Genomic DNA, 57,671 nt, shown 5'->3' with positions numbered 1-57,671 from the left:
GATCGAGAGCACGGTCACGCTCACCAAGAATAGAATGGTCACCTACCGCAAGATCATATGTCTGCCGGAGATCCACTACGTCCAATGTATCACGCCGTCCTAATCCAACTTTGTTGAATTTGTTGCGACTTGCAACCCAGTCAAACATCGTCATCAAATAAGACCTTGCACGCGACACCTGACCGTTTGCGGTGCCACTGCCGGAACGAGGCACGTAAGTGGCCATAGAGTGGGCAAAATCCTCGAGACTAATTTCAGTGACCCGTGTTGACAAATGTTGATAAAAAACACATTCGATACGACGCCTAGCTTCGCTCCCCTTATCATTAGCAGTGCGTTGCCAAGTTTTACGACTGGTAGATTTAAGAATTTCATATTCATCGATAATCATCTGCAACGTAGGCACTTCAGCTTGCAATGCTGCTGCCAAAGCATTCGCGGACTTTTGAGCCGCCGCCGTGATGTTCTCGCCAGATTTGAGTCGCCTACGAAGGTCTGCCGCAGCAGTGCGAGCTTCAGCAAGACTGATATCTCCGTAGTGCCCAATGATGACGCTTTGAATCACGCCATCCAACCCACGCAGCCTGAATGCAAACGTTTTTTTGCCTGATGGGTAGATCCGGATCAGCAAGCCTGTTTCTTTTGTATCTGTAACATCAGTCCGAGATACGACCTTACGCGCTTTAATGTGCTTATCTGTTAGTTCAATTTTTGCCATTGGATTTCCTTTCTTTAGCTAGACTGCAGCAAGCATTTCAGTGGCACAATGGTGGCACAGAGCGTGAGCGTTACGGCGAAGCAAGAAAGTGTAGTATGAGCAATTTTCGGAAATTTTTTATCTATTAAAACAAGGTGATAGTCGAAATATTATATCCGAAATGTGGTCAAGGTGGATTGTAACGATTCGAAGTCAATCACGAATTTATGGATTGAAAATCCTCGTGTCGGTGGTTCGATTCCGCCCCTGGGCACCATTTAAATACCTCATACATAATGATTTTATCAAAGTTCACAGATGGTCTAAGTTTGAAGCCCCCAACGTTGGGCGACATTTCAATCTTGCTACAATCACGCTGTATTCAACTATCTTCATCGCATTCGATTTTCTTTGACGTATCACCGCCAAATTCACGCGCTATTAGAGTTTTGATCAGACATGTTTTTGATGTCACGGTTATGGCGTCGCGCGACTGCGAAAGACCGCGTACGATCCCATTGTCGGCATTCTGAGCCTTTTCAGAAACCGAGATACTGCCGCCGCGGACAGCATATCAGGCATGACACCCTGTGTTCGGCACGCCCGCGTATTGAGTGAGGCGCGCCGAAAGCTGGGTCACGTTTGCAAGTAGACCATGTGGGTCTGTGTAAATTCTAACAGACCATGCTTGCCATCAGCCCCGCCGATCCCCGATTTACGCACACCTGCGTGATAGCCTTGCATCGCTTCAAAGTTGTTACGGTTGATGTAGGTTTCGCCAAACTTCAACTCATTTGCAGCCCGCATCGCATTGCCAATATCATTTGTATAGATCGACGACGTCAGGCCGTATTCGCTGTCATTTGCGCGCGCGATGGCCTCGTCCATGCCGCTGACGACATTGACAGGCAACACGGGGCCAAAGACCTCTTTTTGCATAATTTCAGCGTCTTGCGCGACACCTGAGATCACCGTCGGCTGATAATAATTGCCTGTTGGCGTGTCAGCAATTTCGCCCCCCGTGGTGATCGTGCCACCTGCGACTTTGGCGCGGTCCACCATACCCGCAACTTTATCAAGACCCGCCTTGTTGATCATCGGACCATAGTCAACAGTGCGATCTTGCATCGGGTCACCAAACTTGGTCTCGGCCATAGCCTTGGTGAGCTTGGACACGAATTCATCTTCTGCGGCGGCTTCAACATAGACGCGTTCAGCGCAGTTGCACACTTGGCCAGAATTGATCACACGCGATGCGACGATGGCTGCAACCGCTTTATCCATATCCGCATCCGCCATCACAATGGCTGGCGCCTTGCCCCCCAGTTCCAAATTAACCTTGGTGATATTGTTCGCCGCAGCGCGCATGATCCGTGACCCTGTGCCAACGGACCCCGTGAAGGTCAAAAGCCCAACGTCAGGATTGTCGCATAGGGCTGCCCCCGTTGATCCCCCTGCCCCATAGATAAAATTCGCGACACCTTTGGGCAAATCTGTCTCATTCATCAGCTTGACGAACAGGGCCGCGTTGTTTGGGGTTTCTTCCGACGGTTTGATGACAATGGTATTGCCCGTCAACAGTGCTGGCGCCAATTTGCGCGCGATCAAGAAAAACGGAAAGTTCCAAGGCAAGATGCCGCCCACAACCCCAATGGCTTGGCGAAACATAAAGATGTTTTCGCCGCGATTGTCAGATGGCAGGATTTCGCCCTCCAGACGTCGCGCCCATTCAGCGGTGTAATCCATGTAGTCGGCGGTAAAATTGACCTCGACTTGGGCCAAGCCCATTGTTTTGCCTTGCTCTTGCACAATCGTCTCAGCAAGCAGTGGCACGTTTTCGCGTAGCTTTTGCGCGATGGCCCGCAAGTGCCCTGCACGCTCAATCGCGGGCGTTGCTTCCCATGCACGTTGCGCCGCCTTGGCAGCATCCACGGCCTCGCCAACGATGCCGCTCTGCGTGTCTGGAATTTCAGACAGTGTCTCACCCGTCGCAGGGTTCAGAACGGGGATCCAGCCGCCATCATTTGAATCGATAAAAGTGCCATTGATGTAGTTTTGGTGACGTAAAGCCATGGCGACCTCTCCTTTTTATTCAATTTCCGATTTAAAAACTGTTCATTTTAAAGCGCAATCAGAGCCGTATCCTTTGGGCCATTCCTCACCCGCCCTGAATGGCTTGACCGTTTGGAGCGAAAAACAGACATTTATTGGGGTTGATACTCAAGGGGGCTGTCGCGCCTTTGGCCAATGGCAGGCGTTCTACAACCGACAGATTGATGATATTGTCGCCAACACGGACCTCCAAAATCGTCCGTTCGCCCGTACATTCCATCGCCTCTACCCCCCCTTCGGCGTTGGCCGTTTGCGCATCGTGAGCAATTGAAATGTCTTCAGGACGAATGCCCATCGTCACCGGACCCGCGGCCCAAGTGTTCGGCTGTAAAGGCACCCGAAGACCATCCGCCACAAACGCGCTTTGCGCACCAGACTTGATTTCCCCTTTGACCAAATTGATCGGCGGCGATCCCACGAAAGCGGCGACAAAGGTGCTGCTAGGGTGATCATAAAGGTCGAGCGGCGGACCGAATTGTTCGATTTTGCCAGCATTCATCAACATGATCCGATCCGCCATTGTCATGGCCTCGATTTGATCGTGGGTCACATAGATCGCGGTGGTGCCAAGTTCTTGCTGCAACGTGCGAATATCAGAACGCATTTGCACCCGTAATTTGGCGTCAAGATTGGACAGGGGTTCGTCAAACAAGAACACCTTGGGATCGCGCACAATAGCCCGCCCCATCGCGACCCTTTGACGTTGCCCGCCCGACAGGTCCTTTGGTTTACGTTGCAGATAATCACCCAAGTTGAGCATATCTGCTGCACGGCTCAGGTGTTTCTTTTGTTCTGCATCCGACATGCCGGCCAGTTCAAGCGGAAAACAGATGTTCTTTTCCACAGTCATATGCGGGTAGAGCGCGTAGCTTTGAAATACCATGGCGATATCGCGATCCCGCGGCGACAGATCATTAACGACCTTGCCGCCAATTTCCACTTCGCCGGATGTGATGTCTTCCAACCCTGCGATCATGCGCAGCAGGGTCGATTTCCCACAGCCGCTTTCGCCTAAAATCGCCACGAATTCTCCTTCATGGATCGAGGCATTTAGGCCATGCAGAACTGGGAACTCTCCGTAAGATTTTCGAACGTTCCTTAAAGTGACAAACGACATGTTTTCTCCTTGCAGTGTCTTTTGGATGTTTTAACGAGGGCGACCTCAGTTAAAATCCAAGTCTGGTGTACGCCTCTTGGGGCGCCGCATTTTTTTGCATTTGGTCTTTGATCTGGGCCGCAAGTCGCGCCTCTAAATCAGCGTCTTGCAGGGGGGACAGCTGGCCTGAATCTGTGGCCAAATCGAACAGAACACTGTTGCAATCGGCCATGCCACCCGGCCCATGCGAATTGAACCAATGGGAATTTTCATGCACAGGGACGCGCAATACGGGATAACCGTTGGCATAATTTAAATCTTCGCAAAATGTCGCTTGCTGCAACTCTTCTTTAGAAAAAGGCGCCAGCATATGCGCGGGCATCAACGTGTATTCATTGAGGTTCGTCGCCGACATATTTTCGGGATAACGCATATAGGTGTAACGCCCATCCGTGATGTTCACAGCCCCACCAAAATAGCCGTAGATGATGACATCGCGCAGTTTTTCTTGCGGATTTTTCAGGGTCGGCAAGATGGATCGAGCGGTTGAGTCGATGTCGCAAGGTTGCTCGAAACAATCAAGCAATGTTGGCATAATATCGATGGTCTGCGTCAGATTTGCGCGGCGAGTGCCCGCCTGATCCACATGATCGGGATGATGCACAAACAATGGAATGTGCGCGACTTCATTGTAGCAGGGCATCCGGTTTTTCGCCCACCATTCATGTTCGCCAAGCAAGAAACCGTGATCTGTGGTCGCGATCAAAATCGTATCGTCCCACATGTTTAAAGCGTCCATCTTGTCCAGCAATCGACCAAGTTGGGCATCACAATGTGCAATCAAGGCTTTGTAATTGTTCCGCAACAGCTCGTTTTCCGGCAAGCCGTCGATATAGCGATCATAATGCGGCCAATCGAAAATCGGCTCTTTGTCGGTTTGAAATTCAGCGCGGTAACCGGGGGGGGCCAAGAAGGGTTCATGCGGGTCAAAGGTTTCGATCTGCAACACCCAATTGTCGGCTTTCGACTGATCATCAAGAAACCGCTCAGCGTCGTCAAAACATTGAGTGGATGAAAAATCTTCTTCCGTTTCAATGCGTTCACGATTGGCCATGTTTTGCATTTGCAAAGACCCTGTCGTGAAATTGTGTTGCTTTTCATGGTACTGGCTTTTCCATTTCTCGATCGGCGCATCAAGCGTAGGCACCCATTTGTCGCCTTCTTGTCCGCGCAAAAAATCATAGGAATCATAGCGTGTGTGGTAATTGCCAGCGCCGTCTTCAAAGTAATGATAATGGTCGGTGATCAGGTGCGAATAGACGCCCTTGTCGCGCAGGGTTTCGAACACGGATGTGTCAAACGGCTCAAGCGGCCCCCAGCTGCGGTGCAGAAAGCTCAAACGCCCTGTGTGAATATCACGGCGCGCAGGCATGCAGGGCAGGCTACCGACATAATGATTGTCATAGGTCACGGATCTTTGCGCCAAACGATCGAAATTCGGTGTGGCAATTTCGGTGCCGCCATAACATTGCAAGGCATGGCGATTGAGGGAATCAAAGATGAGTAAAATGGCACGCATAAAGGTATTCCCCTAAGTGGTCTGCGGTTTGGTGAGGCTGATCGAAAGATGGTACTGTCGCTTTTGCGCGGGTTGCAGGACGATCATGTCGCCTGTGTCGCGCGCGTCTTGCCGTGTGCGCCCGCCTGCTGTGCAAGGCTCGACCCCGATGCCATAAATGCCGGAACTTTGCATGCGCAACAGTTGGCAATATGGTAGCTGATCGGACGGGTATTCGAACAGAATACCATGATTGGTGGATCTGTTATCGACACGCACCTGCGCCGTCACGGCCTCATGTTTGAAAACCGAAATCAGGTTTTGCGCCTCTCGATCAGGCGCGACAAAAGGCGCCAACGCATCATGAGGCGCGGAATGCCAAATGGGAGCGCTATCGCCCATATTCAATTCCGTGCCAGACGCGACCAAAGGAAACCCAAGGTTGAAATGATACAAAAGCATATGCGTTGCAGCCACAGTACCGATATTGCGCACTTCGTCATGGACGGTGATTTTGCGTGACCCCACAGCGGTCTCGATACGTCTGCGCAACCGCAATGTGGTGCCAAAACTGATTGCTTGCACGCATTCGATCTCGCAAAAAACATACGGCGTCTCGACATCATCATTCAGCCCATAACCGCGGATCACGCTGGGTTGAAACGCGCCTTTGCCATGCAGTGGAAAGCATTGCTGCGCCAGCTCCTCAGGCAGATCAGATAGGGCACTGTCCTGATCGGGCTGACGGATATGATCAAACCCGCAGGTGTTCAAAAACCCGCCATAACCACGCAAGAACCCTTGGCCAGCATCGCCGTCAGCATCCATAAGCCACGGGGACCGCAGCCCCCCAGCAGCATGCCACGACAGGGTTTGCCCATCACAAGCAAGCCGCCCAATATCACCGCAGCGATCCACGATGACATCAAAGTCAAGCCCTCCGCCTGAGCGCACTTCGATCACGCGCATGCCCCGTTCGGCACCGTCTTCCAAGGTCACAAGGCGCGCTCCGGCAAAGGTACTCATCCCCGCACTCACCTCGTGCAACCTATCCGGATCATGGCCTGCGATTGCAAAGGTCATTTCACTGCCCCTGCGGTCAGGCCACGCACGATGAACCGTTGCCCGAACAACAGCACCAGCAAAGCAGGCACGGCTGACAGAACCGAAGCCGCTGCCATTTGCGTGTATTTGATTTCTTCCTCTTGTGCGTATTTGGCGATGGCCACAGGCACAGTGCCCGTATCATTGTTGGTCAAGGCCAATGCGACGGGGAATTCGTTCCAACTGAACACGAAAATCAAAATCCCTGTCGCCATCAATCCGGGCATCATCAGCGGTGTCACGACGCGGCGGACCAGCGTTACAAACGAAGCCCCATCCACATAGGCGGCATCTTCCAATTCACGTGGAATTTCGCGGAAGAACGAAGCCAACAACCACAACGCCATCGGCAAATGCAGCGTCGTATGGGCAAGGATCAAAGCGATATAGTCGTTGTTCAACCCGACTGAGCGCGCCAAATCATACCAAGCACTGGCAAGAGTCACTGACGGGATCAGGTTAAAGGCCATCGACCAGATCAAAAAGATATTCACAACATAGGTGGGCCAGCGCATGCGGAATAAGGAATAGCCTGCGAAGAAGGCGATCACGACAACCAGGGACGTGCTGATCGATGTGACGACAACACTGTTGGTAAAATTCTGCAAATAGTCAGATGTGCGGTCGAACAGCACCTCGTCGTAGTTCATCAAAGTCGGAGTAAAAGCGACATCGCCCATCAACAGAGAAATCTGCGTCTTAAACGATGACATCGCGATATAGACAAAAGGCGCAAGAGTGGTGAACACGGCCAAGACCAAAAAGCCGATCAGATAAGTTGTCGTGCGCTTGTAACGCTTGGAAACAGCATGGTTCATTGTGACAACCCTTTGCTTTTGTTGGCATTCAAGGCGATTACGATGATGACTGAGACGACAAATATGATCGACACTGATAAAGCCGAGCCATAGCCTGCGTTATCTTGCAAAAAATACCTTTGAAAGATTGTAAAGCTGACCACTTCGGTCGAAGTCCCCGGCCCCCCTCCTGTCAGTAAAAATACTTCGTCAAAGATTTTGGACGCCATGACAGCACGGAACAAAAAGGTCATGAAAATAGCAGGATACAACAGCGGCAACGTCACTTTACGGAACTCTTGCCATGCGGTCGCGCCATCGATTTTAGCCGCTTCAGAAACATCGCGCGGCAAGGATTCTACAGCCGCCAGCAGCAACAAAAACGCAAATGGCATCCAGTGCCAGACGTCAACAACGATCACGGCAGCCAACGCGGTGCTTGGGGAACCGAGCCAATCATGCCCCGACAAGCCGATGGAGTTCAAAACCAGATTGAATATCCCAAATTCGGAATTGTACATCAGCCGCCAAATCGCGCCGATCACGATACCGGGGATCAAAAGCGGTAGGATAATCAGCGCGCGAAACGGGCGGCTTCTATCACCCACTGACGAACAGGCCAGCGCCAAAGCAAGACCGATCACAACCTGCGCTGTCGTCGCCACCAAAACAACAATGATCGTGTTGAATACGCCTGCTTTGAACAGAGGGTCGTCGCCGATGGCCACGTAATTATCAACGCCCACCCAGTCCATTTGCTTGGTGCCACCAAGCCATGAAACCTCATGGAAACTGACAATAAAAAGATTGATAACCGGCAGCAAAGCGAGAAACGCAAAGATCAACACCGCAGGGGTCAGGGATAGAACTTTCCCGAGGGAATTATGATGGGCCATGGGGTAACGGCTGCTCCGTGAAAAAGAAATGGAATGATATATTGCAAGGTTTTCCTCGCATCAGGTGACACACCACTGAATGGGTAAAAGAGTATCGACCATCTTAGTCGAACGAGAGGGGCGCAGCACGGTGCACCGCGCCCCTCAAGCAGTGATGAAACGTTATTTCAGATCAGGAAGGCGTCCCGTTTCATACCCTGCATCTGCGAGGATTTTCTCTAGATCAGCAGCCATAGAATTGAGGGCCTCCACGACTGAAATTTCGCCTGCTACGGCGCGGTTCAAGCCAAGTTCCATAACAGCGGCCAGTTCGGCGCCCTCCGGAATGGTCCACATGCCTTTAGCCAAAGGAGACGCCACACGCATCGCTTGCATGTAACGGTTCTCTGGAAGCTCTGCGAAGTCAGATTCATAAGCTGCAGCGGACACAGGTGCGCCACCAAGCTCAGCGTAATGAACTTGGGTCTCGGGCTGCTGGAACCAATCAAGAAAGGCCAATGCCGCCTCTTTGTTGGCGTCTGGAATGTTTTTCGGAATGCCCCCTAGCCAGTGACCAAGTGCTGGAGTGGATGGATTTCCGGCCTCAGATGGCAATGTCGCATAGCCGATTTTACCAACGACAGCTGATTTATTTGGATCATCCATTTGCGCCCAAGCCGCAGCCGGAAGAACCGTATGCGCAAGTTTGCCTGTCACCAAAAGCTGGATCAAATCGCCCTGCGTCAAGTTCGCTGAGTTCTCGGGGCCTAATTCTGTGGCCAAATCAACATAGGTCTGAAGCGCCGCGCGGCCCTCTTCGCTGTTGATCGTTACAAAATAATCGCCGCCATCGGAATCGCGGAAGTAAGACCCGCCAAACCCTTGGATATAGGGGAAGAAATCCCAAGTGATCGATACAGTCGCCCGACCAGCGCGCTGCGCAATGCCATACATTTTGTCGGTTTTCAAAGCGCGTGCATGTGCGGCAAGCTCTTCAAAGGTTGTTGGGGCTGACCAACCGTTTTTCTCGTACAGATCAGCGCGATAGAACAGCAGCGTTATGTTCGGGTTCACTGGCACAGTCAGCAAATCGCCGGCGTCCTTGCCGATGGATTTTGTCTCGGCGTTGAACCAAGGCGTGCCGCCATATTCATAGACTTGCGCATCAAGATCGAACTCAGGATCGATGTTTTTCAATGGTTCCAAGAAACCACCGTGGTACATTTCCGGGTAAAAAATACCGTTGATGATCAACAGATCATATTCGCTTTCACTCGAGCGCACGGCGTTGCGTTGTTTTTCAAGGCTGCCCGCATAAGGGTTCACATCAAGAGTGACCTCATTTCCGGTTTCCTCTTTATAAAGATCAGCGACAGCCGCAAAGCCTTCAAGCCATGGCGATTGGTTGATCACCACATTGACAGGCACTTGCGTCTCGGCCGTCAGTGCAGTTGCACCCAGCAGCGACACCAGCATCGCAGCGCCGCCGATTTTTGAAAGAGACCTAAAAGTCCCTTGTTTGAATTGAATCATCACACGTCCTCCTCCACGGGTAATTTCGTAAAGGGTCACATGTCCCACCCCACAAAACAATCTTCTTTTCTTTTGACTAATGAAACTTTTGGGAATACCTAAAAAGGACACGAAATGAGGATATAATGGCAAACCCCCGTCAATACGCACATTTCATTGCTGTCTTGGAACAAGGCACCTTACTGGGGGCTGCGCAAATGGTGAATCTTAGCCAGCCTGCGCTGTCAAAAAGCATATTAACCTTAGAGGATGAGTACGGCGTTAAACTGTTTGATCGTCACCCCAGAGGGTTGATGCCCACGGTTTACGGCCAAGCTCTGGAACATCACGCACGGCGTATTTTGTTCGATATTGACCAATCCAAACATGATTTGACCGCGCTTGAAGCAGGCTCCAGTGGGCGGGTGCGCATCGGTGTGGGTCAAGCGCTTATCAAGTTTGTTGAGGATGCTTTGGTCGAGCTGGAAACCGATTTTCCCGACGCCAACCACACTGTGATCACCAGCTATGCCGAAGGCCTGCGGCTGGCATTGCAAGAAAACCGCGTCGATGTTGTTTTGGGCATGGTCAATCGCTTGGTCGAGGACGAAGAATTTGTCACCACGATTGTCGCGAATGATCACATCGTGGGCTTATGCCACCAGTCCCATCCTCTGGCGGGGCAAGAGGTGTCACTGGAACAGTTACGTGGTCAAGACTGGGTCGTCCCTGAACGCGGTGAGGTTGTGCGATCCGCGCTTGAGGCCTTTTATTTGCTCAACCGTGAACCCCTGCCTCGTTTTAAAGTCGTGACGAATATCCCCGATGTAGTGGGACGTTTTGTGCGCGATTTCAATCTGCTAAGCCTGTCCCCCTCGGGTAGTTTTTATGAATTTCAAAACTTTGGCGTTGCCTCGTTCGAAATCAAAAACTTTCAATTCGAGCGTCAAATCGGCCTTGTTCGACGTGCCGGCGTCGCCATTAATCCTTTGTCAGCGGCCTTTGAAAAGCTCTTACGCAAGACACTCAAAGACGCATTTGAGCATCCTGTTGCCCCGACACGGCTTCAGCCATGAGAGCCCCTGAGCGCGCCGCAAAGATTACTCAGGCTCGCCCGGACGCGTGACCTTGTCGCGCCGCAAAGGCTGCAAAATCATCCGATCAATCCACAGCTCGCGACGGGTGCGAAACAGCTCGATCCCGATCAGCATATCATCATGGCCCGCCTTGGGTTGCGCGATGTATGTTCCCAAAAGCCGATCCCACCACGGCACGTTAAAGCCGTAATTGCTGTTGGTCTCGATTGGAATGATCGAATGGTGAACGCGGTGCATGTCAGGCGTGACAATGATCAACCGCAACACAGCATCGACATGTTTCGGCAATTGAATGTTTGAGTGATTGAACAAAGCACTGGCGTTGAGCACCACTTCGAAAATCAACACCGCGATGGCAGCTGGGCCCAGTAGTAAGACCAACACCAGTTTAAACGCCATCGACAGCACGATTTCGAGCGGGTGAAAGCGCAAGCCGGTGGTGACATCAATCTCGATATCGGCATGGTGCATCCTGTGCAGCCGCCACAGCACCGGCACATGGTGAAACAGCACATGCTGCACATAAATCGCGAAATCCAACAGAACCACTGCGATCAACACTTCAAGCCAGCTTGGCAAGTCAATCACATTGAACAGCCCCCAGCCTTTGGTCTGCAATGTCAGGGCAAGCCCCACGGCGGCCAGCGGAAACAGCAATCGCACGGCAATGCTATCGATCACGATCAAAGCCAGATTGTTGGACCAGCGCAGCAAACGCGGCACTTCCACACGTCTGCGCGGAGACCAGACTTCCCAAACCGCCATGACAAGCAGCACCGTCAAAAACACAGACATGCGCGTCGCGGGCTCGTGGCTTAACAAAAACTCTGTCATGTGAACTGCCTCAATTGGTTTTGATCTCTTCGCCCTAATCTATGCCCTGATGTGTCACAACGATAGACCACAGTGCCTTGACCACGCCTTCGTGAACACAAGGCCTACGGCAGGCCTCATAAAAAACGCCGCGCAAGAACATGCGCGGCGCCTCATTCTGAGCGACCAAAGCGTCGTGTTGTATGCCTATTTCTTTTTCATCGCATCAAGCAATGCTGCGCCAAAGGCCCCCGTGCTGGCTGCGGGCGCGTTGGTTTTGGGCCTTGGACTTGCCGATGTTTTGCCCTGATACCCGCGCGCATTCCCTTTGGTTTGCCCATTAGAAGGCCCACCACGTCCCTGTCCAGCACTCGATTTTGCGCCGCCGGAATTGCCGCCATCCTGCGCGCCTCCGCCGTCTTTGCGCATGGTCAAGGCGATGCGTTTGCGCGGTGCGTCCACTTCGGTCACCCGCACTTTCACCACATCGCCCGCCTTGACCACCTCATGCGGGTCTTTAACAAACCTATCCGCCAACTGACTGATATGCACCAATCCGTCTTGGTGAACGCCAACGTCAACGAAAGCCCCAAAGGCCGCGACATTCGTCACTGTGCCTTCTAACAACATACCAGGTTTCAGGTCTTTGATCTCGTTCACACCATCGGCGAAAGTCGCCGTGACAAAACTTGGACGCGGGTCACGACCCGGTTTTTCCAGCTCGCCCAAAATATCGCGCACCGTTGGCAGGCCAAATTTATCGTCCACGAAATCTTCGGCGCGCAGACCTTTGAGCGCCTCTGGCTGGCCCATGATGGCACGAATATCACGACCGCAAGCCGACACGATTTTGCGCGCCACGCCATAGGCCTCGGGGTGAACAGATGAGGCATCAAGCGGCTCGGTGCCGCCAGTGACGCGCAAGAACCCAGCGGCTTGCTCAAACGCTTTTGGGCCAAGCCCTGCGACTTTCAACAAGGCTTTGCGCGAGGCAAAGGCCCCATTGGCATCGCGGTGATCCACAATGTTTTGCGCAATCGATGGGCCGAGGCCAGCCACATGTGACAAGAGCGCGGATGAGGCCATGTTCAAATCAACGCCAACGCCGTTCACCGCATCCTCGACCACGGCCTCTAAGGCCTGCGCAAGTTTGCGTTGATCTACGTCATGTTGATATTGCCCGACCCCAATCGCCTCGGGCGATATTTTCACCAGCTCCGCCAAAGGGTCTTGCAAACGCCGCGCGATAGAAACCGCCCCACGCAAAGACACGTCCAAATCAGGGAATTCTTTTGCGGCCAGTTCCGAGGCTGAATAAACAGATGCACCAGCCTCAGAGACGATCACCTTGGTCGGCGCTTTCACACCCCGCGGCAGGTTTTTAAGCGTATCCGCCACCAAGCGATCTGTTTCACGACTGCCCGTGCCATTGCCGATGGCGATCAGATCCACATCATGCGCTTGCACCAATCGTAAGATCGCTGCCTCGGACCCGCGCAGATCGTTTTTGGGCTGGAACGGATAAATAGTCTCTGTCGCCAAAACCTTGCCTGTGGCATCGACGACGGCAATTTTGCACCCTGTGCGAATGCCCGGATCAAGCCCCAAGGTGGCACGGGGACCAGCAGGCGCAGCCAAAAGCAAGTCTTTCAAATTGCGGGCAAACACATCGATGGCGTCTTGGTGGGCACGACGCATCAAATCGCCCAAAAGTTCTGTGTACATGGTCATACCAAGCTTTAAACGCCACGTCCAAGAGGCCACTGTGCGCAGCCATGCGTCGCCTTTACCACTGCCAGTGATGCCAATTTCCGCCTCGATCATCGCGATGACACGCGGTAGGCCCTCGTCCACATCAGGAGCGATATCGACGGTCAAAATGTCTTCTTTTGAGGCTCGTAAAATTGCCAGAGCGCGGTGTGACGCGATCTGGGACCACTTTTCTTTGTGATCGAAGTAATCCGAAAACTTAGCTCCTTTGTCTTGCATTCCATCTTTGACATGCGCAGATATCACCGCCTCGCGGCGCATGAAATCACGCAAGCGTCCGATCAAACCAGCGCGCTCTGACAGCTCTTCGGTGCAGATGTCGCGCGCGCCGTTCAGCGCGTCTTTTGTGGTTTCGACTGCCTCAGTCAAATATGCTGCGGCCAAGACCTCTGGATCAGCATTACGATCCGCCAAAATCGCACGCAGCAAAGGCTCTAACCCGTTTTCACGCGCAATCATCGCACGGGTGCGGCGTTTGGGTTTGAACGGCAGATAGATGTCCTCAAGTGCTGCTTTGGTGTCGGCATTGGCAATGGATTTAGACAGTTCTGGCGTTAGCTTACCTTGCTCATCAATCGAAGACACAATAGCGCTGCGGCGCTTTTCCAACTCGCGCAGGTACGTCAGACGTTCTGCCAAATTGCGCAATTGCGTGTCGTCCAAGCCCCCCGTGACCTCTTTTCGATACCGCGCGATGAACGGCACCGTTGCACCGCCGTCAAGCAATTCAGCAGCAGAGGCCACCTGCGTGGCGGCTGCCCCGATTTCAGTTGCGATGATACGGGCGATACGCTGCGCTGTTTGGTCCAAACCTAGTCTCCTCATGACGCTGGATCATTGTGATAACGGGCTGACACCAGCGGGCCAAGCAGAATTTTCGAGCTATCCACAGGCAATTCTGCGTGGCGGAAATACTGCGCTTGCTGGCAATGCAGATCGTACCTGCTTAACCTCTTTGCCCTATATGATAAATTCTGCCAAACTATGCCCTAACGGCGACAGATAGATCGCGTCAGCTGGCATCAGCGACAAGAGGATACAAGGCAGTGACCGAGATCACGAACAATACAATGATACTTGCAGTGGACCTTGATGGAACATTACTCAATTCTGATATGCTGCTGGAAACCTTTTGGAATGCGGCATCTAAAGACTGGGGCTCTGCCATCGGCGCGGTTCGATCTTTGAGTAAGGGCAAAGCCGCGCTAAAAGCGGAATTGACGGAGGCCAGTGACGTCGACGTGACCACCCTGCCCTATAATTCGGACGTTTTGGATTATATTGCGTCTTGGAAAGCCGACGGCGGCAAAGTTGCTTTGGTCACAGCCACGAATCAAAGTCTTGCGGATCAGATTGCGCGTCATTTGGGGGTGTTTGATGCGGTGCATGGATCAAGCGACACCACCAACCTAAAAGGGCCGAACAAGGCATCGTTTTTGGTCGAGACCTATGGCGCTGATGGCTTTGCCTATATGGGCGACACCGACGCGGATCTACCGGTTTGGCAAGCTGCAACCAAGATCGTGACCGTGAATGCCCCCAAAGCCTTGCGCATCAAAGCCGAGGCTTTGGACAAAGATATCACCCATTTGGGCCAAGACGCGCCCGACATCAAACCCTATATCAAAGCCCTACGCCCGCATCAGTGGGTGAAAAATGTGCTTGTGTTCGTACCAATTTTTTTGGCGCATCAATTGGATATGGTGACGCTTTTTTGGGGGGTCATAGCCTTTATCGCCTTCAGCCTGACGGCCTCTTCCGTTTATGTGATCAATGACTTACTAGATCTGGCCGCTGATCGCGCACATCCGCGCAAATGCAAACGCCCTTTCGCGGCAGGCACGGTTCCTATCCGCCATGGCACAGGCATGGCCGCGGGATTACTGGCCGCTGGCGCAGTACTGTCGCTGCTGGTCGGGCCTGTGTTTTTGCTGGTTTTGGCGCTCTATTTTGCGGCCACCACAGGGTATTCATTCTATTTCAAACGCCGCATGGTGATCGATATCTGTGTTTTATCAGGACTTTACACGATGCGTATCATAGCAGGCGGTGTCGCCGCCGGGGTGGTCATTTCAGTGTGGCTTTTGGCGTTTTCAGTGTTCTTTTTCTTTGCCTTGGCCGCGATCAAGCGCCAAGCAGAACTGGTGGATAATGCGAAAGCCGGCAAACTGGCCCCATCAGGGCGCGGATACCGCGTTGACGATTTGGCCATCGTGTCGCAAATGTCAATCGCCTCTGGCTATGTCTCAGTTATGGTTCTGGCACTCTACATCAATTCGCCATCAGTGTCGTTGTTATACACAAATCCACAGGTCCTCTGGGGCATCTGTTTGGTGCTGCTGTTCTGGATTTCATGGATCGCAATGGTCACTCATCGTGGAGAAATGCATGACGATCCCATCGTTTATGCCGTCAAAGATCGCATCAGCCGTGTCTGTGGTTTTTTGATCATCGGCTTTGTTGCGCTCGCTTCTATGGCAGTTTAATTCGGGCTGATCGTGCTGGACGACAAAATTACGATGACACATCTGCAAAAAGGTATGACATCTTGCTTGACGCCCCATCGCCTTTGAAATAATCACACAGGAACAGAGCGGGCGTTGTGTAATGGTAAGACCTCAGCCTTCCAAGCTGATGACACGGGTTCGATTCCCGTCGCCCGCTCCAAGTACTCCCTGACATTCTATTTTTACAGACCTTTCGCGGGATCACTGCCTTTGACGATTGCTACAGGCTAACGCGAGAACTGCTTGCGGGCGATGTCGATTTTGGCCTCCATCATCGACATCTCTTTCATGATTTCCATACGCCGCGTGCGGTCGCCTGTCTCGGCCAGCTCCGCTCGCATATCCGCCAGTTCACGTGCCAAAATCACAAACTCAGGCGCGCCGCCGTGGTCACGTACCACGCGCGAAAACAGAATATTCTCAGGGTCATCACAGGGCGCAAGCGGCTTGCCCATGCCCTCAAGATTGTCAAAGGCACCATCGGCTTGAGCGGCGGCGATTTTGGCTTCAATCAGGTCTTCGAGAGGGTGTTTCATTGTCTTTGTCCATACAAAAAGCCCCCACAGTGTAGCGGGGGCTTTGTTTGGTTTCTAGACGCAAATCAGGTGCGTTTATTTCACAGTGATACGACCATCAGTGTAGGGCGTGAATGGTGCTTTTTCAGCAAGGTATTCGGCCAAGACATCCGCAAGATCAGGTCCGAAATCGTAAGCATTGCTTGCATCTTCAAACATCGCATAGCCGTCACCGCCATTGCGCACATAGTTGTTGGTCACGGCACCGTAGGTTTTTGTCAAATCAATCGGCACACCGCCGACCATAACGTCGGAAATCCGAGCGCCCACTTCTGCGGCGGGATCAACGGTGAATGTCATACCAGCGACCTGTGGGAAACGCCCTGCGCCTTCGTCCATTTTGGACACACCATTTTCAAGTGCTGCAACCATCGCCTCGCCGGACACATGGAATGTAGACAAGGTGTTCTGGAACGGAAGAACCGTAAGCACATCCCCCATAGACACATCCCCAGCAGGAATGGACGCACGCAAACCGCCACCATTTTGGATCGCAATTTCAATGCCTTGTCCTTTAACCCGCTCAAGCATGGCATCTGCTACAAGCGAGCCCATCGCACATTCTACAGCACGGCACACATCACGACTGCCGTCGATGATATCAGTTGAAGATGACACGATTTTCGCTTTTAGGCCCTCGATCGGTCCAGCAAGCTCTGCCACGCGAGCTTTGATTTCAGCATCTTCTGCGACGGAAGCATCCAAAAGAATTGTATCGCCGGTTGCTGAGATAACCTTGCCAGCGTCATCAAAGGTCAACACCAGATGACCAACATATTTAGAGAAGGCATAGGCTTGCACCACAGGCACATCGCCGATCATCTCAGGGTATGGATAGGCCGCATTTTCGTCGGTGTTTGAGAACAATGTATGTGAGTGACCACTGACCACAGCATCAAGACCAGTGACCGCAGCTGCGATTTCGAAGTCTTTCTTAGCGCCAACGTGATTCAAAGCGATGATTTTGGTCACACCAGCTTCGGTCAGCGCGTCTACATCATGTTGCAGGCTTTCAATCTCGTCAGAGAAAATCACTGCATCAGAGGGGCTAGATGTTTCAGGCGTATCTGACGCAAGGGCAGACACCAAACCGATTTTTTCGCCACCCACCTCAAGAACCAGATGGTTAGACAGCTTTCCAGCCAAAAGGTTGGAGGAGGACACATCCAAGTTGCCCGAAATCACTGGGAAGGATACACCCTCGATCAATTTCAACAGACCCGCATCGCCATCATCGAATTCGTGGTTGCCGACCGCCATAGCGTCGAAACCGATTTTATTCATGAACTCGATTTCAACATCGCCCTTATAGGTCGCGTACATCAACGAGCCTTGGTATTGATCACCAGAATCGACAACAATGACATTTTCGCCAGCGAGCTGTTCGCGCAATTCAGCGATCTTTGTGGCGACACGTGCGACACCGCCAAAACAATTGCCTTCGACGTTATCTTCTTCACTACAGGTGTTGTCATATTTGCTGATGGGCTCGATACGGCTGTGCAAATCATTGATATGGATCACATTCAGCGTAAAATCCGCATAGGCGGCACTGGTGGACAACGCGATGGTCGCAGATGTTGTGAGGATTTTTTTGAGCATAAAACTGCCCCCCTAGTTGTTTGATTCCTTAACCTGCGGCATCTCTGACCGTTGAGTCAAAGATTCCGTTGCGCAAAGCTGTGCCACAGCCAAGCAACGCCTATATGACAGGCAGGTTTTTATGGTTTCACAACGCCATAAGCCAAAACCCGAGCAAGATCAGTCCCTTTAACATCCAAACGATTGGTCAAAAGATGATGCCAGGCCGTTGCAATAATTGTGTCCGCAGTCAGCCTGCAGTCCACTGTCTCGCTCAACTCTCCGCGCCCTTTAGCGCGCTCGAAAATGGTCATCCAATCATTGATGCGCTCACCGCGATATAGGGCCAATGCCTCAGCCACGTCCAAATCGCTTTGTGCCTCGGCGATGATCAATGCAAAAACACGCCCCGCATCACCCCGCCAAAATTCGAACACATATTCAAAAAATGCAGCTATGTCGGTTTCTATGCGCCCCGTATCTGCATGGACATGCGCCCCCTTTATACGGGCATAGATCCCAAGCAAAAGCGCCCCCCGCGTTGGCCACCACCGATAAATTGTGGCCTTCCCTGCCTTTGCCTCTCTCGCGATAGCATCCATAGATAAGCCTTTGCCCCCTTTGGTCAACAAAATCTTAAGGGCTGCATCCAAGATTGCGGCCTCTGTGTTTGGATTTTTACGAGCACCGATAGAGCGGCGCTGCTGCGTTTCACTTTTTCTGTGTTGATCCATTGTCCACCTTTAGCCTCGCGCTCGCTTTTCCCTTTACCTAACGAGACGAATCGTTCACATAAACGAGACGCTTCGTTCCATTAAAGGTTTCTCATGACAACGGCTCCTCGTAAACCCTCCCGCTTTCGTCTCTCTTGCTTTATTTTTGTCTTCGTCTACCCCCTCGTCACACTGGTGCTCTACACCTTAATGACCGTCACCCAAGACTGGAGCATCTGGCAACGTAACTTGATTATGGTTCCCATTATTGTCATCGCTATGGTCTATGGCATCATTCCGTTTATCCAAAGATCTCTCAGCCGCTGGCTCTAATTTTCATTGACGGTCCCGCTGCGCGCTGGCATCACGCGGTCATGTTGATTTATAAAATATTCCGCGCCGATGAATGGGCCGCATTGCAAACAGCAGGCGAAACCGCTGGCGCGCCGGTGGATTTGGCCGATGGCTTTGTGCATTTCTCGACCGCAGATCAAGCTGTCGAGACGGCAAAAAAATGGTTTGCGGGCACTCAAGGCCTTGTCCTTTTGGCCTGCAATACGGACGGCATGACAGATGATTTGAAATGGGAACCCTCACGCGGGGGGGCACTGTTTCCACATTTGTACCGCACTTTGCGCCTTGATGATGTGGTCTGGTCAAAACCTTTGCCTGTCAATGGCGACACACATATCTTTCCAAAGGAAATGCTATGAGCCTTCCAGAACAACTTGGCCTAAAAGTCCTGCGCAAAATCGATCCTGAAAAAGCACATCACTTTGCGTTGACAGCTTTGCGCGCAGGCTTGGCGCCACTACCGGGCCCTGTGACATCCTCGCGTCTTAAAACCAGCTTTGCAGGCATCGAAATGCCCAATCCGATCGGATTGGCCGCAGGATTTGACAAAAATGCCGAAGCCGTCGCACAACTGTCGCGCTCAGGCTTTGGATTTATCGAAGTGGGGGCCGCAACACCGCGCCCGCAATCTGGCAACGCGAAACCCCGTTTGTTTCGCCTGACAGAAGACCGCGCCGTGATCAATCGCTTCGGGTTCAATAATGAGGGGATGGAGGCCATCGCCAGCCGCCTTGCCCGCTGCCGTCTGTCCAACAATCACTCGGATGTTCCTGTTGGTCTCAATTTAGGGGCCAACAAAGACAGTGCAGATCGCGCCGCAGATTTCGCGCAGGTCTTGGCCCATTGTGGCAATTTCGTTGACTTCGCGACCGTCAATGTCTCGTCCCCCAACACCGAAAAACTGCGTGATTTGCAAGGCCCAGAGGCGCTGCAAGCGCTGCTCGCGGGCGTTATGGATGCGCGCAAAGGTCTTGATCACGAGGTGCCAGTGTTCCTCAAAATCGCACCTGATCTAGATACAAGCGAGATTGCAGAAATCGCCGAGGTCGCCAAAACATCCGGCATCGATGGCGTGATCGCGACCAACACCACGCTGTCGCGCGAAGGTTTGAAAAGTGCTCATAAAAGCGAGATGGGCGGACTTTCGGGCGCGCCATTGTTTGAAAAGTCCACAAAAGTGTTGGCGCAACTGTCGAATATTTTGCGTGACGATGTGCCTTTGATTGGCGTCGGCGGAGTATCGTCTGCCTTGGATGCCTATACAAAAATTTGTGCAGGCGCGTCCTTGGTCCAGCTGTATTCCGCGATGGTCTATTCAGGGCTGTCGCTCGCGCCCAAGGTTGCTCGTGGTTTGGATGACTTGTTGAAAGCCGATGGGTTTGGAAATGTGTCTGACGCTGTAGGGACAAAACGCGGTGACTGGCTGTAACGTCGCAGTGCTCAAATAACACCTAAAATGCGAAGCGCTTAACGCTCCGCATCCTGTTCCAGCGCAGGGTATTTCCACGCCAAAGTCAACCCACGCGCCAGATAACTGATCAGCAACGCCGCCCAAAGCCCATGCGCACCAAACAGTGGCGTCAGTGCATAGACGGCCCCAAGGTAGACGATCAGGCTGAGCGCGCTCATGTTACGCATATCGCGGGTGCGGGTCGCACCAATAAAAATGCCATCCAACATCCATGCGCCAATGCCAGCGACGGGCACCGCAATCATCCATGGCAGGAACCTGCGCGCCTCAACTTGCACATCGGGTGCGGTGGTCATTGTATCGATGATCGCGCCCCCGAAGACCGCAAATACGACAGTCATGACGACAGAAACTCCAAGGCCCCACATGGATGATAAGATCGCGCCTTGTCGCAGCGCGCTGCGCGATCGTGCTCCCAAGGCTTGGCCTACAATCACCTCAGCGGTAAAAGCAAACCCATCCATTGCGAATGCCGTGATCGAAATGAACTGCATCAAAATATGGTTGGCAGCCAAGGTCAAGTCGCCAAAGCCCGCGCCAAAAAAGGCAAAGCTCACCATGATGGACAAAAGCAGGATAGACCGGATCATAATGTCGGTGTTTACGCGCGCCATATTGGTCATGCGCGCCACGTCAAACACTTTGACCCACGACTTCCAATCGGGATGTTTCAACGCCGAACGACATAGGTATAGACCAAACATAGCCCCCGTGATTTCTGCAATAACGGTGGCGATGGCGACACCCTGCACCCCCCAACCAAGCCCCAAGACAAACCACAAATCCAACGCGATATTAAGTCCGTTCATCCACAGTTGCAGCATCAAAACCGAACGGCTGCGCTCTGACGCGATCAGCCAGCCGGTAAAGCCGAAAATCGCAATTGCAAAGGGTGCTGACCAAATACGAATGGCGATGTAGTCACGCGCAAGTGTTTCCACCTCGGCAGATGCAGGGGCCAATTGAAACGCGGCCCATAGGATCGGGATTTGAAAGACGATCAACATAAGGCCAGCCGAAAAGGCGATCATCAGAACCCGCGACAACAATGCAGAGACTTCGCCCGAATCCCCTGCCCCACGGGCCTGCGCCACAAGCCCCGTCGTGCCCATACGCAAAAATCCAAACAGCCAAAAGATCGACGACAATATCACCGAGCCAATGGCCACTGCGCCAATCGGCGCAGCCTCGCCCAATTGCCCGACCACGCCCGTATCGACAGCACCAAGAATCGGCACGGTTGCATTGGACAAAACAATCGGAACAGCGATGGCCAACACACGTTTATGGGTCAGCGCTCCCACGGCGGCGACGGAATGGTCAGACATGATCAGGCATCATGAAATGTCCCGTCGCCATCGCAAAGGGGCGATCAACATTGTCTTGCCAGGCTTGGACATGAACAGATGAAAACCGACGCCCTGCGCGGGTGATCTTTGCGCGGGCATAGGCATCACGCGGTAGCCCCGAGCGCAAATAATCCACTGTGATGTCAATGGTTTTTGGCAAGGTCGGTACGGATTCGACCGCACCGCCGGCCTCGACCAGTGGCCAAATGACGGACCAACTGAGCACAACCTGCGCCGTTATTTCCAGAAACGCGGCCGTGGCCCCGCCATGAAGGGCCTGTAGCGCAGGATTACCAACAAGATCGGCGCGAAACGGCAAAACCGTGGTCAGCTCATCACCATGTCGTTCGAATTCAACCCCAAGATAGGCCGCATAGGGCACACGCGCTTTGAGCGCCTCAAGCGCAGAATTGCGTCGGGTTTTGATGACCTGTACGGGTTCTGGCGTGGCGCGGGTCATGTTGCACGCTCCACTGCAAAAGTGCCTGTAGCCGTCGCCACGGGGGTCTTGGACGTTCCATCATGCGCAGTTGCGCGTACAAAGGCGACAGAACCGGTCATATGAAAACACTCAGCAATAGCCACAATCGTGGTTTTGGGCACGGCTGCACGCATATAATCAATTCGCAGATCAATGGTGGCGGTGGCGACACCCGCGTCAGGATGCGCCATCACGGCGGCACCGCAGCAGGTGTCCATCAAAGCTGAGACCGCCCCCCCATGAATGACACCTGTTTCAAGATCGCCGATCAAGGCCTCATCGTAAGGTAAATGAATTTCGGCATCCGCAGTTCCGATGCGCGTGAGCGACAGCCCCAGTGCGTGAGCATGGGGCAATGCGGAAATAAACTGCGCGGCAATATCTGTGCGGTTTTGTATCATGTGAACCAATTCGATTTTTTTTGATATCTATTGATATTGTGACGCGAGCCTGCATCGCAATGACTTAGGCTGCACAGCATATATGACCTTACGTAAATCAATACTCCAGACGATACTATGACAGATGCATAGAGTGCGCGGCAGTCATGGTATGTTTCGGTCAAAAATTGCCGAACCACATTGCATGAAGGATCAGGAAGGTTTAGATTTAGGGTAAGGAGAATTCGAGTATGCCAAACGCGCGCCTCACATTCAAAGAGATGTGTTCACAGTTTGATGTGACGCCACGCACTTTGCGTTATTACGAATACATCGAATTGCTATCGCCCGAAAAAGAGGGCCGCACCCGATTTTACACATCGCGCGAATTGGCTCGGATGAAGTTGATTTTACGCGGGCGAAAATATGGGTTTTCACTGGAAGAAATACGCCAGTGGCTTTTGATCTACAACGAAGAAGGCACGGCCGCGCAATCTGACGCCTTTGTCGCATTGGCGGATCGCCAGCTGACTGAATTGCAACGTCAACACTCTGAAATCGAAACTGCGATATCAGAGCTTGGTCAATTGCGCCAAGATATGATCAACAAGCGCTAAACAACGCTGGGCAGTTTATTCTTGGCTGGCAGATATCCAACGCTCACCTGAAACGACGCAACGTCGTTGCCAATTGAACAGCCGTTTTAACCCTTTTCAGCCTCGCAGTTGCGGCCAAATTTTGCGTTATAATTGTAGCAAGTCTGATGTCAGCCAAATCGCTTTGATCGTCAGATATTCAATAAAACAGGTCAAATTGAGCATTTATCTCAAACCGCTTTTGGAACTTAGCGGGGAATAATATTTCGCGTGCCCTGCGCGGAATGAGTCGAATGTTTTACCATTCGGGAAGTGACGCCACGTTACGTTTACATCCGTGACGACGAAGCTTGTAGTGTTGAGCAAGAGAACTACTTCGCTTCAAACCACAGCACAGACTTAACCAAGTCACTGCACATGAACTGGAGCGATATGACAATGACAAACGAGGTGATGACCATACGCCAGATGTGCGATGCATATGATGTGACGCCGCGCACCTTGCGATTTTATGAAGCAAAAGAACTTTTGTTCCCAATCCGAGAAGGCCAAAGACGCCTGTTCACAAGCAGAGATCGAGCACGTTTAAAGTTAATCTTACGCGGGAAACGTTTTGGGTTCGCCCTAGAACAAATTCGTCAACTTCTAGAGCTATACAGTGAAGAAGACGCCGGGCAGAGACAACTTATAGGCACGCTTAGCGCCTATAAAACGCGCAAGACCGAACTTGAACATCAAGTCGAGGACCTACAACAGGTTCTGGCCGAGTTGGATGAACAAATGGCTTGGATGCAAAACACGCTCGACAACACACGTATACGGGAAGAGGCAGAATAGGCTCTCCCGCCGCAATATCAGGGAGGCCGATATGCCCAACTACACAGCTCCGACCAAAGACATTCAATATGTCTTGCATGAAGTACTGGATATCTCAGGCGCGAATACGCCGGGATATAGCGATTTGGATGCAGAATTCACCGAAGCAATTTTGGACGCCGCAGGCGCTTTGGCCTCAGATGTGCTCGCGCCCTTAAATCGTGTCGGCGATACAGAAGGCTGCAAATTAGAAAACGGCGTCGTGACCACCCCAACGGGGTTTAAAGACGCATTCGCGCAAATCAAAGACGGCGGATGGCCGGGCTTGGACATGCCCGAAGACTTTGGCGGCCAAGGCCTACCCTATGTGATGGGTACAGCTGTGGGCGAATTGTTTTCAGCCGCGAACCAAGCCTTCACCATGTATCACGGCCTCACCCATGGTGCGGCCTCGGCGATCTTAGTGCATGGCACGGATGACCAAAAAGCGACCTATCTGCCCAAAATGGTATCCTGTGAATGGACCGGCACGATGAATCTGACCGAACCCCATTGCGGGACCGATTTGGGCCTGATGCGCACCAAAGCCGAGCCACAAGACGACGGGTCTTATAAGCTGTCGGGTCAAAAGATTTTCATCTCGTCGGGCGATCACGACATGTCGAGCAACGTCATTCACCTTGTGCTGGCCAAGGTCCCCGGTGGCCCTGAGGGCATCAAAGGCGTGTCGCTGTTCATCGTACCAAAATTCAACATCAACACGGACGGCAGCCTTGGCGATCACAACGGCGTCTCTGTGGGGTCGCTGGAAGAAAAAATGGGCATCCACGGCAATTCGACCTGTGTGATGAATTACGACGGTGCGACAGGGTATCTTTTGGGGGATATGAACAAAGGCATGCGTGCCATGTTCACCATGATGAACGAAGCGCGGATTGGCGTGGCGATGCAAGGGCTGGCCCAAGCTGAGGCCGCCTATCAAAACGCTGTCCTCTACGCCAAAGATCGCCTGCAAGGCCGTGCGGTCACAGGCGCGGAAAACCCAGATGGCCCTGCCGATCCTTTGATCGTCCACCCCGACATTCGCCGCAACCTGATGGATCAAAAATCCTTTATTGAGGGCGCGCGAGCGTTCATGCTATGGGGCGCGTCCTTGATTGATGCGGGCCACAAAGGCGGTGATGCAGACGCCGAAGGGTTGATTTCTCTGATGACCCCTGTGCTTAAAGGCTTTCTTACCGATAAAGGTTATGAGGCCACGGTGAATGCGCAGCAAGTCTTTGGCGGTCACGGCTATATCGAGGAATGGGGCATGTCCCAGTTCACCCGCGATGCGCGTATCGCGATGATCTATGAAGGGGCAAATGGCGTGCAAGCCTTGGATCTTGTGGGGCGTAAATTGGCCCAAGACGGCGGCAAACATGTGATGGCCTATTTCGATATGGTCAAAACGTTCTGCAAATCGGCCGATGCGCTTGAGATGCAAGAATTCACCACACCGCTCAAAGCCGCCTCAAAAGATCTGCAAGCTGCGGGTATGTACTTTATGCAAAACGGCATGAAAAACCCCAACGCGGCACTCTCTGGATCATATGATTTCATGCATCTGTTCGGCTATGTCTCGCTGGGTCTGATGTGGGGCCGCATGGCGCAAGCCTCATTGAAAGCCTTGGCAAACGGCACTGACGATCCTGAGTTCCATAAGAACAAACTGATCACAGCGCGCTATTACATGGCCCGCCAATTGCCGATGACGACAACACTGTTGAAACGCATTGAAAGTGGTGCCGATCCAGTCATGGCATTGTCTGCCGAAGCATTCTAAGCTGGCGCAACCCTGCGCAATTGGCCCTTTGCCCCATTGCGGGCGAAGGGCTTTTTTGTGCGCCCCTTTTTTGCAACCATTTGCACAAATGACGGAGCGTAACCATGCCCAAACGATTTAGAATGACGCGGCGTTTTTCTGTTTCAATGACCGAAGATGGCTATCGTCGTCTCAAATCATTCTCGCGGGAGGCGGGGTTGAATGAGGGTGAGGCTCTGTCTTTCCTCTTTGAAAACTTCTCTTCCGTGACGCATCAGGAAAAGCTTGAACACCGCCTGCGACTGTTCAATTCGGATTTGGAGGACCGGAAAAAATGAGACACGCCGCGCCCCATATCGTCCCCCATTCTCATGTCAACTCGGCCCTCAATTTCTTGGTCTCGCCCCTCACATCTTGCCGGATCATCCCTATGTATATCCAAACGGAGGGCACATCATGACAGCTCAACTTTATTGCTTTGGCGAAAGCGGCAACGCTTATAAAGCGGCGCTCACACTCACCTTATGCGGCATAGACTGGGAACCGGTCTATGTAGACTTCTTCAACGGCGGCGCACGCACGCCAGACTATCTTGCAATGAATGTGATGGGCGAAGTTCCCTATTTCATCGATGGTGACGTCAAACTGAGCCAATCTGGCGTGATCCAACATTACGCGGTCGAAACATCCGGCAAATTGGGCGGCAAAACACCTGCGGACGCGCGCGAAGTTATGCGCTGGGTGCTGTGGGACAATCAAAAGATGTCCGGCACAGCCGGGGGATTGCGGTTTTTGACCAACTTCCTCGCGCCCGAGAAACGCTCTTCCGATGTCATCGCCTTTACCACGGGCCGCGTTATGGCCGCCCTCAAGGTGCTAAACACAGCGTTAGAGGGGCGCGATTGGTTGGTCGGCGACGATGTGACCATCGCCGATATCGCTTGCTGTGGTTACCTGTTTTACCCTGAACCCTTTGGGTTCGAACGGACCGATTGGGCCAATATTGACCGATGGTTGGGAAATATCGAACGTCTTCCCAACTGGAAACATCCCTACGACATGATGCCCGGATCCCCTGCGGATCGGGCCTGAGGAGGAACTCATGACTGAGGCATATATTTACGATGCGGTGCGCAGCCCCCGTGGCAAAGGCCGCAAAGACGGTAGCCTGCACGAGGTCACCGCAGCGCGCCTATCCGCGCAGATGCTCAACGCCATCAAGACCCGCAGCGGGCTGACGGGCCACGCCGTTGAAGACGTGATTTGGGGCAATGTGACCCAAGTTGGTGAACAGGGCGGCTGTTTGGCGCGCACAGCCGTGCTGGCCTCAGACCTTGACCAACGCATCCCTGGGCTTGCGATCAATCGCTTTTGTGCCTCAGGTATGGAAGCGGTCAATCTGGCCGCGAACCAAATCAAAGGCGGCGCGGGCATGGCCTATATCGCGGGCGGTGTCGAGATGATGGGCCGTGTGCCCATGGGCTCTGACGGGGCTGCGATTGCGGTAGATCCAAGCATTGCGATGGACACTTATTTTGTTCCCCAAGGGATTTCTGCCGATATCATCGCCACCGAATTTGGTTTTACCCGCGATGATGCCGATGCTTTGGCTGTCGAGTCGCAAAAGCGAGCGGAAATGGCTTGGGCCGAGGGCCGATTTAAAGATTCTATTGTTCCAATATTAGACCAAAACGGCCTGACCATTTTGGATCAAGATGAATACATGCGCCCTGGCACCGATGTTGAGGCCCTCGCCAAACTAAAACCTGCATTCAAAGATATGGGCGAAGTGATGCCCGGTTTTGATAAAGTCGCCTTGATGAAATACCCGCATTTGGAAGCGATCAATCACATCCACCATGCGGGCAATTCATCGGGCATCGTTGATGGTTCGGCTGCTGTGTTGATCGGCAACAAAGAGTTCGGTGAAAAATTCGGTCTCAAACCCCGCGCACGTATTCGTGCCACTGCTAAAATCGGCACCGACCCCACCATCATGCTGACCGGCCCCGTACCCGCGACGCAGAAAATCCTTGCTGACAACGGCATGACCATCTCTGACATCGACCTATTTGAAGTGAACGAGGCTTTTGCCTCTGTCGTCTTGCGCTTTATGCAGGCCTTTGATGTCGACAGTTCCAAGGTCAATGTCAACGGCGGATCGATCGCTATGGGACACCCGCTTGGGGCCACTGGCGCGATGATCATCGGCACGCTTTTGGACGAGCTGGAACGCACTGGCAAAGGTGTGGGCTTGGCGACACTGTGCATCGCCTCTGGCATGGGTGCTGCAACCATCATTGAACGGATGTAACAGATGACAGATTTTACATATGAGATCGATACAGACGGCGTTGCCGTTATCACGTGGGACGTTGCTGCCAAAAGCATGAATGTGCTGTCACTCGAAGGCCTTGCAGATTTGGACACCCATATCGATGCGGCCCTCGCAGACGATAACGTCAAAGGCGTGGTCATCACTTCGGGCAAAGACACATTCGCGGGCGGGATGGATTTGAACATCATCGCCGCAATGAAAGACAGCGCAGGCGATAATCCAGCCAAAGGCCTATTCGAGGGCACGATGGCGATGCACGCCATCTTGCGCAAGATCGAACGCGCAGGCATGGACCCCAAGACCAACAAAGGCGGCAAACCAATTGCTGCGGCATTGACGGGCACGGCGCTTGGCATCGGATTGGAATTGCCGCTGGCCTGCCACCGCATTTTTGCGGCAGACAATCCAAAGGCCAAAATCGGCCTGCCAGAGATCAAAGTCGGCATTTTCCCCGGCGCAGGCGGCACAACGCGGATTTCACGCAAACTGGGCGCCATGGCAGCCTCGCCGATCTTGTTGCAGGGCCAAATGATGGACCCGAAAAAGGCCAAAGCCAGCGGCGTCATCGACGAGATCGTGCCTGCGGTTGACCTGTTGTCTGAAGCCAAGGCTTGGGTGTTGTCGGCCAAGGATGCTGACATATTAAAACCTTGGGACGCTAAGGGTTGGAAAATGCCCGGCGGCGCGCCTTATCACCCTGCGGGTTTCATGACCTTTGTTGGGGCATCTGCCATGGTCAACGGCCAAACGCAGGGCGTCTATCCTGCGGCCAAAGCCATGCTATCGGCCATCTATGAAGGCGCAATGGTGCCCTTTGACACAGCGCTCAAGATCGAGGCGCGGTGGTTCACCAATGTCTTGATGAACCCATCCTCAGGCGCGATGATCCGGTCATTGTTCATTAACAAAGAAGCACTGGAAAAAGGCGCCAATCGCCCAGAGGTGAGCGATCAATCTGTCAAACGCATCGGCATCATCGGTGCGGGCATGATGGGTGCGGGCATTGCCTATGTGTCTGCCAAGGCGGGAATCGATGTTGTTTTGATCGACGCCAAACAAGAAAGCGCAGATAAAGGAAAATCCTATTCCGAAGGCATTTTGGACAAAGGCATTGCGCGTAAAAAAGAAACGCCTGACAGCAAAGCAGACGTGCTTGCACGCATCAACGCCACGACCGATTACGACGCGCTCAAGGGCTGTGATTTAATTGTTGAGGCGGTGTTCGAAGATCCGTCGGTCAAGGCCGACGTGACCGCCAAGGTCGAGGCCATTGTCGGTGAGGATTGCATTTTTGCCACCAACACCTCGACTCTGCCGATTACCGAATTGGCCAAGGCCTCCAAGCGCCCTGAACAGTTCATCGGCATCCATTTTTTCAGCCCCGTGGACAAAATGTTATTGGTCGAAATCATCAAGGGCCAAAAGACTGGCGATATCGCCGTGGCCAAAGCGCTTGATTTCGTAAGACAAATTCGCAAAACGCCGATTGTGGTGAATGACGCACGGTTCTTTTACGCCAATCGCTGCATCATCCCCTACATCAACGAAGGTCTGCGCATGGCGGCCGAAGGCGTTGAATTGCCCCTGATTGAAAATGCAGCCAAGCTTTTGGGCATGCCGCTTGGGCCATTACAACTGATTGATGAGACCTCAGTGGATTTGGGGGTAAAAATCGCCAAGGCCACCAAGGCGGCCATGGGCGATGATTACCCTGATGCGGCCGTGGACGAGGTCCTGTTTTGGATGGCAGATCAAGCGCGTTTGGGCCGCAAATCGAAGGCAGGCTTTTACGACTACGACGATCGCGGCAAACGCGGCGCGCTATGGACGGGCTTCACCGACGAGTTCCCAACGGCAGAAAGCCAGCCCGAACTGGACGAAGTGCAGCACCGATTGATCATGGCGCAGGTTCTTGAGGCTGTGCGCGCTTTGGAAGCGGGCGTTTTGACGGATATTCGCGAAGGCGATGTTGGCGCGATTTTGGGTTGGGGCTTTATGCCGTGGTCTGGTGGCCCGTTCAGCTGGCTGGACATCATCGGCGCCGCCCAAGCCGTGGATATGTGTGACAAACTGACGGCAACCCATGGCGCGCGGTTTGAAACACCTGCCTTGCTGCGCGATATCGCTGGCGCGAATGAGACGTTTTACGAGCGTTTTGGCGCAGGCGTGGACAGCAAAGCGACCTAAATCGCACATAGCTTCGACACATAAAATGCGCCCAGAACGGTTTCATGTTCTGGGCGCATTTTTGATGGAATTGGTGATAAACTCTATAGAATTATACGACCTGACGAGGGGCAGTTTTTTCAGCAGTCACCATCCAAACTGCGTCTTGGTCGACTTGTGCAATCATCGCGGCGACGAAACCTGCAGCTTGCGTCATCGACAGAACATCGTAACCAGGGGCCGCGCTCTTATTGGTCAAATCCGCGACAAGATCGCCCTCGGCTGGCAGGCAATGGAACAAGGCGCCCACATTGGCGAAAACAATCTGTTCGCTGTCAAAATGGATCGAGATAACGTCGATTGCGCCGCGCGGTTTAATGCGCTCGATACCTTTGTAGCCAATCAAAGCGCAGGCAGGCACAAGCGTGAAAGGGTCGCCAAACATCGCTTCGCCCAGATCACTTTCGACCATGACAGATTGCTCTGGCATCAATGTCATCTCATCGTGGTTGCCAAGCGCGCCCTTTGGAATAAACAATGGCCATTGCTGCACTGCCTGTCCCAGCTGATCTGCCGCAATCACTGTGCGTTTGATGCCTGTGACGCATTGCAAACCATCGTCAAAGGTCAAAACCAAATCACCCTGCTGCAGGGTTTCAACATTGCGCCATCCAAGGTCTGTAGCAACTTTGGTTCCTGCACAAAAACCGCTGGTCTGAACAGTCAAGCCAGACAGAGAACCATCCCACATGCTTGAACGACCGTTCATGTCAGCGGTGCGATCTTTGGCAAACAATTGGCCCAAACTCATCATCTCGTCGTTCCCTTAATTCATGTCCTGTCTGCTGGTTGTCAGACGCTTCATCAATGTTGTCTCTATTGATGCTGCTCAAAGGGTAACAGAAGGGCGAGAATGGGACGCAATTGGGACATAATCCCCAAAATGAACAAAGTATTAACAAATCATCGCGATTGTTTTCGAATTGGGTAAGGTTTTGTTAAGAAAATTGCTCCGCAAGACAGAGACCACATCAAACCCGTCATAGAAACCGCGATTCGATTTACGATTTTCATGATGAAAACGCTATCGGCTTACATATGACAACGCGACGACGCCCTTAGTCGCACAGACCCGTTTGCGTGAAAGCATAGCCAAACCGCGCGATGTCTGTGGCGCAGATCTCGCCGACAATTTTCCGATCCGCGTCCGTATAGTAGCCCCTAAAATCGCGGCGGCGTGGCGATGCGTTTTTACGCGCAATCGGGCTGAGACAAAATCCAAGGTGATCCCACAGCGGCGTCAGATCCTGATCAAGGGACTCAAGACGTATATAATGCCCTGCGCGCTCCACGCCCCCGCTGTCGGTCAGATAATGCGCATAAGGAAACGCCAAGGATTTTTGCGTGGCAGGATCATTCAAAAAGGTCGTGAAATCGGCAGCCTTGGCCAAGTGCACCGCCGGATGATCCCAGTTTTGCAATTGCAGCCAGTGATAATAGCTGACGATCCGGTCCCAAGGATTGCGCACCAGCGTGAAAATGAAATAGTCACCCAAGGCGCTTTGCGGCACAAGGCCTTCAATATCCGCCAGCCGCGCATGTTTGTGCAAACTGCGCTCAGACTTCAAGGCCTTCATCCGTTTACGCCGCTTCACAGCTTTGGGCGTATCGCCAAACAACAGATCATCGGCCATGGCGCGTCCTTCCAACGCCAAACTTAGCGCCGTCCCTCCGGTTTTGGGAATATGGACGAAAATGTATTTGCGGCCGTGTGAAATGATCATGCCATCAAACTAACGCGGCCGGTGACCTTCGAAAACCGCCAAATTGCCATTCGCTGCGCCAAATCACACGACCGTAGATTGTTATGACCCATGATCCACGTTAGATTGTCGCAAAGAAACAATAAATGAGCAGCCCGCGCATGACCGCGCTATCTGAATATGATCGTTTAGAAGCCACAGCGCTTTGGCGTCCTGAGGGGGAAACCCAACGGGTGGAAGTGATTGTGTCTTTGGGGAATGCCACGTTGATCATCAGTGATCCCAACGACAAAACCCTATCGCATTGGTCTTTGCCCGCCATTAAACGTGTAAACAGCGTGAGCGAAAGCCATGCCATTTTCTCTCCTGGCCCAGACACTGAAGAGCGTTTAGAGACCGACGACGAGGTCATGATCGCGGCTATTTTACGCATTCAGCAGGCTGTTGAGCGTGGCTCATCGCATCACGGTCGGTTGCGCGGTGTCTTATTTGGCGCGGTCTGTCTTGGTGCTTTGGGGCTCGGCGTCTTTTGGTTGCCAAGTGCCTTGGTGCGCCAAGCGGTCACCATTGTTCCCGGTGTCACCCGCACGCAGATTGGCGAAGCCTTACTCACACGTATCGAGCGACTGTCGGGGCAGCCCTGCGACACAGTGCACGGCGCACGAGCGTTGCAGGCACTCAAATCAAGATTGGTCACCAATGGCGCGGGCGACATCGTGGTTTTGCGCAGCGGCGTGCAAAGCGCGAAACATTTACCTGGTGGGATCATTTTATTGGGTCGCAGTGTGATCGAAGACCATGAAGATCCTGATGTCGTGGCAGGGTTCGTTTTGGCCGAACAGCAGCGCGCGGCTGATGTCGACCCGCTAGAACATCTGTTGCGCAGCGCAGGCCTGATGACCTCATTGCGCCTTTTGACCAGTGGTGAAATTCCAAACGAAGCCCTAGACACCTATGCCGAAGAGCTGATGCGCCAAGACCCTGCCCCCATCGACACCGAGCGTTTGATAGATCGCTTTGCCGCAGCGGAAGTCCGCACAGGGCCTTATGCCTATGCTCAAGACATCACTGGCGTCAGCACACTGCCTTTGATCGAAGCCGACGCGGTGCGGGTGCAATCTGCACGCCCTGTTTTGGCCGATGGCAATTGGGTCGCGCTTCAAAACATCTGTGGCGGCTAGATACACCGTCTTTCCAGCCCTAAAACAACAAAAGCCCCTGTGAAAACAGAGGCTTTTGTAATGTGCTGTATCGCCGATACGACGATGTTATTTACGTGCAAAAGCGTCGCTATATCCAACAGAGCGCGCTTGTCCCAAGGCTTGCAAGGTTTGCTCGGGGCTGGCGAAAGGTCCAGCCAACACCATTTTGAGTTGCTTGCCATTGCGGTTCAAGATTTGCGATGACACGGGCATCCCCATCGCTGACAAACGTGCAATAGATTTATCAGCATTCGACGGCACACCAAATGTACCAACCTGCACATACCGCAGACCTGACGCGATGGCTTGGCGCGCAACAGGCGTGCTGACAGGAGCAACAGATTTGGTTGAAACACGAAGGCCTTGATCGGGCGAAGTCACTGTGGCCGTTGGCTGAGTATAGACAACGGTACGTTGGACTGTTTTTGGTCCGGTTCCAAACAGTTGCTGCCAGAACGTGAGCCGCACGCCTGTTTCAACAGGATAGGCAGGAACGGTGTTGGTCCAAACCTGTGCCTGTTGGAAATCACCTGCCAAAGTCCGAGGTCCACGATTGGGATTCAAGCGCCCATCATCAAAGGAGCGCTGGTAACCAGTGGGCGTTTTCACGGCAACTGGCGCAGTATAAACCACCCCAAGCTCGCGCCCTCTGCGAGACACTTCAGACAAGGCCACATTCGCTTGGGCAACGCGTTGAACGTTGCGTTGAATGTAGGCCGATGGGTGTACAGCTTGTGGTCCACAGCGGACCGCAAGCTTTGACGAGGTACGCATATATTGCGCGGCGTTCCCGCTTAATCCGTTGCAATGAGATGTAAAATTAGACGTAACCGGTGTTGCGGCTGCGGTCACATATTGTGGCGCGGGCGCTTTGGGAGCCGCTTGAATTGGCAAAGGCAGAACTGCAGTTGAGACAACTGGGGCGGGCTGTGGCGCATGGATCGCAACACGCACCAAAGTGGGCTCTGTCGTGGTCAAAGTGCCGCCATCCGCTTTGCGCACTGTGATTCCAGCCGGCAAGCGTTTCAAAATATAGTCGGGGGATTGCGTCGATGTTGCAGTACAGCGCAGCGCTTGGCCTGCTGCATTTGTTCCGCAAGTCTGCCCAACGATTTCAGCATCTGCAAGCGTTGCACGTTTGACTGGGGCTGCTTTTACAGCGGCCGTTTTCACTGGGGCAGGTTTGCGCGCGACACTGGCAGCGGCGGCAGCGTGCGCAGCAGTTGTGGCTTGAGGGGCCAACCGAACCGGAGCAGCCGCAGGGAATACCGTTTTCGCAGATGCAGATGACGTGGCGACTTTTGCAGGCAGCGTTGTCGTACTGGCCACAGTCGCCAAAGGCGCTTTCACACCCGCTGGCAATACCGGATCAGGGATCACCGGCAGATTGGCTTGCGCATTGGCCAAAGACGGTTTGAACCCGCAAAGAACCTTGCGATCACGCGATACGCGCGGCACCCAAGTGACATGACCGCTATGGCCAGAGCGCACATAAGCGCAACCATCGCTGTCAACATATTGGCTTGCCTTATAGCTGGCTGGCGGAAACTCTGCCGGCTCGTCTGCATTTTGCAATGATGTGCGTGCATTCAGCCCCGTCACTCCGAGTGTCGCGGCCAATACAGCAATGGAAATAAGTCTGATCGTCTTCATTATGTGCCCCCACACAAGATATAGTGTGCAGACTAGCGTAGATCAGGATTCTTGCCTAGAGCCAAATCGCCTATTTAGTGCCAAACATGCGATCGCCCGCATCCCCTAGTCCAGGAATAATATATCCCTTGTCATTTAGACTTTCGTCCACAGAGGCCGTCACAATTGGCACGTCAGGATGTGCCGCCTTCATCGTCTCAACGCCTTCAGGGGAGGCCAAAAGACACAAGAACCGAATATTCGTGGCTCCTGCTTTTTTCAACAGATCGATCGCTGCAACAGACGAATTACCTGTCGCCAGCATTGGATCGACTGCAATCACCAAGCGATCTTCCAATGATTCCGGTACCTTGAAGTAATATTGAACGGGTTCCAATGTGTCTTCGTCACGGTACAAACCGACAAAACCAACACGCGCAGAGGGGATCAATTCAAGCACCCCGTCCAACAAGCCATTGCCCGCGCGCAAAATCGAAATCAACGCCAATTTCTTACCGGCCAAAACAGGTGCATCCATCGGCTGCATCGGGGTTTCGATCCGTTTGGTTGTCATGTCCAATTCTCGCGTGACTTCATAGGCTAAAAGTTGCGAAATCTCGCGCAAAAGCTGGCGGAATTCTGCCGTTGACGTCGCCTTGTCACGCATCAAGGTCAGTTTGTGTTGCACCAAAGGATGAGTAACGACGGTAAGGTGTTCAAGCATCATTTTGCTCCAAAGTTTTTTGTAAGGCTGCGCGGGTGGGTTTATCGCAAAAGGCCGCATCAAGGGCTGTTTGATTGAGGGCCGCAAAATCGGCAGCATCCCACCCGAAGACCTCGGACAGATCCCCAAACTCTTTGCGCATCGTGGTATGGAAAAAGGGCGGATCGTCGGTGGACACAGTCACCTTGACACCGCGCGCGCGCAGTTTTGCTATCGGATGATCCTTCAAAGATGCATAGACGCCCAGCGCCACGTTTGAGCCGGGACAGACCTCTAACACCACGTCTTTTTCCAAAATTTCGTCGATCAGCGCGTCATCCTCGATTGCCCGCACACCATGCCCGATGCGCGTCACACCCAAGTCGCGGATAGCGTCACGTACGCTGTCTGGACCGCCCCATTCGCCCGCGTGCGTCGTCAAATGAAGCCCGGCCTCTTTTGCCATATCAAAGGCATAGGCATAATCGCGCTGTGCGCCAAAGGCCTCGTCACCGCCCATGCCGAACCCCGTGATAAAACTGCCAGCCGTTTCGGCCGCGCATATCGCTGTCTTTTTCGCTTGCTCAGGTCCGAAATGGCGCACACAGGTGGGAATGCCTTTGAGGATGATCCCAGCCTCAGCTCGCATCTCATCAGCGGCCTGCTCAATCGCGGCCAGATAGTCTTTCCACGCGAACAGATCACCACCACCACAAAAATCAGGCGCCAAGAAGGTTTCCGCATAGATCACCTGATTGGCAACGCATTCCTCTAAAACGGCGCGGGTGAGCCGGTAAAAATCTTGCGGACCTTGCAACACGGTTGTCGCGGCCTCATAGACCTTGAGAAAATCCCAGAAATCCTTGTATTTATAGGCGCCGTCTTCGTCGAAAATGCCACCAATATCGAGCTTTTTCTCTTTGGCCAAACCGCGGATAAACGCAGGGGGCGCGGCCCCTTCAAGATGCAAGTGCAACTCGAGTTTTTTAAGATCTTGTACCGTCACAGAAAACTCCTTCCGGGCCCTTGTGCAGGGATACTAAGATGATCGGCAATCGAGGCCGCTACATCGACAAAATTCACATTTCCGATGGGCTTAAGGCCAACGCCTAGGCCCAACACTGGCACGCATTCACGGGTGTGATCCGTGCCAACCCATGTAGGGTCATTCCCGTGATCCGCCGTGAATATGATCAAATCACCGTCTTTAATACGCAGCAGCAACCGCGCGATTTGCGCATCGAACCATTCCAGATGACGCGCATAGCCCGACACATCGCGGCGGTGGCCAAATTTGCTATCAAACTCAACAAAATTGGCAAAGACAAACGCGCCATCAGGGGCCTCATCCATCGTGTCGTATAAATGATCGAACAAGACGTCATCTGTACCTTTGCGCAAGTCATCTATACCGCGCATGGAAAAAATATCGCCAATTTTGCCAATGGCATAAGTCTTGCGGCCCGCGTCATGCGCCCAATCCAACAACGTCGGACTGGGGGGGGCAATCGCATAGTCGTGGCGATTTTGCGTGCGCAAGAACCCTTCTGTGGCAGCCCCCACAAAAGGCCGCGCGATCACCCGTCCGATTTTCATCTCATGCAACATTGGCGCAAGATCTTGGCAAAGCTGCAACAATCGCTCAAGCCCGAAATGCTCTTCATGGGCGGCAATCTGCATAACACTGTCAGCCGAAGTATAGATAATCGGCCAACCCGTCTCGATATGCTGCGCGCCGAACTGTTCCAAAACATCTGTGCCCGACGCATGACAATTGGCCAATGTCCCGCCAGACCCACATAATTGTGCCGTCGCATCCATCACCGCGGCAGGAAAGGCCGGTGCTGCATCGGGGAAAAAATGCCACTCCCATGGCACAGGCACGCCCGCCAACTCCCAATGCCCCGATGGCGTGTCCTTGCCACGAGACACTTCGGAGGCGACACCGTAAAGCCCCTCAGGTTTAGCCGTCAAACCGGGGGCAGGATCGGTGCTGGCATGGGCCATCGCAGCCCCTAGGCCGATCATGTCCAAATGCGGTATGCGCAACGGACCAGTTCGGCCTGTTTCAGCACGTCCCTCGGCACAGGCCTGCGCAATATGCGCCAGCGTGTTGGCCCCCGTATCAGGAACATCGCCGTTGAAAAACGTATTGGCATCCGGCGCACCGCCGACGCCAACGGAATCCATCACAATCAAAAACGCACGCGTCATGCAGACACCTTTTCTAAAATCAGTTTTTGCGGATCGGGCGCGCTATCGCCGATAGAAATGGCTTTCAGCAAAGTCGCCTCAGCCGCATCCGCATCATCCAAATTACGCGCGTGAATGGTCGCGATTAACACATCACGATCCACCGGCTCGCCCAATTCGCACACATTTGACAGGCCAACCGCAGGATCAATCCGCTCTGTGCCGTTTATGCGCCCTCCGCCCAAATGAACCACGGCCATGCCAAGCGCATGCCCGTCCATCGCGCTGACAAACCCCGCATGAGGCGCCATAACATCGCGCACCACAGGGGCCGACGGCAGACGGTCGCGCCAGTGATCCACAAAATCCGCGGGCCCGCCCAGCGCCGTGACCATCTGACCAAACCGCTCGGCTGCGGATCCATCAGTTAAGGTGTCCCGCACCGCCCAGCTTGCGGCATCGATATCTTCGGACAGGCCACTCAGGACCATCAACTCCCCGCCTAAAGCGCAGGTCAAATCGCATAGGTCATTGTCAACTTCACCTGATGTCAGCGCTTTCATCACGTCCATAATCTCAAGCGCATTCCCAAGTGACGGGCAACAAGGCTGGTTCATATTCGTGATCAAAGCCGAGGTTTTGCACCCTGCCCCGTTCGCCGTTGTCACAAGGCTTTGCGCTAAGATACGTGCGTCTTCGACTGTCGTCATGAACGCACCAGAACCGCATTTCACATCCAAGACCAATGCCTCTAACCCTGCGGCCAGTTTTTTGGACAGGATCGATGCCGTGATCAAATCGATGCTTTCCACCGTGCCCGACACATCGCGTATGCCATACAAGCGCTTATCCGCAGGCGCGATCGACCCAGTGGCTGAAACAATAGCACAGCCCACTTTGGTCACCACTTCGCGAAACCTGTCTTCACTCACTTCGGTTTTCAGGCCGGGGATGGATTCCAACTTATCGAGCGTTCCGCCCGTATGTCCAAGGCCGCGCCCCGAAACCATAGGCACGTAAGCCCCCAGAGCGGCCAAAGCGGGGGCCAGCAACAAAGACACACAATCGCCGATGCCACCGGTGGAATGTTTGTCGATGGTCGGCGCAGGGTAATCCCAACGCATCACGTCACCACTGTCACGCATCGCCAAGGTCAAGGCCACGCGTTCAGGATCAGACATGCCATTGAGCAATGCGGCCATAGCAAAAGCACCGGCTTGGGCATCGGTCACGACACCGGATGCCAAACCCGCAGCAAACCAATTCAACTCAGAATCGAAAAGCCCCTGCTTGTCGCGCAGTTTTGCAATAATATCGCGTGCGTCCATCGCCATCAGGGTGCCAACTGATCTTTCGAGAAAGCCCCCGGCAACAATGCGCCAACGGTCATCTGCGCTTCGACACCGTTGAGGTTGGCCATGGTGACCACAACATCATCGTCAGCAAATTCTCTCAGCTTTTGGCGGCAGCCACCGCAGGGTTGCACAGGGACAGGCGCATCGGCAATGACGGCAACTTCTGCGATCCGCCTGTGTCCCGCTGCGATCATCGCGGCGATTGCGCCAGCCTCGGCACAGGTGCCCTCTGGATAGGCAGCGTTTTCGACATTCACGCCGACGAAAATCTCGCCCGACGTGCTGCGCAGAGCAACCCCCACTTTAAAATTGGAATAAGGTGCATAGGCTTTCTCGCGAATGTCGCGGGCGGCTGCTAACAAGGACATAAGGCCCCCTCATAAATTTGACTATTTGGTCCAGACTGCGCCGCAAGATAACAGGATGCAAGAGTCTTGACGCAAATCAAAGGCCTGATCCAACCAAATGACGCGCTGTCGCATAAAAACGGTTATCGTTTGCGCTAACATAGTCTAAATTTCTATTGAAGGGCTTGAACGAATGCCTCTCACAAGCGTAGAGGCATAATCAATGGCGTCAAATGTGGCGCGACCAAGAAAAATAGTTTAGCGCTAAACTAAAGCTTTGGAGGCACAAATGGCAGACGACTCACGCAAAGAAGCACTGCGCAAAGCAGCCCTTGATTATCACGAATTCCCGAAGCCCGGAAAATTGGAAATTCGCGCCACCAAGCCACTGGCCAACGGACGCGATCTGTCGCTGGCCTATAGCCCCGGTGTGGCCGAAGCCTGCCTTGAGATCAAAGCTGACCCAAGCACATCAAGCCGCTATACCTCGCGCGGCAACCTTGTGGCTGTTATCTCAAACGGATCTGCTGTTTTGGGTTTGGGCAATATTGGTGCCGCCGCCTCTAAACCTGTGATGGAAGGCAAAGCGGTTCTGTTCAAAAAGTTTGCCAACATCGATTGTTTCGACATCGAAGTGAATGAAAGCGACCCAGAAAAACTGGCTGACATCGTCTGTTCACTTGAACCAACATTTGGCGCGATCAATCTGGAAGACATCAAAGCGCCTGATTGCTTTATCGTCGAACAATTGTGTCGCGAACGGATGAACATTCCCGTGTTTCATGACGATCAACACGGCACAGCTATTGTTGTAGGCGCTGCCGCGACCAACGCGCTTTTGGTTCAAAACAAAAAATTCGAAGACATCAAAGTGGTGTCAACCGGTGGCGGTGCTGCTGGGATTGCCTGTTTGAACATGCTGCTGAAACTGGGCGTTAAACGCGAAAACGTTTGGCTTTGCGATATTGCAGGTCTTGTCTATGAGGGTCGCACCGAAGAGATGACTCCACAAAAAGCAGCCTATGCGCAAAAAAGCGACCTGCGCACATTGGATGATGTGGTGGAAGGCGCGGACTTGTTCCTTGGTCTGTCTGGTCCCGGTGTGTTGAAACCAGAGATGGTTTCCAAAATGGCCAAAGCGCCGATCATTTTCGCGCTGGCCAACCCGAACCCCGAAATTGATCCTGCCGATTTGGCCAAAGTCGCCCCAGACGCGATCATCGCCACAGGGCGTTCTGATTACCCTAACCAAGTCAACAACGTGCTGTGTTTCCCGTTCATTTTCCGCGGCGCATTGGATGTCGGCGCGTCCGAGATCAACGACGAAATGAAAATCGCCTGCATCGAAGGCATCGCAGCTCTTGCGCGCGCGACAACCTCCGCCGAAGCCGCAGCAGCCTACAGCGGCGAGCGTATGACCTTTGGCCCTGACTATTTGATCCCTAAGCCCTTTGATCCACGTCTTATGGGCGTCGTGGCCACCGCCGTGGCGCGCGCTGCGATGAAAAGCGGCGTCGCCACACGGCCCGTTGACGACATCGAAGCCTACAAGGCCTCGCTGGATCAATCCGTGTTCAAATCGGCTATGATCATGCGTCCTGTGTTTGCAGCCGCCTCACAAGTCGAGCGTCGCATTGCTTTTGCTGAAGGCGAGAATGAAAGCGTCCTGCGCGCCGCGAACGCCATGATTGAAGAAACCACAGACAAGCCGATCTTGATTGGCCGTCCCGATGTGATCGCGATGCGCGCGGAACGTGCTGGCCTGAAAATTCGTCCTGGAGTCGATTTTGAGATCGTGAACCCGGAAAGCGACAGCCGCTACAGACAATATTGGCAGGCCTATCACGGCTTGATGCAGCGCAAAGGTGTGACGCCGGATTTGGCCAAAGCAATCATGCGGACCAACACCACAGCCATCGGCGCGATCATGGTACAACAAGACCACGCGGACAGCTTGATCTGTGGCACCTTTGGTCAATACCTATGGCACCTCAATTACTTGACCCAAATCTTGGGCACAGAAAAATTGCATCCTGTCGGCGCGCTGTCCTTGATGATTTTGGAAGATGGGCCACTGTTTATCGCGGACACCCATGTGCACCCTGAGCCCACGCCACAGCAAATCGCCGAAACGGTCATCGCGACAGCGCGCCACATTCGCCGCTTTAGAACCGAACCGCAGATCGCGCTGTGTTCGCATTCTCAATTCGGGAATTTGGATTGCGACACAGGCCGCCGCATGCGGGCTGCGCTTGAGATTTTGGATTCGGAGCCACGCGATTTCGCCTATGAGGGTGAAATGCACACAGACTCGGCGTTGGACCCAGAATTACGCAATCGCATTTTCCCCGCATCACGCCTGACAGGGCCAGCCAATGCTTTGGTCTTCGCTAATGCAGATGCGGCGTCTGGCGTACGCAACATATTGAAAACAAAAGGTGGCGGGCTTGAAGTTGGACCGATCTTGATGGGATTGGGCAATCGCGCCCATGTGGTCACGCCATCAATTACAGCCCGTGGATTGTTGAACATGTCGGCCATCGCTGGCACACCTGTATCGGATTACGGCTAGATACAAACGCCTTCCCTTGGGATGATCCCGATGGGAAGGCGCCTCTTTTGAGGAAAAGATTCCCCCCAGCACGCGAACTGCAAAGTTTGCAAACAGGTCTGATACACAGATTTGCAGAATTTCCATAAACTTTTCACGCCTCATTTGATAACAGTGGTTACAGCGCAGTGAGCTCGTGGAACGTTTGCCTTCAAAGGAGGGCCGCAGTGACGATAGGTCACGCGGCGAGGCAGGCCTGCTACGATTGCTCGTTATCCCTGTGCGCATGAGCGAGGAGATAAGTCATGGACCACACCGGCAGTTACGCGGATGTTTACGACGCTTGGAAAGCAGATCCAGAAGCCTTTTGGATGGAGGCGGCTGACAAAATCCATTGGTTTCAAAAACCAACCAAGGCGCTGTTCGACGAAAACGCCCCCATTTATGAATGGTTCTCTGACGGGTTGACCAACACCTGCTACAACGCTGTGGATCGTCATGTTTCTGATGGTCGCGGGGAACAGGCTGCCATCATTTACGACAGCCCTGTGACAGGCACCAAACAAAAGATTTCTTACAAAGACCTGCAAGATCGCGTCGCCAGTCTGGCTGGAGCCTTGCGCGCCAAAGGCGTCGAAAAAGGCGATCGCGTGATCATTTACATGCCCATGGTTCCCGAAGCGCTGGAAGCGATGCTGGCCTGTGCCCGCTTGGGGGCTGTGCATTCCGTGGTCTTTGGCGGATTTGCCGCTAAAGAATTGGCGGTGCGCATCGATGATGCGACTCCCAAGGCGATTATTGCGGCCTCTTGCGGGATCGAACCCAACCGTGTGGTGCATTATAAACCCCTTTTAGACAGTGCAATTGATCTTGCAGAACACACACCAGATTTCACCGTCATTTTGCAGCGCGACCAAGAGGTTGCCGATCTGAACCCAATGCGCGACTTTGACTGGCACGGGTTCCAATTCGGTGTGGCCCCCGCCGACTGCGTGCCCGTTGAGGGCAATCATCCAGCCTATATTTTGTACACGTCCGGCACCACAGGTGCGCCCAAAGGCGTGATCCGTCACACAGGCGGGCAGCTTGTGGCGCTCAATTGGACGATGAAAAATATCTATAATGTGAACCCCGGTGACGTGTTTTGGGCGGCCTCTGATGTGGGCTGGGTCGTCGGGCATTCGTACATTTGCTACGGGCCTCTTATTCACGGCAACACCACCGTGGTGTTCGAGGGCAAGCCCGTCGGCACCCCCGATGCGGGCACCTTTTGGCGTGTAATCCAAGAGCATAAAGTCAAAGTGCTGTTCACAGCCCCCACAGCGTTTCGCGCCATCAAACGCGAAGACCCCACCGGTGCGTTGATTGCCGACTACGATCTCAGCAGCTTGCAAGCGCTCTTTTTGGCTGGCGAACGCGCCGATCCCGACACGATTGTCTGGGCGCAAACTTTGCTGAAAAAACCAGTGATCGACCATTGGTGGCAAACTGAAACGGGTTGGGGGATTGCTGCAAACCCGCTTGGCATCGAAGCGCTTCCCGTCAAAATTGGCTCACCGTCCGTGGCGATGCCGGGCTACGACATTCATATCTTGGACGAAGCAGGGCATGAGGTTGCGACTGGTGAACTTGGCGCGATTGCCGTGAAACTGCCCCTGCCCCCCGGCACATTCCCCAACCTTTGGAACGCAGAAGATAGATTTAAAAACAGCTACTTGTCACATTTTCCAGGCTATTATGAAACTGGGGATGCTGGCATCAAGGATGACGACGGATACCTTTACATCATGGCGCGTACAGATGATGTGATCAACGTGGCAGGGCACCGATTGTCTACGGGCGCGATGGAAGAGGTTTTGGCCTCTCACCCTGATGTGGCGGAATGTGCCGTGATCGGGGTCGCCGATGCGCTGAAAGGCCAGATGCCGCTTGGTTTTTTATGCTTGAACGCAGGCGTCTCTCGCCCCAAAGACGAGATCATATGCGAGGTCATCACAGATGTGCGCGCAAAAATTGGGCCGGTCGCGGCGTTCAAATTGGCCTGTGTTGTTGACCGCCTGCCCAAAACGCGGTCAGGGAAAATTTTGCGCGCCACCATGGCCAAAATTGCCGACAATGACGCGTTCAATATGCCGGCGACCATCGACGATCCCGAAATTTTGAATGAGATAAAGACAGCTTTGCAGGGCCTTGGTTACGCAAAAAACTAAATTTTTACCTAAGATTTCCTGTTTCTGAGCGGCCAACGGGTTAACATAAAATTAACCATAAGGTCTGCCATTACAGTGCGCCCATAGCGAGGTGCGTTTGTCGATGGTTGATCCCGCTGAATTGAGAGCACGATCAAGGGACAGTTAAAGAGGTGGAGTAATGTTATCGCAGCAACAGGCGCAGATCTTGTATTCATTGCGGCCCCGTTCCCTGCCTGAAAACCTTCACATCTACGTTTTGGCTTTGGACCAAATCTATTCAAAAATGCCCAAAGCCGCGCGCCATACCAAAGGCGGCAAGATTGAGCCTCATGCCAATGACAACACCCGAAACAGATCGTTGCATGACCGTATACGGCACAAGATCAGAGATCATTGCGCTTTTGGTCACACTGAGCCAAGATGCTTAACATATTATAAAAACAATTCATTTACTCACAGATAAGAAATAGGTTGGAATGCCGCACACTCCGATTTTAATCGTCGACGATAATGAAATTCAACTGACGCTGTTCAATTCGGCTTTGAACGATGCTGGATTTAGAACAGTCTGCGCGCGTTCAAAGGCTGAAGCAGTAGCTCTTGCGATCCAGCACAGGCCCAGCATCGCATTGGTAGATCTGGTTCTGCCAGATGGAACCGGCAATGATTTAATTGCGGCTTTGCATGAACAAAATCCAAACATCAGATCAATCGTCGTCACAGCTCACGCATCAGTTGATCGGGCGATTCAGGCTATGCGATTGGGTGTCTTTGATTTTCTTATCAAACCTGTAGACCCTCAAACCTTGTTCAACGCCGTGACCAATGCACGCTCGGATCGCAATCATTCGATCGATCCAAAGCATATGACGCAGGACGCGCCCCCTCTGGGTGGATTGATCGGCTCAAGCGATGCGATGAAAACCGTTTATGCAACGATCAGGGCTGTTGCTGGATCCGTAGCCCCCGTATTTATCACCGGTGAAAACGGAACAGGAAAGGCACAATGCGCTGAGGCGACACATGCCTTATCGACAGTTTCAGACGGGCCATTCGTTCCCGTCAATTGTAGTGCGATGGCAGACGGATACTCTGGGGTTGAAATTTTCGGCCATAGTGCAGGTGCTTTGCCAGGATATGACGTAGAGAAAGTTGGCGCTGCAGAGCAAGCTCAGGGCGGCACATTGTTTTTAGACGAAGTCTGCGAATTGGATGCATCGGCACAGGCGCAATTGCTACAATTGTTACAGACCTCAAGCGTCACGCCTCACGGTGCAAGCACGCCGCGCGATGTGAAAATTCGCATCATCTGCACCTCGTCAAAAGATCCGTTGGAACAGGTCAAATCGGGCCAATTCAGAGCCGACCTCTACTATCGCTTGAACGTCGTGCCACTTCATCTGCCACCTTTGCGCGACCGCGGGATGGATGTCATCGAAATCGCTGAAGCGATGGTGATCCGATATGCCACCAAAGAGAAACGCCCTGCCCGCTTGCTGTCTCAAGAGGTAAAGGCGCTGTTTCTAAGCTACAGTTGGCCAGGCAACATTCGCGAATTGATGAATCTGCTGTGGCATTCTGTGGTCGTCAGCAATGATCAATCCATAGACCTGCGACATATGCCCCATCAAATGCAAAACATGCACTTAATGCAGGAAGGCACCGAAGAGAAACGCCACACTCAGGTCGATCTTTTAGAGTATATCCAAGGCAAGACCTTGGCCGAGATCGAGCGCGAAATCATCGAAATCGCGATTGCACGCGCTGGCGGTTCCATTCCACTGGCCTCCAAATCCTTGGGCGTATCTCCGTCAACGATCTACAGAAAGCTGGAAACATGGGGACGCCCTGCACGCGGATCACGTAAATCCGACATCCCCTAACCTATGGTTGCAACAACCAAGACACTCTTGTTGAGACCAGCACAATCAATTCAAACGAACTGCTCTGTCAAAAGCCGTTCTTCAAGGCCATGACCCGGATCAAACAAAATACGGTGTTTGACGCTGGGCACGGACGTGATTTCGACCCAATCCACATTGCGCACAGATCGACTGTCTGCATCCGCCATCACAGGGCGCTTGCTGCGCTCGAGCACATCGAAACGCACCTTAGCGGTATTGGGCAGCAAAGCCCCACGCCAACGGCGCGGACGAAACGCCGCCAAGGCAGTGAGCGCCAAAACATCTGATCCAATGGGCAAAATCGGCCCCCGCGCCGAATAGTTATACGCCGTTGATCCAGCAGGCGTGGCCAAAAGTGCGCCATCACACACAAGTTCATCCATCCGCACCTTGCCATCAACAGAGACCCGTAGCTTGGCGGCTTGTGGACCGGCACGCAGCAAAGACACCTCGTTGATCGCCAACATGTTATGTTGCACGCCGTCACCGTCTTTAGCGACCATCGACAAGGGATGGATCACTTCTTCTTCGGCGACAGTTAGACGATCAATCAGATCATTTTCGCGAAACTCGTTCATCAAAAACCCGACGGTGCCGCAATTCATCCCGTAAACAGGCGTATCCAAATGCATCGTGCTGTGCAGGGTTTGCAACATAAACCCATCGCCGCCCAAGGCCACGATCAAATCCGCGCCTTCCGCTGGGACGCTCGAATATTGCGCTGTCAGACGCTCCAAAGCGCGTTGCGCGATTTGCGCGTCACTGGCAACGAGGGCTATTTTGACCATAGTTTAATGTCCGATCTCATCGCACCTGTAAAGGATCCTAACAGGGCACAGCCGTGGGTAACAAATCACGGCACGGAATTCACGCGTTTTTCGAAACGAGATCAACTTTATCGCAAGTCAGTGCAACGACACCTCATAAAACTTTGCGCCATTCCACATCTAACTGCGCTTTCATCATCATTATGCACACGACGAGGGTTTCCCAAGTGTAACGATTTGGCTAAACACGCGGCAACACTCCCCTGCTGCCAAGGAGCACACCATGACAACCAATGTACGTGACGCCGGTTTTTTCACTGAAAGCCTGTCTTCCCGCGACCCTGAACTGTTCGGCTCAATGCAAAAAGAGCTTAGCCGTCAGCGCAATGAAATCGAATTGATCGCGTCTGAGAACATCGTCTCTGCCGCCGTCATGGAAGCTCAAGGCTCAGTGCTCACCAACAAATACGCCGAAGGCTACCCAGGCCGTCGTTACTATGGCGGTTGCCAATATGTGGACATCGCAGAAAACCTCGCACGCGATCGCGCGAAAGAGCTGTTTGACGTTAAGTATGTGAATGTTCAGCCAAATTCCGGCTCACAGGCCAACCAAGGCGTCTTTACAGCGCTCTTGCAGCCCGGTGATACGATCCTCGGCATGTCGCTCGATGCAGGTGGTCACTTGACCCACGGCGCCAAGCCAAACCAATCTGGCAAGTGGTTCAACGCCATCCAATACGGCGTGCGCATGCAAGACCAACGCATCGATTACGACCAGATCCAAGAACTGGCCAATGAGCACAAACCAAAGCTCATCGTTGCTGGCGGCTCTGCCATCCCACGTCAGGTTGATTTCAAAAAATTCCGCGAGATCGCTGATTCTGTTGGCGCGATCCTCATGGTCGATATGGCGCACTTTGCGGGCCTCGTCGCTGGCGGTCAGCACCCGTCACCATTCCCTTATGCAGATGTTGCGACGACAACGACCCACAAAACTTTGCGCGGCCCACGTGGCGGTATGATCCTGACAAACGATGTTGAGATCGCCAAAAAGGTCAACTCCGCCATCTTCCCCGGCATCCAAGGTGGCCCTTTGATGCATGTGATCGCAGCCAAAGCGGTTGCCTTTGGTGAAGCCTTGCGCCCTGAGTTTAAAGCTTATGCCAAACAGGTGATCGTCAACGCGCAAGCACTGTCTGACCAGCTGATGAAAGGTGGCCTTGATATCGTCACTGGCGGCACAGATACTCATGTATTGTTGGTCGATCTGCGCCCCAAAGGCGTGAACGGCAAGATCACCGAGGCCGCCCTTGAGCGCGCTCACATCACCTGTAATAAAAACGGTATCCCCTTCGATCCAGAGCCACCGATGATCACCTCTGGCGTGCGTCTTGGCACCCCTGCGGGCACAACACGTGGCTTTGGCGAAGCTGAATTCCGTCTTATCGCGGATTGGATCGTCGAAGTTGTAGATGGTCTGGCGGCCAATGGCGAAGATGGCAATGCAGAGGTCGAAGCCGATGTACGTGCCAAGGTCGAAGCATTGGCAGAAAAATTCCCACTTTACCCAAACCTGTAAAGCGTTGATTTAATAATACTAAAGGGGCCTTAGGGCCTCTTTTTTTTGTGGTAAACCTGCGGGTTAACCAAAGGGCAAAACGCCCTCAAGCGCCTCAAAGCAGCCCGCGCCAAACCATAATCGCAACAATAGCCCCAAAGATCGCAAAACTGATCACAACCAAAACCGCGAGGAAATCCAAAAAACGTCCCATACGGCGTTTAAACGGATCAATGCTTTCCAAATGAACAGTGAGGCTTTTAATGGCGCGATCGACGGGTTTTCGATTGATGGTTCGTGCCAATTTCGGATGTGTTTCCAAGGCTATAGCCTCGACAATCAGCTTGCCATCCCGCCGCGCCCAACGGGGCAGCGCACGTCCTGCTTTGTGTAATTTCGCCTCAAATCCGTTTCCCGTATGAATGCCCAATCGCTCGGATATGAGCGTGGCAAGCTGTTCGGATTTTTGATGAATACTGTTTTCCATAAGTGTGTTTTAAGGGGTTTTCGCCGCGCCGCCAAGCTTGTATCACTCTGTTATGTTGAACACCGTCATAACTGGCCAAGCCACTGAAAAAACGCCTCTTTTGATCGTGCATGGCCTTTTCGGCTCTGCGCGCAACTGGGGTGTGATCGCCAAACGGATGTCCCATGATCGCCAAGTGATCGCGGTCGATATGCGCAATCACGGCACAAGTTTTCGCGCCGATTCAATGTCTTACACGGACTTGGCCGATGATCTGGCTGAGGTTCTGCATGCATATGGCGCACCAGATGGCACCCATGTTTTGGGGCATTCCATGGGCGGCAAAGCCACGATGATGTTGGCCTTGACCCATCCCGAACTGGTTAAGTCACTGATTGTCGCGGATATTTCACCGGTTGCTTATGAGCACACAAACAAGCCATTGATCGATGCGATGCAGGCCTTGGATCTGTCCAAGGTTGAAAAGCGATCCGATGCGGATGCATTGCTGGCTGCGGATGTTTTCGATGCAGGTGTGCGGGCATTTTTACTGCAAAGCCTTGTTGTTAAAGACAAAAGCTGGCTACTGAACTTGCAGGTTTTGGAAGATGAAATGCCCAAAATCGTCGGATGGCCTGATGATATCACCAGCGTTTTCGACAAAGACACGTTCTTTTTATCAGGCGCGGAAAGCTCTTATGTGTCACGCGACCATCGCGCCGCGACGAAGGATTTGTTTCCAAAGGCTAAATTTGCCTCATTACCTGACACAGGACATTGGTTGCACGCCGAAAAACCACGAGAATTTGAAGCCGCATTGACAGCTTGGTTGTCGCGCTACGACGACTAGCGTCCAAACACGCAAAGCAGGCTTAGCGCGCTGTGGTGAACATTCTTTTAAAGTTTTGACAGACTCTAAGGCGCAAGGTTGCAAAAGTTTAACGCTTTTGCCCCTGACCACTTTACATGTTTGCAAGATTTTTAAGGGGATTTTCGCTATGGAGTATATCACCGTCAAAACCACCGACTTTCGCCCACGCCTGACCGAGCTGTTGGACAAGGTGGAAACAGGCCAAGCGCAGGTGATCGTGAAACGCTATGGGCAGGCACGGGCCGCCCTGATCAGCTTTGACGATCTGTTTCGCATCTGGGAGGCGATTTCCGACGAGCTCGACGGGCCAGCAGACCCCAAAACCGGCCGCCGCGTGGGGCAAGACCATCCCGAAGTGAAAGTTGAGTTGGCGCAAGAGCAAGCCGACCGCGAGGCGTATCGGGCTTTGGGGTTGGATGAACGGTGGAACTCATTCTGGTCTTGGGTGCGGTCGTTGCATGAGCGTCGTTAAAAAACGCCATGGGGTGGCGTTTTAGACGCGAACGGGTTTGCGGCAGCAAACACGATATTCACAAAAAAAGAGGCGCAACAGCGCCCCTTTTCATAAAATTAGGATTATTCAGTGCCACTCATGATCAAAACTCCGAATCAATTCAGTCTACGTTGTCTAGGAATATAACTTCCGCGGATATAGTTTCCAAGAGGTTAAGCCAAGGTAATAAGTTTTGGGCGTTTTCTCGCGATGGCTTAATAGTCCCTCTACTATTGTTATCAGCTCCATGAGACAGGGCGTTCCGCAACCCTCGCAACCTATCAAATGTATTTCTTACAGCATTGGGCTTCCAGTTCTCAAATTCGCATTTACCAGAGATTAATCGCTTCAAAGTGAAGCCGCCATCAAAGACAAAGTCATCGCAAAAAACTTCTTTGTTCGGCTCAACAACACACCAAAGCTTTTGCAAGTCGACCTTTGCCTCAATCATAGCTTGCATTCGAGCTATCTGATCGATGTCCTTGGAGCTGTTAAATATACCTGCAAGCGCACGCGCTGACTGATCCACTTTACTAGGCAGTGCTGGATCGCTCAGAACGCGCCTAAATGCTTTTAGCGTTTCCCCATCAAAGTATCCCAATCCAGAAAACTCCACCACCCTGTAGAGCAGCAAGAACTTCATAAATGTGTCTTCTTCACTAAAAGCTTCGGTCCACAACGCAATCAAATTGTCATCGATTTTCCGAGTAACAATTTTGTCGGGAAAGTCGCCATTTGGCGATCGAGGCATAGGCTCGAATTTTGTTGGAGTAACAGCGTGAATCAATATCCGCGGCGACTTTCGGTCAAAGTAAAGCATATAGGCGTTTAGGTGCCTTACAAACTCAAGCCTTTCATCTTCTGCCAGATCAGAACAATCTAAGAAAAAGGACCGCGGCACATCCAAGAAATCTACCGCCCCAGTTTCGTTATAAAGGTTAAACGAAAAAATATTTCGGTGATTAGTATCATTTTCAGCACGAATTGGTCTGCATATTTTCGAAAATATCTTCAACTCGCTTGAGGACTCTTTGAATTCACAAACACGGTATTTATTCTTCCAGAATATCTCAAATTTACGTTCAGCTACGCTGCGTCCTACAGCTCCAAGCTTGAGCGAAGTCCACAAGACCTCAAGAGTCTGGCTCTCATTGTGAAAAATGGCTGAAAATTCGCGCGGTAAAGTAATGCTATTGAGGGTGTCGAACGCGTCTTCTGGATCACTTTCTGGGATAAATACAGCTAATGTTGTATCACCCCACGGTTCTTCAACTACGTATTTCCCTTGGTCGCAGGTGATCTTTGACCATGGATTATTATCAAAGAAGGTCGCCAGCTTCTGCTCAATTTCTGTAAGTGCCTTTGAATCAATTTTTTCCATCATTACACGCTCGCACAACTATGGGGTTTGAAAATTTACTTTTTTTTTGCCATCATTAATTCAGTCGGGTAAGCCCCGCACAAGCGGAACTTTTTAATCGATTGAACCGCGCAGCGGTTCAATCGTCCATTTTCAAGGCGTTAATAAACGCCTGCTGCGGGATCTCCACACGGCCGAATTGGCGCATCTTTTTCTTACCCTTCTTCTGCTTCTCCAGCAGCTTTTTCTTACGCGTCGCGTCGCCGCCGTAACATTTGGCGGTCACGTCTTTGCGCAGGGCTGCTAGGGTCTCGCGGGCGATGACTTTGCCGCCGATAGCTGCCTGAATAGGGATTTTGAACATGTGCCGCGGAATGAGTTCTTTGAGCTTTTCACACATGCCGCGTCCACGCGCTTCGGCGCGGTGACGGTGGACCATGGTGGACAGGGCATCGACGGGTTCATCGTTGACGAGGATGGACATTTTCACCAATTCGTCTTGTTGGTAGCCGGTCATGACATAATCGAAAGAGGCGTAACCTTTTGTTACGGATTTTAGACGATCATAGAAATCGAACACCACTTCATTCAGCGGGAGGTCATAGACAACCATAGCGCGGGTGCCTGCGTATGTCAGATCGATTTGCACACCGCGACGATCTTGGCAAAGTTTCAGCACATCGCCCAAGTATTCATCAGGCACCATGATCGTGGCCTTGATGCGCGGCTCTTCGATATGTTCCACATGGGTAAGGTCGGGCATGTCAGCGGGGTTGTGCAGCTCGATCATAGAACCGTCACGCATGTGCACATGATAGATCACCGAAGGGGCTGTGGTGATGAGATCAATGTCATATTCGCGTTCTAGACGGTCGCGGATGACCTCGAGGTGCAACAGGCCAAGAAAGCCACAGCGAAAGCCAAAGCCAAGCGCGGCAGAGGTTTCCATTTCGGAACTGAAAGACGCGTCATTCAGCGCCAGCTTTTCGATGGCATTGCGCAGGTCTTCGAATTCGGCGCTGTCCACAGGGAACAGGCCACAGAACACCACTGGCTGCGCAGGTTTAAAGCCCGGCAAGGCGGCGGCGCAGGGTTTCTTGTCATGGGTGATCGTATCGCCCACCCGAGTGTCGCGCACCTGTTTGATCGAGGCGGTAAAAATGCCGATTTCGCCAGGGCCAAGTTCGGGGATATCGACCATCTGGGGTTTGAGCACGGAAAGCTTATCGACGCCATATTGCGCGCCGGTTTGCATCATCTTGATCTTGTCGCCCTTTTTGATCGTGCCATCGATCACGCGGATCATCACCACAACGCCGAGATAGCTGTCGTACCAACTGTCCACCAGCATCGCTTTGAGGGGCGCATCGCGGTCGCCTTTGGGGGCGGGCAGACGGTGAACGATGGCTTCCAAAACGGCCGGAATACCGATGCCTGTCTTGGCGGAAATTTCCAGCGCGTCAGAGGCGTCGATGCCAATCACGTCTTCGATGTTTTGGCGCACGCGGTCGGGGTCTGCTGCGGGCAGGTCGACCTTGTTGAGCACAGGCACGATTTCGTGATCCGCATCCAACGCGTGATAGACATTCGCCAAGGTTTGCGCCTCAACCCCTTGCGAGGCATCCACGACCAACAAAGACCCCTCAACCGCCTGCATAGAACGTGAGACTTCATACGCGAAATCCACGTGACCGGGGGTGTCGATGAGGTTGAGAATATACAGTTCGCCATCGTCTGCGGTGTATTCGATACGCACAGAGTTCGCCTTGATGGTGATCCCCCGCTCGCGTTCGATGTCCATGCTGTCCAACATCTGCGATTTCATATCGCGGTCGGCAACCGTGTGAGTGGACTGGATCAACCGATCCGCCAAGGTCGATTTGCCGTGGTCGATATGAGCAACAATCGAAAAGTTGCGGATGTTTTTAAGCTCGGTCATGTCAGGCCTTTAGCGCAAAATGAGGGACGTCAGATTTAGCTGATTTCTATGGGGTGAATCCGCACCATTTGCAAGCCCCACAGAGGGAAGCTCATGGTTTTGCGATCTCAAGCTAGGAGTTCACGCAAAATCAGATTTTTCGAAGTGTGAGGCAAGTAGTTTTGAAGCAGCTGATGGCTGAATCGGAAACTCCCGCAAAATTCCACTAAACTCGGATTTACCTTCTTCAATGATCTCATTGATACGCTCAACTTGAGATGCGGCTTGGTCGGTTCTAAACCGTAAATGAATCCATGTACCACTATGTGACCATGAATGTTCTGTTTGCACCCCTTTAGCCAAAGTTAATCCAGAGTTTCCACTAATTATTCTAAAAAGTCCTGCTTCAGAACAAAAACGGCTCGTAACATACAGGCCAAACCCCGAGTTTCCCCATTTGTCGTCTTGATTCATCCTATCGTCACGAGAAACTCCAGAAATCCCAGGTAAAATCGCGAATTTTAGAGCATCTCGATTTGTAGCACATTCAATATATTCATTTTCATAGAGATTTTCTGAAACACCAACCCCGTCGTCGAAAACAACAATTTCGGAAATACTTTTGGCGGGCCAATGCTGACCAAAAACTACGAGTTCATTACCGCGACTATGTTCAGCTGCATTGCGCATTATTTCACGGAAACAGTATTCATATAAATCAAATATAGCACCATCTCTGCTCTGGCACAGCACCTCAGCAAGCTCCGAAGAGTATTTTGTTAAGTGCTTCCCAACAGGTTCATCTGCAGCCTGCTTGATCAATTTTGGTAAGCTGAACGTCCTCACTGGCGAATAGTTTTGTGAACCATGGGCTTCATTAGGGGCCTTACCTAAATCAAACCCGATGAATTTAAAAAATCCAACGTGCCCAGCATAACGCGTGAAATCGCTTTGAGTTGTTCTAACAAAAAACGCTATTTGGGGATGTTTTCTGATCAACTCCTTTGCTTGCTTTGCAAACAAAAGCATAGCGAAAGGCTCCCCAAACCGACATGATCTCATGTCAAACTCACATTGATCGCCAGCCTCCATTGCAATACGCTCAAGACCTAGGTCGAAGACGTGAGCGGCGAGACTTAGCCGCGGAGGTAACTTAATTACTACATCCAAAATTTTGCTCCCAAAAATCAGCGCATCAAATTTCTATAAATGCTTTCTATTACTCTCGTCGCATAGCGACATCACCTTTTCAACGCCCCACGCCCCCACCCGTGCGGTCGCGTGTCGATGCTTTGCATCGACGAAGAGAACAAAGACACAACCGAACATCGGCAATCCTCAGCTTGCTGTCGTTCATGCGGCTAAACTCGAAATTGAAATGCCCACAGCTTTCAGGCATACTGCCCTTATAGGTTAACCACACATCAGATTTCGCATAAGACGAAGCGGTGTTGGCGAAAGGCAGAGATATGAAAAAGACAGTGCTTATTCTGGCAGCATCTATCGCGGTCTCAGGTCCCGTGATGATCCCAATGACGGCCTCGGCCAGCGCGATTGAACGGGCGTGTAATGCCTCCGATCGCAAGGCGGCAAACCGGTCTTTATGTGGCTGCATCCAGCAAGTTGCGGATTTCACGTTGAAAAATGCGGACCAACGCAAAGCGGCCAAGTTTTTCAAAGACCCCCATAAAGCCCAAGAGCTGCGCCAAGCGGATGGCAGCCACAATGAAGCCTTTTGGAAGCGTTACAAGAATTTCGGCGAAACGGCAGCGCAGCATTGTAGCAGCTAGGTGAGCAGCCTGTACGAGCCGCTTGGCACGCTGAAACAAATTGGCCCCGAAATCTGGATCGCCGATGGTCCCCCAGTGCAATTCTACGGCGTGGGTTTCCCCACCCGCATGACCGTGATTCGTGTCGGCAAAGGCACGCGCAACGTCGGTCTATGGGTGCATTCGCCCATCGCGATTGATGCGGAATTACAGGTCGAACTGGAAGAGTTGGCCCCCGTGCGGTGGTTGATCGGGCCAAATCCGCTGCATTACGTGTCGCTTGCCACATGGAAAAAGCGCTTTCCCAATGCAGATGTTTATGCCGCCCCCGGCGTGCAAGCGCGGGCGCAAAAGTACAACATCAAGGTGCCCGCCCATGAGGTTTTGACCGACGAGGCCCCTTGGGATTGGGCCAGCGCGATCCGCCAGAGGGTGGTGCATGGGCATAAGTTTTTACACGAAGTGGTGTTTTACCACGAGCTATCAAACACGCTGATTTTAACCGATCTGATCGAAAACTTCGAGCCACATAAAGTCGGCAAGTTCAAAGCTCTGCTGTTCAAAATTGCAGGCAATGCGGACCCAGACGGCAAAGCGCCGCTGGACATGCGCATGACGTTTAAGAACAAGGCCAAAGCCCGCGCAGTGATTGAAGAGTTGATTTCTTGGGCACCAGACCGCGTGATCCTTTCGCACGGGCGCTGGTACACAGAGGATGGCACGGCAGAGCTGAAACGCGCCTTTCGCTGGTTGGGGTTGCAGGGCGATGCGGCGCAAAACGAAGGCGAAGACCTATGAGTGGCGCGATCTTTATTTTATCGGGCGCAGGCCTGTCGGCGGAAAGCGGTTTGCGAACGTTTCGTGCCGCAGATGGGCTGTGGGAAGATCACCGCGTCGAAGATGTGGCCACGCCAGAAGCGTTTGAACGCGATCCCGAACTGGTGCAACGGTTTTACAACGAGCGGCGCAGGCAAGCGGCTGAGGCCCAACCGAATGCGGCGCATAAAGCATTGGCAAGGCTACAGAAAAACCATAGCGCGCCGGTGTATTTGGTCACGCAGAACGTCGACGATCTGTTGGAACGCGGCGGCGCGAAACAGGTGATCCACATGCACGGCGCGGTGAGAGATGCGCTTTGCGCGACCTGTTCGCATCGTTGGACCGCCCCGCGCGAGATGCAGGTGACAGACCCCTGCCCGTCTTGCGGGCAACAGCATACGCGCCCCGATATTGTCTGGTTTGGCGAGATTCCGTACCACATGGATGTGATCCAAGACGCGATTGAGGACAGCGATCTGTTTGTCTCGATTGGCACTTCTGGCACGGTCTATCCGGCGGCTGGCTTTGGCCAAATGGCGCGGCATTTGGGGATCAAAACACTTGAGCTGAACTTGGACGCCTCGAACGCGCCTTTTGATGAGCAGCGCCAAGGCAAGGCCAGCGAGATTGTGCCCGCTTGGGTGGATGAAATATTAGGGTAACGTCAAAGCTCAAAGCATTGTCAAAGGCCGCTCGCGACAAATCTGCGCAAGTGTAGCACCAGCAGATATCGTCAAATAAACAGATTGCTTTGACGTGGTGTTGACATCGAAATTGCGATTTTGTCTTGAAACTGCCGCACCGTTTCCAGCAAAGCGCTGACGATAAGCTCTTTGCGGTTGTCCAGCGTGTCAGAGCCAAAAATCGGCACAGTCATTGCTCCTATTGTTGCGTTGCTGGGCGGATGTATAACAGGGGCTGACACCTCTAGGATGGCATGGGCCTCTGGGCTGGGCAGAACGACAAAACCATTCGTTTGGCATGATGCGACGGCCTCATCAAACGCGGCTTTGGCGTTTGCGTCGAGCTTTGCACCTGCTCGGGTTAAAATATCTGTTCGCTGCGCATCCTCGGCCACCTGCGACAACATACAAGCCCCAGCGGCCGTGCCAAACAGCTTTGTCTTGTAACCGACTAAAACACTAAGCCCATAGTTTTGAACGGCAGATGTGCTGGCAATCACCACAAGTCCGGTTTCGGTGCTGACGGAGAAATGGGACGACAGCTGAATTTGGTCTGACATGCG

General features: G+C 52.8%; 53 protein-coding genes and 1 tRNA gene (2 of these 54 cut by a window edge). 23 read left to right on the top strand and 31 right to left on the bottom strand.

The genetic code is table 11. The features are described from left to right. The 8 genes from KO497_RS15355 to KO497_RS15320 form a co-directional block, all read right to left on the bottom strand. Window positions 1-718 carry the 5' portion of a tyrosine-type recombinase/integrase gene (locus tag KO497_RS15355; RefSeq protein WP_215944820.1) on the bottom strand. 452 nt of this gene lie to the left of the window's left edge, so 718 of the gene's 1,170 nt are visible here — the first part of the coding sequence; its start codon is at window positions 716-718; the stop codon falls past the left edge of the window. Window positions 719-1,333: 615 nt separating this feature from the next. Continuing rightward, window positions 1,334-2,770 (bottom strand): aldehyde dehydrogenase, encoded by a 1,437-nt coding sequence (aldA, locus tag KO497_RS15350; protein ID WP_215944819.1) that lies wholly within the window; start codon window positions 2,768-2,770, stop codon window positions 1,334-1,336. Window positions 2,771-2,855: 85 nt separating this feature from the next. Next, the gene (locus tag KO497_RS15345; RefSeq protein WP_215944818.1) at window positions 2,856-3,926 is read right to left on the bottom strand and encodes an ABC transporter ATP-binding protein; all 1,071 of its coding nucleotides are present in this window, start codon (window positions 3,924-3,926) and stop codon (window positions 2,856-2,858) included. Window positions 3,927-3,975: 49 nt separating this feature from the next. Next, window positions 3,976-5,484, bottom strand: a complete 1,509-nt coding sequence (locus KO497_RS15340; RefSeq protein ID WP_215944817.1) for a sulfatase — start codon at window positions 5,482-5,484, stop codon at window positions 3,976-3,978. 12 nt (window positions 5,485-5,496) lie between these two features. Next, entirely contained in the window at window positions 5,497-6,546 is a 1,050-nt protein-coding gene (locus KO497_RS15335) for a DUF4432 family protein (protein ID WP_215944816.1), read from the bottom strand. Further along, entirely contained in the window at window positions 6,543-7,385 is an 843-nt protein-coding gene (locus KO497_RS15330) for a carbohydrate ABC transporter permease (protein ID WP_215944815.1), read from the bottom strand. Before KO497_RS15330 ends, KO497_RS15335 begins: the two co-directional genes overlap by 4 nt. Continuing rightward, window positions 7,382-8,260 carry a carbohydrate ABC transporter permease gene (locus KO497_RS15325; protein ID WP_215944814.1) on the bottom strand — a complete coding sequence of 293 codons (879 nt, stop codon included), beginning with the start codon at window positions 8,258-8,260 and terminating at the stop codon, window positions 7,382-7,384. Before KO497_RS15325 ends, KO497_RS15330 begins: the two co-directional genes overlap by 4 nt. A gap of 162 nt (window positions 8,261-8,422) precedes the next feature. Then, the gene (locus tag KO497_RS15320; protein WP_215944813.1) at window positions 8,423-9,772 is read right to left on the bottom strand and encodes an extracellular solute-binding protein; all 1,350 of its coding nucleotides are present in this window, start codon (window positions 9,770-9,772) and stop codon (window positions 8,423-8,425) included. A 125-nt stretch (window positions 9,773-9,897) separates the two neighbouring features. On the opposite strand from KO497_RS15320, the gene KO497_RS15315 reads away from it, so the two are divergent. Continuing rightward, entirely contained in the window at window positions 9,898-10,827 is a 930-nt protein-coding gene (locus KO497_RS15315) for a LysR family transcriptional regulator (RefSeq protein ID WP_215944812.1), read from the top strand. Window positions 10,828-10,851: 24 nt separating this feature from the next. On the opposite strand, the gene KO497_RS15310 is transcribed toward KO497_RS15315, so the two are convergent. Next, complete coding sequence (locus KO497_RS15310; protein WP_215944811.1) at window positions 10,852-11,682, bottom strand: sterol desaturase family protein; 831 nt, start codon at window positions 11,680-11,682, stop codon at window positions 10,852-10,854. Window positions 11,683-11,868: 186 nt separating this feature from the next. Further along, the gene (locus KO497_RS15305; protein WP_289846690.1) at window positions 11,869-14,241 is read right to left on the bottom strand and encodes a Tex family protein; all 2,373 of its coding nucleotides are present in this window, start codon (window positions 14,239-14,241) and stop codon (window positions 11,869-11,871) included. Window positions 14,242-14,477: 236 nt separating this feature from the next. On the opposite strand from KO497_RS15305, the gene KO497_RS15300 reads away from it, so the two are divergent. Further along, on the top strand, window positions 14,478-15,917 hold the full coding sequence (locus KO497_RS15300; RefSeq protein WP_354668127.1) for a UbiA family prenyltransferase: 1,440 nt from the start codon (window positions 14,478-14,480) through the stop codon (window positions 15,915-15,917). A 107-nt stretch (window positions 15,918-16,024) separates the two neighbouring features. Beyond that, window positions 16,025-16,098 (top strand) — tRNA-Gly (locus KO497_RS15295). A 67-nt stretch (window positions 16,099-16,165) separates the two neighbouring features. Here KO497_RS15295 and KO497_RS15290 read toward each other — a convergent pair. From KO497_RS15290 to KO497_RS15280, 3 genes are all read right to left on the bottom strand, one after another. Next, window positions 16,166-16,474 carry a DUF1992 domain-containing protein gene (locus tag KO497_RS15290; protein ID WP_215944809.1) on the bottom strand — a complete coding sequence of 103 codons (309 nt, stop codon included), beginning with the start codon at window positions 16,472-16,474 and terminating at the stop codon, window positions 16,166-16,168. Between the two features lie 75 nt (window positions 16,475-16,549). Continuing rightward, complete coding sequence (locus KO497_RS15285) at window positions 16,550-18,115, bottom strand: bifunctional metallophosphatase/5'-nucleotidase (RefSeq protein WP_215944808.1); 1,566 nt, start codon at window positions 18,113-18,115, stop codon at window positions 16,550-16,552. A gap of 119 nt (window positions 18,116-18,234) precedes the next feature. Next, window positions 18,235-18,828 carry a TetR/AcrR family transcriptional regulator gene (locus tag KO497_RS15280; protein ID WP_215944807.1) on the bottom strand — a complete coding sequence of 198 codons (594 nt, stop codon included), beginning with the start codon at window positions 18,826-18,828 and terminating at the stop codon, window positions 18,235-18,237. A gap of 93 nt (window positions 18,829-18,921) precedes the next feature. On the opposite strand from KO497_RS15280, the gene KO497_RS15275 reads away from it, so the two are divergent. The 3 genes from KO497_RS15275 to KO497_RS15265 are packed head-to-tail and all read left to right on the top strand — an operon-like array spanning window position 18,922 to window position 20,590. Next, window positions 18,922-19,140 (top strand): hypothetical protein, encoded by a 219-nt coding sequence (locus KO497_RS15275; RefSeq protein ID WP_215944806.1) that lies wholly within the window; start codon window positions 18,922-18,924, stop codon window positions 19,138-19,140. A gap of 41 nt (window positions 19,141-19,181) precedes the next feature. Continuing rightward, window positions 19,182-19,520, top strand: a complete 339-nt coding sequence (locus KO497_RS15270) for a DUF952 domain-containing protein (RefSeq protein ID WP_215944805.1) — start codon at window positions 19,182-19,184, stop codon at window positions 19,518-19,520. Beyond that, complete coding sequence (locus KO497_RS15265) at window positions 19,517-20,590, top strand: quinone-dependent dihydroorotate dehydrogenase (protein ID WP_215944804.1); 1,074 nt, start codon at window positions 19,517-19,519, stop codon at window positions 20,588-20,590. Before KO497_RS15270 ends, KO497_RS15265 begins: the two co-directional genes overlap by 4 nt. 38 nt (window positions 20,591-20,628) lie before the next feature. Here KO497_RS15265 and KO497_RS15260 read toward each other — a convergent pair whose 3' ends face one another. From KO497_RS15260 to KO497_RS15250, 3 genes are read right to left on the bottom strand one after another with little or no spacing between them, the layout of a single operon-like run. Further along, window positions 20,629-21,960, bottom strand: coding sequence for an MATE family efflux transporter (locus KO497_RS15260; RefSeq protein WP_215944803.1), 1,332 nt, complete (start codon window positions 21,958-21,960; stop codon window positions 20,629-20,631). Continuing rightward, the gene (locus tag KO497_RS15255; protein ID WP_215944802.1) at window positions 21,953-22,441 is read right to left on the bottom strand and encodes a PaaI family thioesterase; all 489 of its coding nucleotides are present in this window, start codon (window positions 22,439-22,441) and stop codon (window positions 21,953-21,955) included. The genes KO497_RS15260 and KO497_RS15255 overlap by 8 nt, the downstream gene beginning before the upstream one ends. Then, window positions 22,438-22,863, bottom strand: coding sequence for a PaaI family thioesterase (locus tag KO497_RS15250; protein WP_215944801.1), 426 nt, complete (start codon window positions 22,861-22,863; stop codon window positions 22,438-22,440). The genes KO497_RS15255 and KO497_RS15250 overlap by 4 nt, the downstream gene beginning before the upstream one ends. Before the next feature lie 230 nt (window positions 22,864-23,093). Between KO497_RS15250 and KO497_RS15245 the strand changes: the two genes are divergently transcribed. The 7 genes from KO497_RS15245 to KO497_RS15215 all read left to right on the top strand — a co-directional run bounded on the left by KO497_RS15245 (window position 23,094) and on the right by KO497_RS15215 (window position 30,583). Beyond that, on the top strand, window positions 23,094-23,459 hold the full coding sequence (locus KO497_RS15245) for a MerR family transcriptional regulator (protein WP_215944800.1): 366 nt from the start codon (window positions 23,094-23,096) through the stop codon (window positions 23,457-23,459). A gap of 417 nt (window positions 23,460-23,876) precedes the next feature. Beyond that, window positions 23,877-24,275: a MerR family transcriptional regulator gene (locus KO497_RS15240; RefSeq protein ID WP_215944854.1), complete on the top strand. Its 399-nt coding sequence runs from the start codon at window positions 23,877-23,879 to the stop codon at window positions 24,273-24,275. A gap of 31 nt (window positions 24,276-24,306) precedes the next feature. Further along, window positions 24,307-26,079 carry an acyl-CoA dehydrogenase C-terminal domain-containing protein gene (locus tag KO497_RS15235; protein WP_215944799.1) on the top strand — a complete coding sequence of 591 codons (1,773 nt, stop codon included), beginning with the start codon at window positions 24,307-24,309 and terminating at the stop codon, window positions 26,077-26,079. 104 nt (window positions 26,080-26,183) lie between these two features. After that, entirely contained in the window at window positions 26,184-26,396 is a 213-nt protein-coding gene (locus KO497_RS15230; RefSeq protein ID WP_215944798.1) for a hypothetical protein, read from the top strand. Between the two features lie 118 nt (window positions 26,397-26,514). Continuing rightward, window positions 26,515-27,150, top strand: a complete 636-nt coding sequence (locus KO497_RS15225) for a glutathione S-transferase family protein (protein ID WP_215944797.1) — start codon at window positions 26,515-26,517, stop codon at window positions 27,148-27,150. Window positions 27,151-27,160: 10 nt separating this feature from the next. Then, entirely contained in the window at window positions 27,161-28,372 is a 1,212-nt protein-coding gene (locus KO497_RS15220) for an acetyl-CoA C-acetyltransferase (RefSeq protein ID WP_215944796.1), read from the top strand. Window positions 28,373-28,375: 3 nt separating this feature from the next. Continuing rightward, window positions 28,376-30,583 carry a 3-hydroxyacyl-CoA dehydrogenase NAD-binding domain-containing protein gene (locus KO497_RS15215; protein WP_215944795.1) on the top strand — a complete coding sequence of 736 codons (2,208 nt, stop codon included), beginning with the start codon at window positions 28,376-28,378 and terminating at the stop codon, window positions 30,581-30,583. 91 nt (window positions 30,584-30,674) lie between these two features. Here the strand turns inward: KO497_RS15215 and KO497_RS15210 are convergent, their stop codons facing one another. Next, the gene (locus KO497_RS15210) at window positions 30,675-31,376 is read right to left on the bottom strand and encodes a Hint domain-containing protein (RefSeq protein WP_215944794.1); all 702 of its coding nucleotides are present in this window, start codon (window positions 31,374-31,376) and stop codon (window positions 30,675-30,677) included. Between the two features lie 304 nt (window positions 31,377-31,680). Further along, the gene (locus KO497_RS15205) at window positions 31,681-32,346 is read right to left on the bottom strand and encodes a sulfotransferase family 2 domain-containing protein (RefSeq protein ID WP_215944793.1); all 666 of its coding nucleotides are present in this window, start codon (window positions 32,344-32,346) and stop codon (window positions 31,681-31,683) included. A gap of 125 nt (window positions 32,347-32,471) precedes the next feature. Between KO497_RS15205 and KO497_RS15200 the strand changes: the two genes are divergently transcribed. Continuing rightward, window positions 32,472-33,506 carry a hypothetical protein gene (locus KO497_RS15200; RefSeq protein WP_252729695.1) on the top strand — a complete coding sequence of 345 codons (1,035 nt, stop codon included), beginning with the start codon at window positions 32,472-32,474 and terminating at the stop codon, window positions 33,504-33,506. An 87-nt stretch (window positions 33,507-33,593) separates the two neighbouring features. Here KO497_RS15200 and KO497_RS15195 read toward each other — a convergent pair whose 3' ends face one another. From KO497_RS15195 to cdd, 6 genes are all read right to left on the bottom strand, one after another. Next, window positions 33,594-35,180, bottom strand: a complete 1,587-nt coding sequence (locus tag KO497_RS15195; RefSeq protein ID WP_215944792.1) for an SPOR domain-containing protein — start codon at window positions 35,178-35,180, stop codon at window positions 33,594-33,596. Window positions 35,181-35,250: 70 nt separating this feature from the next. Next, window positions 35,251-35,883 carry a uracil phosphoribosyltransferase gene (gene upp, locus KO497_RS15190; protein ID WP_215944852.1) on the bottom strand — a complete coding sequence of 211 codons (633 nt, stop codon included), beginning with the start codon at window positions 35,881-35,883 and terminating at the stop codon, window positions 35,251-35,253. Then, window positions 35,876-36,868: an adenosine deaminase gene (locus KO497_RS15185; protein WP_215944791.1), complete on the bottom strand. Its 993-nt coding sequence runs from the start codon at window positions 36,866-36,868 to the stop codon at window positions 35,876-35,878. Before KO497_RS15185 ends, upp begins: the two co-directional genes overlap by 8 nt. Further along, complete coding sequence (locus tag KO497_RS15180) at window positions 36,865-38,076, bottom strand: phosphopentomutase (RefSeq protein WP_215944790.1); 1,212 nt, start codon at window positions 38,074-38,076, stop codon at window positions 36,865-36,867. Before KO497_RS15180 ends, KO497_RS15185 begins: the two co-directional genes overlap by 4 nt. Then, the gene (locus tag KO497_RS15175; RefSeq protein WP_215944851.1) at window positions 38,073-39,383 is read right to left on the bottom strand and encodes a thymidine phosphorylase; all 1,311 of its coding nucleotides are present in this window, start codon (window positions 39,381-39,383) and stop codon (window positions 38,073-38,075) included. Before KO497_RS15175 ends, KO497_RS15180 begins: the two co-directional genes overlap by 4 nt. A 5-nt stretch (window positions 39,384-39,388) precedes the next feature. Beyond that, a complete protein-coding gene (gene cdd / locus KO497_RS15170) occupies window positions 39,389-39,778 on the bottom strand; it encodes a cytidine deaminase (protein ID WP_215944789.1) in 390 nt (129 codons plus the stop codon). A 268-nt stretch (window positions 39,779-40,046) separates the two neighbouring features. Between cdd and KO497_RS15165 the strand changes: the two genes are divergently transcribed. Then, window positions 40,047-42,329: an NADP-dependent malic enzyme gene (locus KO497_RS15165; RefSeq protein WP_215944788.1), complete on the top strand. Its 2,283-nt coding sequence runs from the start codon at window positions 40,047-40,049 to the stop codon at window positions 42,327-42,329. Between the two features lie 284 nt (window positions 42,330-42,613). Continuing rightward, a complete protein-coding gene (locus KO497_RS15160; RefSeq protein ID WP_215944787.1) occupies window positions 42,614-44,518 on the top strand; it encodes a propionyl-CoA synthetase in 1,905 nt (634 codons plus the stop codon). 259 nt (window positions 44,519-44,777) lie between these two features. Here KO497_RS15160 and KO497_RS19300 read toward each other — a convergent pair whose 3' ends face one another. After that, on the bottom strand, window positions 44,778-44,909 hold the full coding sequence (locus KO497_RS19300; protein ID WP_289846689.1) for a hypothetical protein: 132 nt from the start codon (window positions 44,907-44,909) through the stop codon (window positions 44,778-44,780). A 67-nt stretch (window positions 44,910-44,976) separates the two neighbouring features. On the opposite strand from KO497_RS19300, the gene KO497_RS15155 reads away from it, so the two are divergent. Further along, a complete protein-coding gene (locus KO497_RS15155; protein ID WP_215944786.1) occupies window positions 44,977-46,383 on the top strand; it encodes a sigma-54-dependent transcriptional regulator in 1,407 nt (468 codons plus the stop codon). Window positions 46,384-46,433: 50 nt separating this feature from the next. Here the strand turns inward: KO497_RS15155 and KO497_RS15150 are convergent, their stop codons facing one another. Next, a complete protein-coding gene (locus tag KO497_RS15150) occupies window positions 46,434-47,192 on the bottom strand; it encodes an NAD kinase (protein ID WP_215944785.1) in 759 nt (252 codons plus the stop codon). Between the two features lie 262 nt (window positions 47,193-47,454). Between KO497_RS15150 and glyA the strand changes: the two genes are divergently transcribed. Beyond that, on the top strand, window positions 47,455-48,750 hold the full coding sequence (gene glyA, locus KO497_RS15145; RefSeq protein WP_215944784.1) for a serine hydroxymethyltransferase: 1,296 nt from the start codon (window positions 47,455-47,457) through the stop codon (window positions 48,748-48,750). A gap of 94 nt (window positions 48,751-48,844) precedes the next feature. Here the strand turns inward: glyA and KO497_RS15140 are convergent, their stop codons facing one another. After that, window positions 48,845-49,216 carry a hypothetical protein gene (locus KO497_RS15140; protein ID WP_215944783.1) on the bottom strand — a complete coding sequence of 124 codons (372 nt, stop codon included), beginning with the start codon at window positions 49,214-49,216 and terminating at the stop codon, window positions 48,845-48,847. A gap of 52 nt (window positions 49,217-49,268) precedes the next feature. Here KO497_RS15140 and KO497_RS15135 point away from each other — a divergent pair, with 52 nt between their 5' ends. Together KO497_RS15135 and KO497_RS15130 are read left to right on the top strand one after the other, a co-directional pair. Beyond that, window positions 49,269-50,045 (top strand): alpha/beta fold hydrolase, encoded by a 777-nt coding sequence (locus KO497_RS15135; protein ID WP_215944782.1) that lies wholly within the window; start codon window positions 49,269-49,271, stop codon window positions 50,043-50,045. A 148-nt stretch (window positions 50,046-50,193) separates the two neighbouring features. After that, the gene (locus KO497_RS15130; protein WP_215944781.1) at window positions 50,194-50,538 is read left to right on the top strand and encodes a type II toxin-antitoxin system Phd/YefM family antitoxin; all 345 of its coding nucleotides are present in this window, start codon (window positions 50,194-50,196) and stop codon (window positions 50,536-50,538) included. Between the two features lie 142 nt (window positions 50,539-50,680). Here KO497_RS15130 and KO497_RS15125 read toward each other — a convergent pair whose 3' ends face one another. The 3 genes from KO497_RS15125 to KO497_RS15115 form a co-directional block, all read right to left on the bottom strand. Next, window positions 50,681-51,943, bottom strand: a complete 1,263-nt coding sequence (locus KO497_RS15125) for a hypothetical protein (protein WP_215944780.1) — start codon at window positions 51,941-51,943, stop codon at window positions 50,681-50,683. A gap of 115 nt (window positions 51,944-52,058) precedes the next feature. Next, window positions 52,059-53,858: a translation elongation factor 4 gene (gene lepA / locus KO497_RS15120; protein WP_215944779.1), complete on the bottom strand. Its 1,800-nt coding sequence runs from the start codon at window positions 53,856-53,858 to the stop codon at window positions 52,059-52,061. Between the two features lie 120 nt (window positions 53,859-53,978). Next, entirely contained in the window at window positions 53,979-54,866 is an 888-nt protein-coding gene (locus KO497_RS15115) for a hypothetical protein (RefSeq protein ID WP_215944778.1), read from the bottom strand. A 440-nt stretch (window positions 54,867-55,306) separates the two neighbouring features. Here KO497_RS15115 and KO497_RS15110 point away from each other — a divergent pair, with 440 nt between their 5' ends. Genes KO497_RS15110 through KO497_RS15100 form a run of 3 tightly spaced genes read left to right on the top strand, consistent with a single transcriptional unit; the run spans window position 55,307 to window position 57,087 of the window. Continuing rightward, a complete protein-coding gene (locus tag KO497_RS15110; RefSeq protein WP_215944777.1) occupies window positions 55,307-55,627 on the top strand; it encodes a hypothetical protein in 321 nt (106 codons plus the stop codon). After that, complete coding sequence (locus KO497_RS15105) at window positions 55,628-56,404, top strand: DUF4336 domain-containing protein (protein WP_215944776.1); 777 nt, start codon at window positions 55,628-55,630, stop codon at window positions 56,402-56,404. Next, entirely contained in the window at window positions 56,401-57,087 is a 687-nt protein-coding gene (locus KO497_RS15100) for an NAD-dependent deacylase (RefSeq protein WP_215944775.1), read from the top strand. Before KO497_RS15105 ends, KO497_RS15100 begins: the two co-directional genes overlap by 4 nt. Before the next feature lie 71 nt (window positions 57,088-57,158). On the opposite strand, the gene KO497_RS15095 is transcribed toward KO497_RS15100, so the two are convergent. Next, a protein-coding gene (locus KO497_RS15095) for an IclR family transcriptional regulator (RefSeq protein ID WP_215944774.1) crosses the window boundary here: on the bottom strand, window positions 57,159-57,671 show its 3' portion. It continues 294 nt past the right edge of the window; 513 of the gene's 807 nt are visible here — the last part of the coding sequence; its start codon lies beyond the right edge, outside the window; it ends in the stop codon at window positions 57,159-57,161.

The organism is Pacificibacter marinus (assembly GCF_018860665.1).
Taxonomy (GTDB): domain Bacteria; phylum Pseudomonadota; class Alphaproteobacteria; order Rhodobacterales; family Rhodobacteraceae; genus Celeribacter; species Celeribacter marinus_A.
Note: the sequence above shows the minus strand (reverse complement) of the source record. Positions and strands in the feature narration are given on the sequence as shown.

Excerpts from the sequence above, each read along its gene's own strand:
- aldA (WP_215944819.1), bottom strand. The coding sequence starts at position 2,770 with ATGGCTTTACGTCACCAAAACTACATCAATGGCACTTTTATCGATTCA.
- KO497_RS15345 (WP_215944818.1), bottom strand. The coding sequence starts at position 3,926 with ATGTCGTTTGTCACTTTAAGGAACGTTCGAAAATCTTACGGAGAGTTC.
- KO497_RS15340 (WP_215944817.1), bottom strand. The coding sequence starts at position 5,484 with ATGCGTGCCATTTTACTCATCTTTGATTCCCTCAATCGCCATGCCTTG.
- KO497_RS15335 (WP_215944816.1), bottom strand. The coding sequence starts at position 6,546 with ATGACCTTTGCAATCGCAGGCCATGATCCGGATAGGTTGCACGAGGTG.
- KO497_RS15330 (WP_215944815.1), bottom strand. The coding sequence starts at position 7,385 with ATGAACCATGCTGTTTCCAAGCGTTACAAGCGCACGACAACTTATCTG.
- KO497_RS15325 (WP_215944814.1), bottom strand. The coding sequence starts at position 8,260 with ATGGCCCATCATAATTCCCTCGGGAAAGTTCTATCCCTGACCCCTGCG.
- KO497_RS15320 (WP_215944813.1), bottom strand. The coding sequence starts at position 9,772 with ATGATTCAATTCAAACAAGGGACTTTTAGGTCTCTTTCAAAAATCGGC.
- KO497_RS15315 (WP_215944812.1), top strand. The coding sequence starts at position 9,898 with ATGGCAAACCCCCGTCAATACGCACATTTCATTGCTGTCTTGGAACAA.
- KO497_RS15310 (WP_215944811.1), bottom strand. The coding sequence starts at position 11,682 with ATGACAGAGTTTTTGTTAAGCCACGAGCCCGCGACGCGCATGTCTGTG.
- KO497_RS15290 (WP_215944809.1), bottom strand. The coding sequence starts at position 16,474 with ATGAAACACCCTCTCGAAGACCTGATTGAAGCCAAAATCGCCGCCGCT.
- KO497_RS15285 (WP_215944808.1), bottom strand. The coding sequence starts at position 18,115 with ATGCTCAAAAAAATCCTCACAACATCTGCGACCATCGCGTTGTCCACC.
- KO497_RS15280 (WP_215944807.1), bottom strand. The coding sequence starts at position 18,828 with ATGGATCAACACAGAAAAAGTGAAACGCAGCAGCGCCGCTCTATCGGT.
- KO497_RS15275 (WP_215944806.1), top strand. The coding sequence starts at position 18,922 with ATGACAACGGCTCCTCGTAAACCCTCCCGCTTTCGTCTCTCTTGCTTT.
- KO497_RS15270 (WP_215944805.1), top strand. The coding sequence starts at position 19,182 with ATGTTGATTTATAAAATATTCCGCGCCGATGAATGGGCCGCATTGCAA.
- KO497_RS15265 (WP_215944804.1), top strand. The coding sequence starts at position 19,517 with ATGAGCCTTCCAGAACAACTTGGCCTAAAAGTCCTGCGCAAAATCGAT.
- KO497_RS15260 (WP_215944803.1), bottom strand. The coding sequence starts at position 21,960 with ATGTCTGACCATTCCGTCGCCGCCGTGGGAGCGCTGACCCATAAACGT.
- KO497_RS15255 (WP_215944802.1), bottom strand. The coding sequence starts at position 22,441 with ATGACCCGCGCCACGCCAGAACCCGTACAGGTCATCAAAACCCGACGC.
- KO497_RS15250 (WP_215944801.1), bottom strand. The coding sequence starts at position 22,863 with ATGATACAAAACCGCACAGATATTGCCGCGCAGTTTATTTCCGCATTG.
- KO497_RS15245 (WP_215944800.1), top strand. The coding sequence starts at position 23,094 with ATGCCAAACGCGCGCCTCACATTCAAAGAGATGTGTTCACAGTTTGAT.
- KO497_RS15240 (WP_215944854.1), top strand. The coding sequence starts at position 23,877 with ATGACAAACGAGGTGATGACCATACGCCAGATGTGCGATGCATATGAT.
- KO497_RS15235 (WP_215944799.1), top strand. The coding sequence starts at position 24,307 with ATGCCCAACTACACAGCTCCGACCAAAGACATTCAATATGTCTTGCAT.
- KO497_RS15230 (WP_215944798.1), top strand. The coding sequence starts at position 26,184 with ATGCCCAAACGATTTAGAATGACGCGGCGTTTTTCTGTTTCAATGACC.
- KO497_RS15225 (WP_215944797.1), top strand. The coding sequence starts at position 26,515 with ATGACAGCTCAACTTTATTGCTTTGGCGAAAGCGGCAACGCTTATAAA.
- KO497_RS15220 (WP_215944796.1), top strand. The coding sequence starts at position 27,161 with ATGACTGAGGCATATATTTACGATGCGGTGCGCAGCCCCCGTGGCAAA.
- KO497_RS15215 (WP_215944795.1), top strand. The coding sequence starts at position 28,376 with ATGACAGATTTTACATATGAGATCGATACAGACGGCGTTGCCGTTATC.
- KO497_RS15210 (WP_215944794.1), bottom strand. The coding sequence starts at position 31,376 with ATGATGAGTTTGGGCCAATTGTTTGCCAAAGATCGCACCGCTGACATG.
- KO497_RS15205 (WP_215944793.1), bottom strand. The coding sequence starts at position 32,346 with ATGATCATTTCACACGGCCGCAAATACATTTTCGTCCATATTCCCAAA.
- KO497_RS15200 (WP_252729695.1), top strand. The coding sequence starts at position 32,472 with ATGAGCAGCCCGCGCATGACCGCGCTATCTGAATATGATCGTTTAGAA.
- KO497_RS15195 (WP_215944792.1), bottom strand. The coding sequence starts at position 35,180 with ATGAAGACGATCAGACTTATTTCCATTGCTGTATTGGCCGCGACACTC.
- upp (WP_215944852.1), bottom strand. The coding sequence starts at position 35,883 with ATGCTTGAACACCTTACCGTCGTTACTCATCCTTTGGTGCAACACAAA.
- KO497_RS15180 (WP_215944790.1), bottom strand. The coding sequence starts at position 38,076 with ATGACGCGTGCGTTTTTGATTGTGATGGATTCCGTTGGCGTCGGCGGT.
- KO497_RS15175 (WP_215944851.1), bottom strand. The coding sequence starts at position 39,383 with ATGGACGCACGCGATATTATTGCAAAACTGCGCGACAAGCAGGGGCTT.
- cdd (WP_215944789.1), bottom strand. The coding sequence starts at position 39,778 with ATGTCCTTGTTAGCAGCCGCCCGCGACATTCGCGAGAAAGCCTATGCA.
- KO497_RS15165 (WP_215944788.1), top strand. The coding sequence starts at position 40,047 with ATGGCAGACGACTCACGCAAAGAAGCACTGCGCAAAGCAGCCCTTGAT.
- KO497_RS15160 (WP_215944787.1), top strand. The coding sequence starts at position 42,614 with ATGGACCACACCGGCAGTTACGCGGATGTTTACGACGCTTGGAAAGCA.
- KO497_RS15155 (WP_215944786.1), top strand. The coding sequence starts at position 44,977 with ATGCCGCACACTCCGATTTTAATCGTCGACGATAATGAAATTCAACTG.
- KO497_RS15150 (WP_215944785.1), bottom strand. The coding sequence starts at position 47,192 with ATGGTCAAAATAGCCCTCGTTGCCAGTGACGCGCAAATCGCGCAACGC.
- glyA (WP_215944784.1), top strand. The coding sequence starts at position 47,455 with ATGACAACCAATGTACGTGACGCCGGTTTTTTCACTGAAAGCCTGTCT.
- KO497_RS15140 (WP_215944783.1), bottom strand. The coding sequence starts at position 49,216 with ATGGAAAACAGTATTCATCAAAAATCCGAACAGCTTGCCACGCTCATA.
- KO497_RS15135 (WP_215944782.1), top strand. The coding sequence starts at position 49,269 with ATGTTGAACACCGTCATAACTGGCCAAGCCACTGAAAAAACGCCTCTT.
- KO497_RS15130 (WP_215944781.1), top strand. The coding sequence starts at position 50,194 with ATGGAGTATATCACCGTCAAAACCACCGACTTTCGCCCACGCCTGACC.
- KO497_RS15125 (WP_215944780.1), bottom strand. The coding sequence starts at position 51,943 with ATGATGGAAAAAATTGATTCAAAGGCACTTACAGAAATTGAGCAGAAG.
- lepA (WP_215944779.1), bottom strand. The coding sequence starts at position 53,858 with ATGACCGAGCTTAAAAACATCCGCAACTTTTCGATTGTTGCTCATATC.
- KO497_RS15115 (WP_215944778.1), bottom strand. The coding sequence starts at position 54,866 with ATGCTTTTGTTTGCAAAGCAAGCAAAGGAGTTGATCAGAAAACATCCC.
- KO497_RS15110 (WP_215944777.1), top strand. The coding sequence starts at position 55,307 with ATGAAAAAGACAGTGCTTATTCTGGCAGCATCTATCGCGGTCTCAGGT.
- KO497_RS15100 (WP_215944775.1), top strand. The coding sequence starts at position 56,401 with ATGAGTGGCGCGATCTTTATTTTATCGGGCGCAGGCCTGTCGGCGGAA.